At 68.3% G+C, this 56,922-nt stretch carries 53 protein-coding genes and 1 tRNA gene (1 of these 54 only partly in view); 31 read left to right on the top strand and 23 right to left on the bottom strand.

All coding sequences use genetic code 11. The features are described 5' to 3' along the window. Together LQ566_RS13280 and LQ566_RS13275 are read right to left on the bottom strand one after the other, a co-directional pair. On the bottom strand, positions 1–663 hold the 5' portion of the coding sequence (locus tag LQ566_RS13280) for a DUF3027 domain-containing protein (protein ID WP_308070983.1). 195 nt of this gene lie to the left of the window's left edge; only the first 663 of its 858 coding nucleotides appear in the window; its start codon is at positions 661–663; the stop codon falls past the left edge of the window. Next, complete coding sequence (locus LQ566_RS13275; RefSeq protein ID WP_231092201.1) at positions 656–1,039, bottom strand: cold-shock protein; 384 nt, start codon at positions 1,037–1,039, stop codon at positions 656–658. The genes LQ566_RS13280 and LQ566_RS13275 overlap by 8 nt, the downstream gene beginning before the upstream one ends. Before the next feature lie 116 nt (positions 1,040–1,155). Here LQ566_RS13275 and LQ566_RS13270 point away from each other — a divergent pair, with 116 nt between their 5' ends. From LQ566_RS13270 to LQ566_RS13245, 6 genes are all read left to right on the top strand, one after another. After that, positions 1,156–1,431: a multidrug ABC transporter ATPase gene (locus LQ566_RS13270; RefSeq protein WP_231092200.1), complete on the top strand. Its 276-nt coding sequence runs from the start codon at positions 1,156–1,158 to the stop codon at positions 1,429–1,431. A gap of 8 nt (positions 1,432–1,439) precedes the next feature. Beyond that, on the top strand, positions 1,440–3,128 hold the full coding sequence (locus tag LQ566_RS13265) for a helicase-associated domain-containing protein (protein ID WP_231092199.1): 1,689 nt from the start codon (positions 1,440–1,442) through the stop codon (positions 3,126–3,128). Between the two features lie 51 nt (positions 3,129–3,179). Next, on the top strand, positions 3,180–4,823 hold the full coding sequence (locus LQ566_RS13260) for a DNA repair helicase XPB (RefSeq protein ID WP_231092198.1): 1,644 nt from the start codon (positions 3,180–3,182) through the stop codon (positions 4,821–4,823). A 107-nt stretch (positions 4,824–4,930) separates the two neighbouring features. Beyond that, positions 4,931–5,617 (top strand): response regulator transcription factor, encoded by a 687-nt coding sequence (locus tag LQ566_RS13255; protein WP_231092197.1) that lies wholly within the window; start codon positions 4,931–4,933, stop codon positions 5,615–5,617. A 130-nt stretch (positions 5,618–5,747) separates the two neighbouring features. Next, positions 5,748–7,433, top strand: a complete 1,686-nt coding sequence (locus LQ566_RS13250) for a sensor histidine kinase (RefSeq protein WP_231092196.1) — start codon at positions 5,748–5,750, stop codon at positions 7,431–7,433. 114 nt (positions 7,434–7,547) lie between these two features. Then, on the top strand, positions 7,548–7,835 hold the full coding sequence (locus LQ566_RS13245; RefSeq protein WP_231092195.1) for a WXG100 family type VII secretion target: 288 nt from the start codon (positions 7,548–7,550) through the stop codon (positions 7,833–7,835). Positions 7,836–7,901: 66 nt separating this feature from the next. On the opposite strand, the gene groL is transcribed toward LQ566_RS13245, so the two are convergent. The 4 genes from groL to LQ566_RS13225 all read right to left on the bottom strand — a co-directional run bounded on the left by groL (position 7,902) and on the right by LQ566_RS13225 (position 11,558). After that, the gene (groL, locus tag LQ566_RS13240) at positions 7,902–9,521 is read right to left on the bottom strand and encodes a chaperonin GroEL (protein ID WP_231092194.1); all 1,620 of its coding nucleotides are present in this window, start codon (positions 9,519–9,521) and stop codon (positions 7,902–7,904) included. A 148-nt stretch (positions 9,522–9,669) separates the two neighbouring features. Beyond that, a complete protein-coding gene (locus LQ566_RS13235; protein ID WP_231092193.1) occupies positions 9,670–10,230 on the bottom strand; it encodes a LytR C-terminal domain-containing protein in 561 nt (186 codons plus the stop codon). Positions 10,231–10,286: 56 nt separating this feature from the next. Further along, complete coding sequence (locus LQ566_RS13230; RefSeq protein WP_231092192.1) at positions 10,287–10,556, bottom strand: DUF3263 domain-containing protein; 270 nt, start codon at positions 10,554–10,556, stop codon at positions 10,287–10,289. Between the two features lie 30 nt (positions 10,557–10,586). Next, entirely contained in the window at positions 10,587–11,558 is a 972-nt protein-coding gene (locus LQ566_RS13225; protein WP_231092191.1) for a DUF2332 domain-containing protein, read from the bottom strand. 84 nt (positions 11,559–11,642) lie between these two features. Here LQ566_RS13225 and msrB point away from each other — a divergent pair, with 84 nt between their 5' ends. Next, positions 11,643–12,068 carry a peptide-methionine (R)-S-oxide reductase MsrB gene (gene msrB / locus LQ566_RS13220; protein ID WP_231092190.1) on the top strand — a complete coding sequence of 142 codons (426 nt, stop codon included), beginning with the start codon at positions 11,643–11,645 and terminating at the stop codon, positions 12,066–12,068. After that, a complete protein-coding gene (locus LQ566_RS13215) occupies positions 12,065–12,682 on the top strand; it encodes a nitroreductase family protein (protein WP_231092189.1) in 618 nt (205 codons plus the stop codon). Before msrB ends, LQ566_RS13215 begins: the two co-directional genes overlap by 4 nt. A 16-nt stretch (positions 12,683–12,698) precedes the next feature. On the opposite strand, the gene LQ566_RS13210 is transcribed toward LQ566_RS13215, so the two are convergent. After that, a complete protein-coding gene (locus LQ566_RS13210; protein ID WP_231092188.1) occupies positions 12,699–13,655 on the bottom strand; it encodes a DMT family transporter in 957 nt (318 codons plus the stop codon). A gap of 148 nt (positions 13,656–13,803) precedes the next feature. Between LQ566_RS13210 and LQ566_RS13205 the strand changes: the two genes are divergently transcribed. The 6 genes from LQ566_RS13205 to LQ566_RS13180 are packed head-to-tail and all read left to right on the top strand — an operon-like array spanning position 13,804 to position 20,728. Continuing rightward, on the top strand, positions 13,804–15,039 hold the full coding sequence (locus LQ566_RS13205) for an ROK family transcriptional regulator (RefSeq protein WP_231092187.1): 1,236 nt from the start codon (positions 13,804–13,806) through the stop codon (positions 15,037–15,039). A gap of 34 nt (positions 15,040–15,073) precedes the next feature. Beyond that, a complete protein-coding gene (locus LQ566_RS13200; protein WP_231092186.1) occupies positions 15,074–15,883 on the top strand; it encodes an ABC transporter permease in 810 nt (269 codons plus the stop codon). A gap of 1 nt (position 15,884) precedes the next feature. Beyond that, positions 15,885–16,673 (top strand): ABC transporter ATP-binding protein, encoded by a 789-nt coding sequence (locus LQ566_RS13195; protein WP_231092185.1) that lies wholly within the window; start codon positions 15,885–15,887, stop codon positions 16,671–16,673. Positions 16,674–16,687: 14 nt separating this feature from the next. Beyond that, positions 16,688–17,722 carry an aliphatic sulfonate ABC transporter substrate-binding protein gene (locus LQ566_RS13190; RefSeq protein WP_231092184.1) on the top strand — a complete coding sequence of 345 codons (1,035 nt, stop codon included), beginning with the start codon at positions 16,688–16,690 and terminating at the stop codon, positions 17,720–17,722. Further along, positions 17,719–19,227 carry a sulfatase family protein gene (locus LQ566_RS13185; protein WP_231092183.1) on the top strand — a complete coding sequence of 503 codons (1,509 nt, stop codon included), beginning with the start codon at positions 17,719–17,721 and terminating at the stop codon, positions 19,225–19,227. The genes LQ566_RS13190 and LQ566_RS13185 overlap by 4 nt, the downstream gene beginning before the upstream one ends. Positions 19,228–19,264: 37 nt before the next feature. Next, positions 19,265–20,728, top strand: coding sequence for a sulfatase family protein (locus LQ566_RS13180; RefSeq protein WP_231092182.1), 1,464 nt, complete (start codon positions 19,265–19,267; stop codon positions 20,726–20,728). Between the two features lie 58 nt (positions 20,729–20,786). On the opposite strand, the gene LQ566_RS13175 is transcribed toward LQ566_RS13180, so the two are convergent. Continuing rightward, positions 20,787–23,009 carry an NADP-dependent isocitrate dehydrogenase gene (locus LQ566_RS13175; protein ID WP_231092181.1) on the bottom strand — a complete coding sequence of 741 codons (2,223 nt, stop codon included), beginning with the start codon at positions 23,007–23,009 and terminating at the stop codon, positions 20,787–20,789. A 206-nt stretch (positions 23,010–23,215) separates the two neighbouring features. Between LQ566_RS13175 and LQ566_RS13170 the strand changes: the two genes are divergently transcribed. Together LQ566_RS13170 and LQ566_RS13165 are read left to right on the top strand one after the other, a co-directional pair. Further along, a complete protein-coding gene (locus tag LQ566_RS13170) occupies positions 23,216–23,854 on the top strand; it encodes a hypothetical protein (RefSeq protein ID WP_231092180.1) in 639 nt (212 codons plus the stop codon). A gap of 619 nt (positions 23,855–24,473) precedes the next feature. Next, positions 24,474–25,040 (top strand): hypothetical protein, encoded by a 567-nt coding sequence (locus LQ566_RS13165; RefSeq protein WP_231092179.1) that lies wholly within the window; start codon positions 24,474–24,476, stop codon positions 25,038–25,040. 452 nt (positions 25,041–25,492) lie between these two features. Here LQ566_RS13165 and LQ566_RS13160 read toward each other — a convergent pair. Both LQ566_RS13160 and LQ566_RS13155 read right to left on the bottom strand, forming a co-directional pair. Next, positions 25,493–25,565, bottom strand: a tRNA-Thr gene (locus LQ566_RS13160). A 36-nt stretch (positions 25,566–25,601) separates the two neighbouring features. Continuing rightward, on the bottom strand, positions 25,602–26,615 hold the full coding sequence (locus LQ566_RS13155; protein WP_231092178.1) for a DsbA family protein: 1,014 nt from the start codon (positions 26,613–26,615) through the stop codon (positions 25,602–25,604). Positions 26,616–26,913: 298 nt separating this feature from the next. On the opposite strand from LQ566_RS13155, the gene LQ566_RS13150 reads away from it, so the two are divergent. Together LQ566_RS13150 and LQ566_RS13145 are read left to right on the top strand one after the other, a co-directional pair. Then, on the top strand, positions 26,914–28,020 hold the full coding sequence (locus LQ566_RS13150; protein WP_231092177.1) for an ABC transporter ATP-binding protein: 1,107 nt from the start codon (positions 26,914–26,916) through the stop codon (positions 28,018–28,020). An 83-nt stretch (positions 28,021–28,103) separates the two neighbouring features. After that, a complete protein-coding gene (locus LQ566_RS13145) occupies positions 28,104–29,417 on the top strand; it encodes a DUF4032 domain-containing protein (RefSeq protein WP_231092176.1) in 1,314 nt (437 codons plus the stop codon). A gap of 143 nt (positions 29,418–29,560) precedes the next feature. On the opposite strand, the gene LQ566_RS13140 is transcribed toward LQ566_RS13145, so the two are convergent. After that, a complete protein-coding gene (locus tag LQ566_RS13140) occupies positions 29,561–30,760 on the bottom strand; it encodes a citrate synthase (RefSeq protein ID WP_231092175.1) in 1,200 nt (399 codons plus the stop codon). Between the two features lie 74 nt (positions 30,761–30,834). Between LQ566_RS13140 and LQ566_RS13135 the strand changes: the two genes are divergently transcribed. Next, entirely contained in the window at positions 30,835–31,938 is a 1,104-nt protein-coding gene (locus LQ566_RS13135) for a citrate/2-methylcitrate synthase (RefSeq protein ID WP_231092174.1), read from the top strand. A gap of 47 nt (positions 31,939–31,985) precedes the next feature. Here the strand turns inward: LQ566_RS13135 and LQ566_RS13130 are convergent, their stop codons facing one another. Both LQ566_RS13130 and LQ566_RS13125 read right to left on the bottom strand, forming a co-directional pair. Then, positions 31,986–32,624 carry an NAD(P)-dependent oxidoreductase gene (locus tag LQ566_RS13130; RefSeq protein WP_231092173.1) on the bottom strand — a complete coding sequence of 213 codons (639 nt, stop codon included), beginning with the start codon at positions 32,622–32,624 and terminating at the stop codon, positions 31,986–31,988. Between the two features lie 50 nt (positions 32,625–32,674). Further along, complete coding sequence (locus LQ566_RS13125; protein ID WP_231092172.1) at positions 32,675–33,388, bottom strand: FadR/GntR family transcriptional regulator; 714 nt, start codon at positions 33,386–33,388, stop codon at positions 32,675–32,677. A 139-nt stretch (positions 33,389–33,527) separates the two neighbouring features. On the opposite strand from LQ566_RS13125, the gene LQ566_RS13120 reads away from it, so the two are divergent. Genes LQ566_RS13120 through LQ566_RS13105 form a run of 4 tightly spaced genes read left to right on the top strand, consistent with a single transcriptional unit; the run spans position 33,528 to position 37,991 of the window. After that, on the top strand, positions 33,528–34,760 hold the full coding sequence (locus LQ566_RS13120; RefSeq protein ID WP_231092171.1) for an aminotransferase class V-fold PLP-dependent enzyme: 1,233 nt from the start codon (positions 33,528–33,530) through the stop codon (positions 34,758–34,760). Between the two features lie 52 nt (positions 34,761–34,812). Then, positions 34,813–36,138, top strand: coding sequence for an ABC transporter substrate-binding protein (locus LQ566_RS13115; protein ID WP_231092170.1), 1,326 nt, complete (start codon positions 34,813–34,815; stop codon positions 36,136–36,138). A 3-nt stretch (positions 36,139–36,141) separates the two neighbouring features. After that, positions 36,142–37,098 carry a carbohydrate ABC transporter permease gene (locus LQ566_RS13110; protein ID WP_231092169.1) on the top strand — a complete coding sequence of 319 codons (957 nt, stop codon included), beginning with the start codon at positions 36,142–36,144 and terminating at the stop codon, positions 37,096–37,098. After that, a complete protein-coding gene (locus tag LQ566_RS13105; protein WP_231092168.1) occupies positions 37,095–37,991 on the top strand; it encodes a carbohydrate ABC transporter permease in 897 nt (298 codons plus the stop codon). The genes LQ566_RS13110 and LQ566_RS13105 overlap by 4 nt, the downstream gene beginning before the upstream one ends. Before the next feature lie 70 nt (positions 37,992–38,061). Here LQ566_RS13105 and rlmB read toward each other — a convergent pair whose 3' ends face one another. The 4 genes from rlmB to LQ566_RS13085 all read right to left on the bottom strand — a co-directional run bounded on the left by rlmB (position 38,062) and on the right by LQ566_RS13085 (position 42,418). Next, positions 38,062–39,063: a 23S rRNA (guanosine(2251)-2'-O)-methyltransferase RlmB gene (rlmB, locus tag LQ566_RS13100; protein ID WP_231092167.1), complete on the bottom strand. Its 1,002-nt coding sequence runs from the start codon at positions 39,061–39,063 to the stop codon at positions 38,062–38,064. Continuing rightward, entirely contained in the window at positions 39,056–40,447 is a 1,392-nt protein-coding gene (cysS, locus tag LQ566_RS13095; RefSeq protein ID WP_231092166.1) for a cysteine--tRNA ligase, read from the bottom strand. The genes rlmB and cysS overlap by 8 nt, the downstream gene beginning before the upstream one ends. 46 nt (positions 40,448–40,493) lie before the next feature. Beyond that, positions 40,494–41,717 (bottom strand): 2-C-methyl-D-erythritol 4-phosphate cytidylyltransferase, encoded by a 1,224-nt coding sequence (gene ispD, locus LQ566_RS13090; RefSeq protein WP_231092165.1) that lies wholly within the window; start codon positions 41,715–41,717, stop codon positions 40,494–40,496. A gap of 218 nt (positions 41,718–41,935) precedes the next feature. After that, positions 41,936–42,418 (bottom strand): CarD family transcriptional regulator, encoded by a 483-nt coding sequence (locus LQ566_RS13085; protein WP_231092164.1) that lies wholly within the window; start codon positions 42,416–42,418, stop codon positions 41,936–41,938. A gap of 138 nt (positions 42,419–42,556) precedes the next feature. Here LQ566_RS13085 and LQ566_RS13080 point away from each other — a divergent pair, with 138 nt between their 5' ends. Then, positions 42,557–43,036 carry a copper chaperone PCu(A)C gene (locus LQ566_RS13080; RefSeq protein WP_231092163.1) on the top strand — a complete coding sequence of 160 codons (480 nt, stop codon included), beginning with the start codon at positions 42,557–42,559 and terminating at the stop codon, positions 43,034–43,036. Positions 43,037–43,093: 57 nt separating this feature from the next. Here LQ566_RS13080 and LQ566_RS13075 read toward each other — a convergent pair whose 3' ends face one another. Further along, positions 43,094–43,777, bottom strand: coding sequence for a winged helix-turn-helix domain-containing protein (locus LQ566_RS13075; protein WP_231092162.1), 684 nt, complete (start codon positions 43,775–43,777; stop codon positions 43,094–43,096). Then, complete coding sequence (locus tag LQ566_RS13070; RefSeq protein WP_231092161.1) at positions 43,774–45,231, bottom strand: sensor histidine kinase; 1,458 nt, start codon at positions 45,229–45,231, stop codon at positions 43,774–43,776. The genes LQ566_RS13075 and LQ566_RS13070 overlap by 4 nt, the downstream gene beginning before the upstream one ends. A gap of 195 nt (positions 45,232–45,426) precedes the next feature. Between LQ566_RS13070 and phoU the strand changes: the two genes are divergently transcribed. Then, positions 45,427–46,098, top strand: coding sequence for a phosphate signaling complex protein PhoU (gene phoU, locus LQ566_RS13065; RefSeq protein ID WP_231092160.1), 672 nt, complete (start codon positions 45,427–45,429; stop codon positions 46,096–46,098). Between the two features lie 279 nt (positions 46,099–46,377). On the opposite strand, the gene LQ566_RS13060 is transcribed toward phoU, so the two are convergent. After that, positions 46,378–47,127: a phosphoglyceromutase gene (locus tag LQ566_RS13060; protein ID WP_231092159.1), complete on the bottom strand. Its 750-nt coding sequence runs from the start codon at positions 47,125–47,127 to the stop codon at positions 46,378–46,380. Between the two features lie 76 nt (positions 47,128–47,203). Here LQ566_RS13060 and LQ566_RS13055 point away from each other — a divergent pair, with 76 nt between their 5' ends. Both LQ566_RS13055 and LQ566_RS13050 read left to right on the top strand, forming a co-directional pair. Then, entirely contained in the window at positions 47,204–48,034 is an 831-nt protein-coding gene (locus LQ566_RS13055; RefSeq protein ID WP_231092158.1) for a class I SAM-dependent methyltransferase, read from the top strand. Positions 48,035–48,043: 9 nt separating this feature from the next. Then, the gene (locus LQ566_RS13050; RefSeq protein WP_231092157.1) at positions 48,044–49,447 is read left to right on the top strand and encodes a phytoene desaturase family protein; all 1,404 of its coding nucleotides are present in this window, start codon (positions 48,044–48,046) and stop codon (positions 49,445–49,447) included. An 80-nt stretch (positions 49,448–49,527) separates the two neighbouring features. On the opposite strand, the gene ygfZ is transcribed toward LQ566_RS13050, so the two are convergent. The 3 genes from ygfZ to LQ566_RS13035 all read right to left on the bottom strand — a co-directional run bounded on the left by ygfZ (position 49,528) and on the right by LQ566_RS13035 (position 51,692). After that, a complete protein-coding gene (ygfZ, locus tag LQ566_RS13045; protein ID WP_231092156.1) occupies positions 49,528–50,628 on the bottom strand; it encodes a CAF17-like 4Fe-4S cluster assembly/insertion protein YgfZ in 1,101 nt (366 codons plus the stop codon). A gap of 1 nt (position 50,629) precedes the next feature. After that, a complete protein-coding gene (locus tag LQ566_RS13040; RefSeq protein ID WP_231092155.1) occupies positions 50,630–51,238 on the bottom strand; it encodes a nitrobindin family protein in 609 nt (202 codons plus the stop codon). A 163-nt stretch (positions 51,239–51,401) separates the two neighbouring features. Further along, positions 51,402–51,692: a hypothetical protein gene (locus LQ566_RS13035; protein ID WP_231092154.1), complete on the bottom strand. Its 291-nt coding sequence runs from the start codon at positions 51,690–51,692 to the stop codon at positions 51,402–51,404. An 82-nt stretch (positions 51,693–51,774) separates the two neighbouring features. Between LQ566_RS13035 and LQ566_RS13030 the strand changes: the two genes are divergently transcribed. The 4 genes from LQ566_RS13030 to pstS all read left to right on the top strand — a co-directional run bounded on the left by LQ566_RS13030 (position 51,775) and on the right by pstS (position 56,875). Beyond that, entirely contained in the window at positions 51,775–52,458 is a 684-nt protein-coding gene (locus LQ566_RS13030) for a response regulator transcription factor (RefSeq protein ID WP_231092153.1), read from the top strand. Positions 52,459–52,500: 42 nt separating this feature from the next. Next, positions 52,501–54,663 carry an RNA degradosome polyphosphate kinase gene (locus tag LQ566_RS13025; RefSeq protein WP_231092152.1) on the top strand — a complete coding sequence of 721 codons (2,163 nt, stop codon included), beginning with the start codon at positions 52,501–52,503 and terminating at the stop codon, positions 54,661–54,663. Continuing rightward, positions 54,660–55,598 carry an NUDIX hydrolase gene (locus LQ566_RS13020; RefSeq protein WP_231092151.1) on the top strand — a complete coding sequence of 313 codons (939 nt, stop codon included), beginning with the start codon at positions 54,660–54,662 and terminating at the stop codon, positions 55,596–55,598. Before LQ566_RS13025 ends, LQ566_RS13020 begins: the two co-directional genes overlap by 4 nt. A gap of 143 nt (positions 55,599–55,741) precedes the next feature. Then, positions 55,742–56,875, top strand: coding sequence for a phosphate ABC transporter substrate-binding protein PstS (pstS, locus tag LQ566_RS13015; protein WP_231092150.1), 1,134 nt, complete (start codon positions 55,742–55,744; stop codon positions 56,873–56,875). Positions 56,876–56,922: the final 47 nt, after the last annotated feature.

Raw genomic sequence — 56,922 nt, 5'->3', positions numbered from 1 at the left:
ATCCGCGTCACCACGCTGCGGGTCGAGTTCGTCGATGTCGACGCCGTCCACATCGCCGGAGTGCAGGATCGGCGAGCCGTCGGAGTCGAAATCCGTCTCGTCCAGGTCGTCATCGTCATCGTCATCGTCCGTCGACGGGGCGTCGTCGTCGGCGAGGTCGACATCCTCATCGTCACCGGCGGTCTCCGCGGCCTCCGCGAGGGCCACCTGTGCGGCCTGATACTCCGCCAGCCGAACGGCCCACGGGACCCAGTCCGGGGCGAGGAGTGCGTCCTCCCCGGGCAGCAGCTCTGCTTCGAGGACCGTCGGTTCCGCGCCGGCCACCCGTGCGACCGAAACGGTCCAGAACCAGCCGGGATAACCCAGCAGATTGTTCTCGAACAGCAGCGAGACCACCCCGTCCGCTTCCACCCGGTGACCCACGGGAGCACCGATCGAGGCCGCGGGAGTGATCTCGCGCAGTGCCGCCAGGGCGATGTCGTGTGCTGCCAGCAGTACCGGGTCCGCGACCTCAGCGGGCCGCTCTGCCGACTCTGCAGGCGCGTCGACAGCATCCGCAGGCGCGTCGACGGCATCCGCAGACGTGCTGATCGCGTCCGTGGGCACCTCGGCAGCGGAGGACGGCGTCGGCGAGCCGGGCTCGGGCGCGTCGGTTTCAGGCATCCAGCTCATCCGCAACCTTGCGCAGCACGGTGGCCACCTTGCGGGCGTGCGAGGACGAGGGGTAGCGACCGTGGCGCAGATCGCCGCCGATGCCGTCGAGCAGACCCACCAGGTCCTCGATGATGACCGCCATGTCATCGGCGGGCTTCCGGTTCTTCTTCGCGAGGCTGACCGGTGCGTCGATGACACGCACGGAGAGGGCCTGAGGCCCGCGCTTGCCCTCCGCGACGCCGAACTCGACGCGCGTACCCGGCTTGGGCGCAGGGGCGCCTGCCGGAAGAGCTGTGGCGTGCAGGAAGACGTCCTGGCCGTCCTCCGACGTGATGAATCCGAAGCCCCGGTCCTCGTCGTAGAACCTGACCTTGCCGCTGGGCATGCTGACCCCTTCGAACTGGTGCACGGCGCGGCGTGCTGATGGAAATCACGGCCCGACAGTTTGTGCGGGGCCGCACCTTCAGCCTAGCGGTCCACGGGGCGACTACGCTGGGACTGATGAACACCCAGAATCAGACCGACGACCTCCCCGTGAAGCGGATCGATCGCATCCTCGCGTTCAGCTCCGTGGTCCTCATCGGTCTGTCGATCCTGTGCTTCATCGCCATCATCGTGGCCACGGCCGTGCATGCCGACTTCGGTGTTCCGATCTGGGGCGTGATCTTCACGTTCATCAACGTGGCTCTGCCCGTGGGTGTGCTCCTCTTCTTCGTGCTCCTGATCATGAACCTGGTGCGGCGTTCGCGGGCCGCCAAGCAGTCCCGGAAGGGCTGACCCGGGCGATGTCCCTGGACGCACGGGGTCTGGCCGGTGCGCTCGCCGCACTGAGCGACACCGAGCTGCGCGCCGTTCTCCGTGCTCGTGGCGCCTCCCCGACCGCATCCTGGCGCGATCCGTTCGATGCGGCAGAGGCACTGCTGGAGCCGTCATCGGTGCGCGCCGCGCTGGCCACACTCACCGCGGCCGAGGCGTCGGACCTGCACTCGGCGGTCATGGACGGCACCGCAGCGACCGATGTTTCCGGCACCCTGCGCGCGCTCGCTCTCGTGGACGGGGGCGCGCCGTACCCGAGCGTCGCCGAGGTCGTGCGCTCTCTGCCCGACGTGCCTGCTCCGAGCGACGCCGTCGCTGTTGCGCAGGACTCTCCGTCGGCTGCCGAACACGCGTTCACCGCGGCCGGGCAGCTCGCCGACCTCCTCCTCACCTCCTATGTCCGCCCGCTCGCGGTGATCGGAACGGGCTCGATCGCCGCCGGTGACCGCAAGCGGGTGGTCGAGGACGGCCTGGTGCGTGATCCCGACGACATCGACGACCTGGTCTGGATCGCCTCCCGGGCCAGCCTGCTACGACTGGTGGAGCGCGAATGGCTGGTCTCCACCGCAGCCACGGGGTGGTTGCGGGCCGGCACCGCCGAACGGTGGCACCACCTCGCAACCACCTTCCGGGATCGGCTGCCGCTGGGGCTCCGCCGCGGCCAGGGCTGGGCGCCGCCGGAGGACTGGCAGCAGGCATATCCGTGGAACGCCGACTGGCACGCGAGCACGTGGCTTCACCGTGCGAGCATTCTCGGCCTCATCGATGCCCGCACGCTCGCTCCGACGCCGTGGGCACTGAACGACGACGAAGCATCGCGCGAGCTGCTCGCCGCGCATCTGCCGCACGAGGTGGACCGCGTCTATCTGCAGAACGATCTGAGCGTCATCGCGCCGGGCCCGCTCGCGCCGGCGCTGGACATCCGGCTTCGCACGATGTCCGACCGCGAGTCGCACGCACAGGCCTCGACCTACCGCTTCACGCCGGACTCTCTGCAGCGCGCCCTGGCACAGGGCGAGACCGAGGACAGCGTGCGCGATTTCCTCGGGGATCTCTCCCTCACCGGCATCCCGCAGCCGCTGTCCTACCTCATCACCGAGACAGTGCGCCGGCACGGCGCGATCACGGTGGGCGCCGATCCGGTCAGCGGTCGCACGCGGGTGCGGGTCAGCTCCGACGCCCTGCGCGAGATGCTGAGCATCGACCAGACGCTGCGCCCCCTGGGACTGCTGCGCGACGGAGACGACCTGGTCTCGCGGGTGGGACGCGACAGCGTGGCGCGTGCTCTCGCCGACGCGCACTATCCCGTAGCCGCGGTCAACGCGGCAGGAGAGCCCGAGCCCTTGCAGGCCGGGAGACTCGCACCGGACGACGCGACGGACCTGATCACGCCGGATCTGGATCCCCTGGTCGCACGGCTGCGCTCCGCCGATGCCGCAGACCTCGAATCGGCGTGGATGCAGCGCGAGCTCGAGGCAGCGGTGCACGCCCGAGCACTCCTGCACGTCACGGTCTCGCTCCCGGACGGTGCCGAGCGCACCTTCACGCTCGAGGCTTCGGGAATCGGCGGAGGGCGCCTGCGGGGCCTGGACCGCGCGGCCGACGTCGAGCGGGTGCTGCCGATCTCCCACATCACGCACCTCGCGGTCGCGAGCTGATCCGCCGGCTCCCGGCGCCCGCGCGTGCAGGGGCGGCTAGACTGGATCGCTATGGCTGACGGACCCCTCATCGTGCAGAGCGATCGCACCGTGCTCCTGGAGGTGGCGCACCCGAACGCCGAATCCGCGCGCCACGACCTCGCGGTCTTCGCCGAACTGGAGCGTGCTCCCGAGCACATCCACACCTACCGCATCACCCGTCTCGGGCTCTGGAACGCACGCGCCGCCGGCCACTCCGCCGAGGACATGCTGGCGACTCTGGATCGCTACTCGCGCTTCCCCGTGCCGCCGTCGGTGTCCGTCGACATCCGCGAGACCGTGAACCGCTACGGCCGGCTCGTCATCGAGCGCGACGACGAAGGCCAGCTGATCCTGCGTTCCGGCGATGTGCCGGTGCTCGCCGAGGTGACGCGCAACAAGCGCATCCAGCCGCTGCTGATCTCCCACCCCTCCCCCGACACCTACGTGATCGACACCTGGGCGCGCGGGCAGATCAAGCAGGAGCTGCTGAAGATCGGCTGGCCCGCGGAGGATTTCGCCGGCTACACGCCGGGCACTCCGCATCCGATCGGCCTCGTGGAGGACGGCTGGGAGTTGCGCCCGTACCAGCGCCAGGCCGTCGACACGTTCTCCGAGGGCGGCTCCGGAGTGGTGGTCCTCCCCTGTGGCGCGGGAAAGACCCTGGTCGGCGCTGGGGCGATGAGCGCGACCCAGACCAACACGCTGATCCTCGTGACCAACACGGTCAGCGCGCGCCAGTGGCGCGACGAGCTGCTCAAGCGCACCACCCTCACGCCCGAGGAGATCGGCGAGTACTCCGGCCAGACCAAGGAGGTCAAGCCGGTCACCATCGCCACCTATCAGATCCTCACCGCCAAGCGGAAGGGCGACTACGCGCACCTCGCCCTTCTCGACGCCCTCGACTGGGGACTCATCGTCTATGACGAGGTGCATCTGCTGCCGGCGCCGGTGTTCAAGCTGACCGCCGACCTGCAGGCGCGCCGTCGGCTGGGCCTCACCGCCACGCTGGTGCGCGAAGACGGGCGCGAGGGCGACGTGTTCAGCCTCATCGGGCCGAAGCGCTTCGACGCCCCCTGGAAGGAGATCGAAGCGCAGGGGTTCATCGCCCCCGCCGCCTGTTACGAGGTGCGCGTGGACCTTCCGGATGATGATCGGCTGGAGTACGCCGCAGCGGCAGACGACGAGCGGTACCGCATGGCGGCGACCGCCCCGGCGAAGATCCGCACCGTGAAGGACCTCGTCGCCAAGCACGCCGGTGAGCAGATCCTCGTCATCGGGCAGTACCTGGATCAGATCGACACCCTCGCGCAGGCGCTCGATGCTCCGCAGATCACCGGGGCGACGCCCGTCGACGAGCGGGAGAAGCTCTTCAACGCCTTCCGCACCGGAGAGATCTCGGTGCTGGTGGTGTCCAAGGTGGCCAACTTCTCGATCGATCTGCCCGACGCATCCGTCGCCATCCAGGTGTCGGGCTCGTTCGGCTCCCGCCAGGAGGAGGCACAGCGCCTCGGGCGTCTGCTCCGTCCGAAATCGACCGACGCCACGGCGAGTTTCTACACGCTCATCGCCCGCGACACCGTCGATCAGGACTTCGCGCAGAACCGACAGCGCTTCCTGGCGGAACAGGGCTACAGCTACACCATCCTGGATGCGGATTCGCTGACGCCCGCCTGACACTCGGCTGGCCGTGTGCTGTGTGCACACTGTCTTTCACCCTCGGCGTGAGCGATTTCCCGCGCTCCACTGCCGATTCATAGGCGCGGGTGGACATAATGGGGGGCATGACAGCACCGCGCATCCTCATCGTGGACGACGAACCGAACATCCGCGACCTGCTGACCACAGGTCTGCGCTTCGCGGGTTTCCAGACCCGTTCGGTCTCCAACGGCGCGCAGACGATCTCCGCCGTTCTGGAAGAAGAGCCCGACCTGATCGTCCTGGACGTGATGCTTCCGGACATGAACGGATTCAGCGTCACGAAGCGGCTGCGTGAGGCCGGCTACACGGCGCCCATCCTGTTCCTGACCGCCAAGGACGACACCGAGGACAAGATCGCCGGCCTGAACGCGGGCGGCGACGACTACGTCACCAAGCCGTTCGCGCTCGATGAGATCGTCGCGCGCATCCAGGCCATCCTCCGCCGCACCATGCAGGCCGATGAGGAGTCGGTGATCCGGGCCGGCGAGCTGACGATGGACCAGGACACGCACGACGTCTTCGTCGGCGACGCCGCCATCGACCTCAGCCCCACCGAGTTCAAGCTGCTGCGCTACCTGATGCTCAACCCCAACCGTGTGCTCAGCAAGGCGCAGATCCTCGACCACGTGTGGGAGTACGACTTCAACGGCGATGCCGGAATCGTGGAGAGCTACATCTCCTACCTGCGACGCAAGATCGACCCTCACACCGAGGAGTCGCTCATCCAGACCAAGCGCGGCTTCGGCTACATGCTGAAGACCGCCAAGTGACGGACACCTCCTGGAAGAACACGACGACGCCCTGACCCGGTGGTGGCGCGGGATCAGCCTGCGCGCCAAGATCACCGGTGTCACGGTCACCATTCTGGCCATCGGCCTGCTCTCGGCAGGCCTGGGATCGGTGCCGCTGCTGCGATCCGCCTTCGTCACCCAGATCGACGAGCAGCTGCGGCAGTGGTCCAGTAATGAACTGGTCGACCAGCTGTTCGACGTGTCGACGGACGGTTCGCGACTGCAGGTCAGCCCCAAGGCCTCGATGGCGGTCGCCAATCCGCCGTACGTCGTGATCTACGGCCCCGACGGCACCCGCTACGCCAGCGGCGGGCCCGAGGGCGAACTGCAACCGGCCTACTGGGATTCGATCACGCTCGACCAATCGCTCAACCAGACCGGCAGTCCGGTGGACCTCTCCAGCGACGACGGGCAGGCGCACGCGTTCCGTGCCCTGATGAGCAACGTCACCATCACCGTGGGTGATGCTCAGACCATGATCACGCTCGTGGTCGCGCTGCCCACGAACCAGGTCGACGCGTCGATCGGAACCTACCTCTCGATCTTCCTGGTGCTCGCCGCGATCACGGTCGTCGTGGCCGCGCTGGCGACGCGGTGGATCGTCACGCTCGCGTTCCGCAGGCTCGGTCAGGTGGAGACCACGGCGATGGCGATCGCCGCGGGAAACTTCAGCCAGCGCATGCCCGGAGCGGAGCCGCACACCGAGGTGGGCCGGCTGAAGCTGGCTATCAACACGATGCTCGGCCGGCTCGATGCGGCCATCGCGCAGCGGGATACGACGGTCAAGCAGATGCGCCGGTTCGTGGGTGACGCCAGCCATGAATTGCGGACGCCTCTCGTCACGGTACGCGGCTATGCGGAGCTGTACCGCATGGGAGCGATCCGCGGCGAAGAAGACACGGCAGCAGCCATGGATCGCATCGAGAAGGAGGCGATCCGCATGGGCACCCTCGTGGAGGATCTCCTCGCCCTGGCGCGCCTCGACGAGCGGCGCGAACTGGTGTTCTCCGCTGTGGATCTGCGCCCCGTCGGCCGCGACGCCGCGATGGACATCCGTGCGGCGGCACCGGAGCGCACCGGCACGTTCATCGATGCCACCGCGCAGCAGGCGAACGCCACGCCACCGGTCCCCCTCCCCACAGACACGGGCGAGACGTCGAAGCGGCGCACCCCGACGACCACCGCCATCCTGCAAGTCGGCGCGACGATCGGTCGCCGCCTGGGGCGCCGCCGCGCCGCGGACGGCACCGAGCTCGAGCGGACGCCCACCGGCGAGGTGGCGCCGCTTCCCGCCATCACCTACCCCGCCCCGGTGATCCCCGACGCGGAGCCCATCGTGCTCGGCCAGGAGGACAAGATCCGTCAGGTGGTCACGAACCTGGTCGGCAATGCGCGCCGGTACACGCCCGACGACTCCCCCATCGAGATCGCTGTCGGCGTGGACGACGCGCGCGAGTTCGGCTGGATCGCCGTGATCGACCACGGAGACGGCATCCCGGACGAGCTCAAGGGCCAGATCTTCGAACGCTTCTGGCGCGCGGACACGTCACGTACGCGCGAGACCGGGGGCAGCGGACTGGGTCTGTCGATCGTGGCATCCATCGTGGAGGCCCTGCACGGCGCCATCACGGTCGAGGACACCCCCGGTGGCGGCGCGACCTTCCGGGTCAGCATCCCGCTGGTGCGTCAGCGCACCCCCGAGGAGCATCTGCTCATCGAAACGCAGCCGCTGGAGCGTCTTGCCCTGGATGAGAACGGCGATCCCCTGCCGCCGGTCGCTCCGTCGCGCAACTGACGCTCGTCCTCCCCAGCGCCCCGTTCTCCCCGCCTCGTCCCCATCGACGCGTGCGTCCGCCCGCCTCGAGCCGCCGGTTCCTACCGTTGTCGGCAGAGAGAAAGGAACGGGACCATGGCTGTGTTCTCGGTTGACAGTGAAGCAGTGATGAGCGCGACAGGTGCCGCGCGTGCGTCGAGTGATCGGATCCGGGCGGAGGTGGCGGGCCTCACGGCCTCGCTCACAGCGCTGCGCGATTCCTGGACGGGCAGCGCCTCCGCCGCCTTCCAGGCCACGGTGGAGGAATGGCGGGGCACGCAGCAGATCGTCGAGCGTTCGCTGGATTCGATCCATCAGGCCCTCGACACGGCGGCGCGGAACTACGCGGACACCGAGCAGGCTGCCCTCAGCATGTTCCGCTGATCCTGCATGCGAAAAAGCACGGGGCCCCGGCTGTTGCCGAGGCCCCGTGCTTTCAGAAGTGCTGGATCAGAAGTCCATGCCACCGGTCGGGTCGCCCGCGGGAGCGGCGGCCTTCTCCGGCTTGTCGGCGACGACTGCCTCGGTGGTGAGGAACAGCGCAGCGATCGACGCAGCGTTCTGCAGAGCCGAACGGGTGACCTTGGTCGGGTCGATGATTCCCTGTGCGAACAGGTCACCGTACTCACCCGTGGCAGCGTTCAGGCCCGAGCCCGAGGGGAGCTCGGCGACCTTGTGCGCCACGACGCCGGCCTCGAGGCCCGCGTTGACGGCGATCTGCTTCAGCGGAGCCTCGATGGCGACGCGCACGATGTTCGCACCCGTTGCCTCGTCGCCCTCGAGCGACAGCCCCTCGAAAGCGGTCTTGCCGGCCTGGATCAGCGCGACACCACCACCGGGGACGACACCCTCTTCGACAGCGGCCTTCGCGTTGCGGACGGCGTCCTCGATGCGGTGCTTGCGCTCCTTGAGCTCCACCTCGGTGGCAGCGCCGGCCTTGATGACAGCAACACCGCCGGCGAGCTTCGCCAGGCGCTCCTGCAGCTTCTCGCGGTCGTAGTCGGAGTCGGTGTTCTCGATCTCGCGACGGATCTGCGTGACGCGACCCTCGATCTGAGCCGAGTCACCGGCGCCCTCGACGATGGTGGTCTCGTCCTTGGTGACGATGACCTTGCGAGCGCGGCCGAGCAGGTCGAGCGTGGCGTTCTCGAGCTTGAGACCGACCTCCTCGGTGATGACCTGTCCACCGGTGAGGATGGCGATGTCCTGCAGCTGAGCCTTGCGACGGTCGCCGAAGCCCGGAGCCTTAACGGCGACCGACTTGAAGATGCCGCGGATCTTGTTCAGCACGAGCGTCGCGAGAGCCTCGCCCTCGACGTCCTCGGCGATGATGACCAGTTCCTTGCCGTCCTGGATCACCTTGTCGACGATCGGCAGCAGGTCCTTGATGTTGCCGATCTTCTGGTTGGCGATGAGGATGTACGGGTCCTCGAAGACAGCCTCCTGGCGCTCCGGGTCCGTGACGAAGTACGGGTTCAGGTAGCCCTTGTCGAAGCGCATGCCCTCGGTGAGCTCGAGCTCGGTGCCGAAGGTGTTGGACTCCTCGACGGTGACAACGCCCTCCTTGCCGACCTTGTCGATCGCCTCGGCGATCAGCTCGCCGATGGCGGTGTCAGCAGCGGAGATCGACGCGGTCGCAGCGATCTGCTCCTTGGACTCGATCGGCTTCGCGTTGGCGTGCAGCTGCTCGATGATGGCAGCGACAGCCTTCTCGATGCCCTTCTTGAGCGAGATGGGGTCGGCGCCGGCCGCGACGTTGCGCAGACCCTCGCGGACGAGCGCCTGAGCCAGAACCGTGGCGGTGGTGGTGCCGTCACCGGCGACGTCGTCGGTCTTCTTGGCGACCTCCTTGACGAGCTCCGCACCGATCTTCTCGTACGGGTCATCCAGCTCGATCTCCTTGGCGATGGAGACACCATCGTTGGTGATCGTGGGGGCGCCCCACTTCTTCTCGAGCACGACGTTGCGACCGCGCGGGCCGAGCGTCACCTTGACGGCGTCGGCCAGGATGTTCAGGCCGCGCTCGAGGCCACGACGGGCCTCCTCGTCGAAAGCGATCATCTTTGCCATGTGTGTGTCGTCCCTCCCGGACGTAGGCGAATCTTCGTTAGCACTCGATGATGATGAGTGCTAATCCTCATTCTGGCACTCGACCTAGGAGAGTGCAAGCGACGCACACCGCCTTCCCAGAGACCTCCCCCGGGCCGGCTCGACGGGGTCAGCCGGCGTCGGCGCCGAAGTCCACGCCCAGCACCACGGTCAGCTGACGGCCCGCCGAGTCGTCGATCGGCTTGTACGCGTCGCTCTGCGCGACCTGAGCGATACCGAGCGCGGACGCCAGTGCTCGCGCCGGCCCCTCGTCGGCCGCGTCGCTGAAGTAGACGGTGGACGTCGCGAAGTCCTGCTGGTCCGCTTCCGAGGTCGCCACGGCGTCCTCGGCATAGCCGACACCGACCGCGAGCGACTTCGCACGGTCGGTCTGCGCCGGGTCCGGACCGGCGTTGAGGATCCACACCGTGTAACTGGTGTCCACAGCGCCGACGGGAGCCGTGGATTCGACGGCGGCCGGCGTGGAGGGCTCGGGGCCGAAGGAGATGCGATCCGTCCACAGCAGCGACAGGAAGACACCCACGGCGAACAGGATCACCGCGGCGACGGCCGCCCAGAGGACGATCAGCCCGGCACGCATCCGGGGGTTCTCGGCGCGATGCGCGCCCACCCGGTGACGTTCGCGAGGCACGTCGTCGAAGCGGTCGCGCGGCTGAGTGTTGGTGGGCACCCGACGATGCTACCGGGAGTGTCCGAGAGCCACGTGCAGGAAGCGCCGGACCGGCATCAGGCGATCGCCGCGCGTACCGGCGGGCGCTGCGGCGTGCGGCGCGCACGATCCGCATCACGAAGGCGGCGCAATCGCCGCACGAGAAGCGGATCGTGTGCCAGCGCGGCCGGGGAATCCAGAAGCCGGCCCAGGATCTGGTAGTAGCGCACGGCCGACAGGTCGAGAACCGTGACGATCTCCTCCTCCTTGCGCGCCGAGTGCATCGGGAAGCGCGACTCGAGGTCGAGGATGGCGATGTCTCGTGAGGTGAGGATGGTGGCGTTCATGACGGCAACGCTACGGCGGGCCACCGACACTCAGTCCAGCATGCGTACCCAGCGGCCGAGTGGGTCGACGGCCGCGATCACCTCACCGTCGAGGGCCAGAGCAAAGCCTTCGGCGAGATCGGGAACGGGCGCGGTCCATCCGTCGTGCAGCCCCGGGGCGTCCATCGTGATCCACCGGGCACCGCTCGATCGGATCGCGCCGATCAGCTCGGCACGCGCGGCGCGGGGCAGGAAGGGCAGAATCCCGGGCGTGGAGATCACCGGCGTCAGCTCCCCCGGCACCTCAGCGAGGAGGGCCGCGATCACCGCCGCGCCGTCCGTCGCCAGATCACCCGGCCACAGCGCGGGTGGATCGGCGGCGACGACGTCGAGCGCCGCCTCGATCCGTTCCGCTCGCCCGGCCTCTCCCGGCCACACCAGCGCGGTGAGCCAGTCCCGATCATCCGTGTTGCGGGCATCCAGCGGGTCCCGATCGACCCCGGCGCGCCAGCCGATGGCGGGGAGGACGGCGGGAACCGGGCCATCCGAGCGCCAGTGGCTCTCCAGAACGACGGCGCTCGACGCCTCCCCCACCGTGATCGCGCCCTCCGACGCGGCGAATCGGTAGGCGTATCGATCCGGGTAGAGGCAGAGTCCGGCGGCCGCGCCCAGCTCCAGGAGCGCGATCGGCTCTGTGATCCGCGAGAGCGCGGGCAGCAGCGCCGCGCAGCGCAGCGGTTCGTTGGTCTGCACCGATCGGCGCATTGCGAGCTCTCGCAGCCGCGCGCCCTGCGTCCGCAGCACCGCGGTGAGCTCGTGAGTGCTCTCGCCCGCTCCCAGGACGCGCGCGAGGGCGAACACGAGCGGGGGCTGGCGACGTTGCTCCGGCAGCGTGGCGATCACCGCGGCCGAGGCCGAATCCTGCGCCACGGCACGAGCCCACCGTTCGTACACCTCGCTGCGCCCGGGTGCTTCTTCCCGCGCGAACCTGGCATAGCGCTCCTGCACGTCCGAGACGGTCACACGCTCATTCTCTCCCAGCACACAGGTCCACGCGGAACAGGCGGCCGGCCAGCGGTGTTGAATGGAGAGAAACCAGGAGGACACATGTCGCACAGCGAGAACAACGCGTCGTACACCGTGAACAAGTCCCAGCAGGAGTGGCGCGAGCAGCTGGATCCGGCTCGCTTCGCGGTGCTCCGCGAAGCCGCGACGGAGCGCGCCTGGACGGGCGAGCTGCTGGATGAGCACCGCGCGGGTCTCTACACCTGTGGAGCCTGTGGCGCGGAGCTGTTCCAGAGCGGGACCAAGTTCGACTCCGGCTGCGGCTGGCCGAGCTTCTACGAGTCGGTTCGGCCCGAAGCCGTGGAGCTGATCGAGGACACGTCGCTGGGAATGGTACGCACGGAGGTGCGGTGCGCATCCTGCGGCTCGCACCTCGGACACGTCTTCCCGGACGGCTTTGGCACCCCCACGGGCGACCGCTACTGCATGAACTCGCTCGCACTGTCGTTCACGCCGGAAGCCGAGTGAGCGCGTACGAGGCAGCACTGCGCCGCCGCTCCGCCTCCAAGGTGACCGACGCCGCGCCCGATCGCGCGGAACTGGTTCGCCTGATCGAGGCGGCGGGCCGCGTGGCCGATCACTCCAGTCTGCAGCCGTGGCGGCTCATCGAGCTGCGCGGTGAGGACCGGGTACGTCTCGGCCGTGCGATCCACAAGGCGGAGGGGCACGACGGCGTCTCCACCAAGCCGCTGCGGGCTCCCCTGCTGATCGCCGTGGTCTTCTCCGAGAAGCCGAGCGGCAAGGTTCCGGCATGGGAGCAGGAGGCCGTGGCCTCGGGCGTCGCACACATGCTCAGCCTGCTGCTGGACGAAGCCGGCTGGGGAGTCATCTGGCGCACCGGTGGGTACACGCGATCGCGGGCAGTGGCCAAGGCACACGGACTGCACTCGGGCGAGAAGCTGCTCGGCTGGCTCTACGTCGGCGGCAAGCCCGACGAGCGGCTGCGGACACGTCGCCCGATCGACGCCGCCACCTTCTTCTCCTCGATGCCCACCGGGTCCGGCTCGGCCATCGCGAAAGCCGTGAAGCCCGAGAAGAAGTGCACCAAGAAAAAGAAGAAAAAGAAGAAGTCGAGGAAGTGACCTTGTCGCGCGCGTCTCAGCGGCGCGCGCGACGGCCCCACGGCACGGCGGCCACGATGACGGATGACAGTGCCAGGACCACCATCGTGGCCGCCTGCCACACGGAACCCGCCCCGGGCACCGGCCAGAGCAGGTCGATGACGACCGAGGTCAGGATCTGGCCGACGACGCTGCCGAGTCCGAGCAGCAGCACCCCGGTGCGGGCGACGATCGCGGCGCTGAGGAAGATGTAGATCACGCCCATCGTGCCGCCGAGGTACAGCCAGGGATCGGTGGGCCAGGGCTGGGTGGGCCCCATCACCAGGACCGCGATGATGGCCGCCAGCAGCAGCACGGCTGTGCCACCGATGAAGTTCACGAGCGTAGCCGTCAGCGGCGTTCCCACCTGCGCGCGCAGCCGTCCGTTGACGGCCTGCTGCCACGCGATACCGACACCGGCCGCGAACGGCATCACGAGCATCCACCACGGCACCCGCATCAGAGCGTCACCTCCGAGGGAGACCGCCACGGCCGCGAGCGCCAGCGCGGCGCCCCCGATGCGTCCGAGGCTGAGCGCAACCACGCCTGCGGGGCCGAAACCGACGCGATCGATCAGCAGTCCGCACAACGCCTGCCCCGCGATCACTCCGACGGTGAACAGCGAGACGCCGATGATCGCCGCCGTCAGGCCCTGCGTCGTCACCGTCAGGGCACCGGCGAGACCACCCAGCACCATCCACCGCGGAACCGTCCGGTCGCGAAGGCCGCTCCTCAGGGCACGGAAGCCGCGACGCCCCTCCGGCAGGCTCAGCGAGATCACGATCATCAGGACCAGCCCCGAGCCGAACGAGATGGCCGCAGCGACGAAGCCGTCCTCCAGCCGGGCACCGAGCAGTCCGTTCACCCGGGCCTGAACGGCTGTCAGGGCTCCGATGAACACGGCACCGGCGATCGCCAGCCAGAGCGGAAGTCGGGGACGGGCGGAGGATGTCACCACACAACGCTACGCGACCCACGAGCACCCTCTCGCCAGTCGCGACGTCCCGCGGGCGGAGGACCCGATTCGACCGCATTTCGGAGGAAGTTGAGAATCTTTTTATCGGTCCATTGACGGAAAAATTCCGCCTGCCTAGCGTGGCCCTGTGCCACAGCCCAATGGAGTGCATCCGATCACCGCAGCCACGCACGAGGAACGTGCGATGCAGCTGCTGCGCGCGCAGGGAGCCCTGACCCGCGGCGAGCTCGCCGACGCCCTCGGCCTGTCGCGCACCACGATGTCCGGTGTCGCGGCGGCACTGCTGTCGCGGCGGGCCGTGGTGGTCGTCGACACGGACGCCGCGGGTCGGCACGGCAGTGGGCGCCCGGCGGAACGCCTCGCACTGGATCCGCGCGCCGGTCAGTTCATCGGAGTGGAGTTCACCCATCGCCGCGTGCAGGTGGTGATCGCGGACGCCTCGCACGAACTGGTCGGGTCGGGGACCGCCTCGTTCGACAGCACCGCATGGGATGAACGTGTCGAGGTCGCATTCGCCCTGGTGGACCGGGTCCTCGCCGACGCCGATCTGCATCTCGGCAACCTCCAGGCCATCGGTATCGGCGTCCCCGGCCCCGTCGCGCAGCAGGGGCTGGATGCCCCGGCCGGATGGGGACGCTCTCCCGCCGGAGAAGAGGTCCGACGCGCCTTTGCCGACCGGTACGCCGTGCCGCTGCTGATCGACAACAACACCCGCTTCGCTGCCCTGGCCGAGGCCACCTGGGCACCGGGCGAAGGTCAGGACATCATCTACGTTCGTCTCAGTGAGGGCGTCGGCGGCGGCGTGATCGTCGGCGGCCGCCTGGTGACGGGCTCCGCGGGGCTGGCCGGAGAGGTGGGACACGTCCGCGTCGTGGACGGCGGCCCGTCCTGCCGATGTGGCAAGCACGGCTGCATGGAATCCGTGGCGAGCCTGCCCGCGATCCTGGCGGCGTGCCGCGAGCGCGGTCGCGATGTCGCCTCGCTTGGTGAGCTCCTGCCCTACATCGAGCGGCGGGATCCCGTGGTCGACGAGGTGCTGCGAAGCGCCGGTGCCGCGGTGGGCCGCGCCCTCGCCGGACCCGCTATCGCCCTCAACCCCGCGCAGATCATCATCGGCGGCGACATCGTGGCGGCATCTCCCACCCTGCTGCGCGCGGCCGCCGACACGCTGCACTTCGAGCTGTTCCCGGTGATCGAATCGAGCCCCGAGATCCGGGCCGCTCATGGCGGCGACGAGGACGGCGCGCTCGGCGCCGTGCTCGCTCTGTTCCACCAGTCCCCGCTGCTCGCGGCCTATCCGGCGCAGCCGTCCCGCGACGACGACCGTCCCCTGTCACCCCGAGCGCGAAGGAGCGCGATATGACCTGCACCGTCCCTGCCCGTACCGGAGCGCCGCGATGACCGCGCTGGAGTCGACGCGATCCATCGCCACCCGCTCCCGACGCCGCGTGCGTTCGCGCTCGATGTCGGCCCGGTCGCTGATCCTCGGTTCGGTGTCGGTGATCGGCGGCATCGCGATCTGGTGGCTACTCGCCCTCGCCGGGTTCCAGCTGCCCACGCCGCCCGAGGTGGCGGCCAAGGCCGTCGCCCTCGCGGACAACGGCGCCCTGTACAAGGACGTCGGCATGTCGCTCATGCGTGTGCTGAGCGGCTTCCTGCTCGGTTCGATCGTCGCCATCCCGGTCGGCTTCCTCATGGGCTGGTACCCCATCGCGCGCGGGCTGATGGAGCCGTGGATCCAGTTCTTCCGCACCATTCCACCGCTGGCGCTGCTGCCCCTGGTGATCGTGCTCCTCGGCATCGGTGAGGTCCCGAAGATCTTCGTCATCTTCCTCGCCTCATTCCTGGGATGCGTGATCTCCACGTTCCAGGGCGTCGTGAGCGTCGATCGCACGCTCATCAACGCGGCTCGCGTGCTGGGAGCGAAGGACGGGACCATCTTCCTGCGTGTGGTCATCCCGGCATCGGTGCCCTTCATCCTCGTCGGCATGCGGGTGGGCCTCGGCTCCGCCTGGGCCACGCTCGTGGCGGCCGAGCTCCTGGGCGCGTCCGTCGGACTCGGCTACCGCATGCAGCAGGGACAGCTGTTCTACGATCTCCCGTCGATCTTCGTCGGGATCATCATCATCGGCGTGCTCGGCCTGGTCATGGACCGTCTGCTGCTCGCCACCGAGAAGAAGCTCACCTCGTGGCAGGAGCGCCGCTGATATGACCGACAACACCCCCAAGATCAGCGTCCAGGACGTCAGCCGCGTCTATCCGTTGAAGGACAAGGACTTCATCGCTCTGGATCACGTCTCCCTGGACGTCGGCGACAACGAGTTCATCACCGTGGTCGGCCCGTCCGGCTGCGGAAAGTCCACGCTCATGAACATCCTCGCCGGGCTGGAGACGCCCTCCGGTGGTGGCGCGTTCGTCGACGGCATCCCGGTACGCGGTCCCGGACCGGACCGCGGGATGATCTTCCAGCAGTACGCACTGTTTCCCTGGCTGACGGTGCGCAAGAACGTCGAGTTCGGGCTCCGTGTCGCCAAGGTCCCGGCGGCGCAGCGCCGCGAGCGCGCCGAGCACTACATCCGTCTCGTCGGCCTGGAGCAGTTCGCCGACGCACTGCCGAAGATGCTCTCCGGCGGGATGAAGCAGCGCTGCGCCATCGCGCGCGCCTATGCCGTGAACCCGTCGCTGCTGCTGATGGACGAGCCGTTCGGCGCTCTCGACGCCCTCACTCGAGTCCGGCTGCAGGAGCAGCTGCTGGACACCTGGAGCCAGGACAAGCGCACCGTGATGTTCATCACGCACGACGTGGACGAGGCCGTCATCCTCGCCAATCGTGTGGTCGTGATGGCGGCACGTCCCGGGCGCATCCATGAGGTGATCGACGTCGATCTCCCCTACCCCCGAGACGAGTCCGTTCGTCTCAGCCCCGAGTTCGCCGAGCTGCGCAACCGCGTGTGGCGAGCCGTCTACCACCAGAACCCGACCGCCCCCGCGGTCTGATCGGAAGAGAGATCATGCGAATCACGAACAGGCTCCTCGGCGCGCTCGCGCTCGCCGCATCGGTCGCCCTCGTCGCCACCGGATGCACGGGCGGCACCGACGCCCCCGCGCCCGCCGGCGGCAGCGGATCGGCGGATGCCCCGCGCGAGACGATCGACGTCAACTTCGGCTACATCGGCGACTTCAACGGCACCAGCCTCCTCGCCGTCGCCGAGGACCAGGGCATCTGGGCTGAGCACGGACTCGCGGTGAACCCGGTGGTGTTCACCAACGGGCCGCTGCAGATCCAGGCCATGGGCACCGGCGACCTCGACTTCGGTTACATCGGTCCGGGCGCCGTCTGGTTGCCCGCCTCCGGCAAGGCCACCATGGTCATGATCAACTCGCTGGGGCAGGCCGATCGCGTGATCGCCCAGCCCGGTATCACGAAGATCGAGGATCTGAAAGGCAAGAACGTCGCGGTGCCGGAAGGGACCTCCGGCGACATGATCCTCACCCTCGCCCTGAAGGAGGCGGGGATGACCAAGGCAGACATCACCGTCATTCCCATGGACCCGGCCGCCGTGGTCACCGCCTTCGGCTCGGGGCAGGTGGATGCCGCCGGCCTCTGGTACCCGGCGATCGGAACGCTGAAGAAGCAGGTGCCGGACCTCGTCGAGCTGGCCCAGAACTCGGACTTCGAGGACCAGATGGCCTTCCCGTCGTCGTTCGTCGCCGGCCCCGACGTGATCGAGAAGAACCCCGAGATGGCGCAGCGCGTGGTTGCCGCGTTGAAGGAGGCCAACCAATGGCGCCACGAACACACGGATGAAACCATCGAGCTCGTCGCGAAGTTCCTGGCCCTCGACGTCGAGACCGTGAAGGCCGATGCAGCGAACGTGAAGCTCATGTCCACCGAAGAACTCGAGACACTGAGCACGGACGGCACCGTCGACACCTGGCTCACCGCGATGAACGGCTACTTCACCGACTCCGGAAAGCTCGACGCCACGGCGCTGGAGCCGTCGGCGTACTACGACTCCGCACTCTTCACGGGCGCGAGCAAGTGAGCACGACACCTCGCAACATGCTGTTCCTGATGACGGATCAGCACCGGGTGGACACGCTGGGTGCGTACGGCGCCCAGCGTGTCCCCACCCCGGCGCTGGATCGTCTGGCCGCTACGGGGGCCCGGTTCGACAGCTGGTACACCCCCACCGCGATCTGCACGCCCTCACGGGCGAGCCTGCTCACCGGACAGGCACCGTTCCGCCACAAGGTGCTCGCCAACCATGAGCGCAACGTCGGGTACATCGAAGACCTCCCCGATCACACGTTCACCTTCTCCGAGCAACTGCGCGGTGCGGGCTACAACGTGGGGCTGCTCGGCAAGTGGCACGCCGGCACCGAACGCCGGGCAAGCGACTACGGGTTCGAGGGCATTCCGATCGACGGCTGGCACAACGATGTCGAGCATCCCGACTACCTCGCCTATCTCGCTGAGGAGAGCCTGCCGCCCTACCGCATCACCGACCGCATCCGCGGGGTGCTACCCAACGGGGGGCCGGGAAACCTCCTCGCGGCCCGCCTGCAGCAGCCGCTGGAGGCCACGTTCGAGCACTATCTCGCCACGCGTGCCATTCAGATGATCGAGCGGTACGCGGAGGAGTTCCGCACCGGAGAACGGCCCTTCTTCCTCGCCCTGCACTTCTTCGGTCCTCATCTGCCGTACATCGTGCCGGACGAGTACTTCGACCTGGTCGATCCCGAGACCGTCGAGCTGCCGGTGTCGGCCACGGAGAACTTCCACGGCAAGCCGCCCGTGCAGCAGAACTACTCAGCGCACTGGGGCTTCGACACCATGAGCGAGGCGGAGTCGCGCAAGCTGATCGCCGTCTACCACGGCTATGTCGCCATGATCGATCACGAGATCGGCCGCGTGATCGCGGCTCTGGAACGGCTCGGGCTGGCCGAGGAGACCTCCGTGTTCTTCACCTGCGATCACGGTGAGTTCACCGGGGCGCATCGCCTCCACGACAAGGGCCCGGCGATGTATGAGGACATCTATCGCACTCCCGGGATCATCCGTGTTCCCGGCTCTCCCGAGGGGGTGGTCCGCGACGAGTTCGTGAGCCTGACCGACTGCACCGCGACGATTCTGGACCTTGCGGGACTGGACACCTCCGCGGCCGTCGACTCACGGTCGCTGCTGCCGCTCGTGGCGGGTGAGGAGGTTGCGTGGCAGGAGGACATCGTGTGCGAGTTCCACGGACATCACTTCCCGTATCCGCAGCGCATGCTGCGCACCCGTCGTTACAAGCTGGTGGTCAACCCGGATTCGATCAACGAGCTCTACGATCTCGAGCGCGATCCGCACGAGTTGCAGAACGTGTACGAGCTGGCGGAGAACGAGGAGCTGCGCACCCGCCTGCTGACCCGCCTCTACCGGCTGCTGCGCGAGCGCGGCGACAACTTCTACCACTGGATGACCGCGATGTACGAGGTGGGCGGCTTGGACTACGACCCCAGCCAGTCAGTGCTCGACAACGAGACCTATCAGCCGAGCGCGCTGTGATCCGGCGCATCTCCCAGGTCGGAAAGGACGACAACGCATGACCGAGACCACGACACCACCGCGCCGCCCGAACATCGTGATGATCCTCACGGACGACCACGCGGCGCACGCGATCGGCGCCTACGGGTCCGTGGTGAACGCCACCCCCCGCATCGACGAGATCGCCCACGCCGGTGTGGTCTTCACCAACTGCTTCGTGACCAACGCGCTGTGCTCGCCGAGTCGTGCCTCGATCCTCACGGGCACCTACAGTCACGTGAACGGGGTGACCACCCTCGTCACCCCGCTCGACGCGTCGCAGCCCACGTTCGTATCGCAGCTGAAGGCGGCCGGATACCGCACGGCGATCGTCGGGAAGTGGCACATGGGCCACGGCGACGGACACGACCCGCAGGCCTTCGACTACTGGGACGTGCTCGTGGGCTCGGAGGGACAGGGCGAGTACTGGAATCCGCTGTTCCTCTCTGCACACGGCGAGCGGGTCGAGGAGGGCTACGCCACCCGCATCATCACACGCCTCGCCACGCAGTGGGTGGACTCCCTCGGGACGGACCCGGAGGACGCGAATGCGCCCTGGTGCGTACTGATCTATCACAAGGCACCGCACCGGCCGTGGGAGCCCGATGACGTGCATCAGGACGACTACTCGGACCCGATTCCGCTGCCGGTCACCTGGGACGACGACTACGCCACGCGTTCGGCCTCGGCCCGACGGGCCGCGATGCGAGTGGCCGACCACCTCACGCTGACAGACCTCAAGCAGACGCCGCCGGAAGGGCTCAGCTACGAGGAGGAAGCACTGTGGAAGTACCAGCGCTACATGGAGGACTACCTGCGCTGCGTCGCCAGCGTCGACGACGGCGTGGGTGAGGTCATCGACTGGCTGCGCGCGCGGGGCGACTTCGAGGACACACTGCTGATGTACGCCTCCGATCAGGGCTTCTTCCTCGGCGACCACGGCTGGTTCGACAAGCGATTCATGTACGAGGAATCGCTGCGCATGCCGCTGGTGATGAGCTACCCGCGTGCGATCGCCGCCGGCCAGGCGCATGACGGGATCGTCACCAACGTGGACTTCGCCCAGTCGATCCTCGCCTTCGCCGGGGTGGCGCCGCACGAGCGGATGCAGGGACGCAGTTTCGCCGGAGACATCTCCCCCGCCCACCCGGACAGCCCGGAGAGCCCGGGCATGTACTACCGGTACTGGGAGAACGACGATCACAACCACAAGGCTCCCGCGCACTACGGCTACCGGGACGCGCGGTACAAGCTGATCTTCTTCTACAACGACGGATTCGGCCTGCCGGGCACGAGCGGCGCCCAGTACCCGACGGACTGGGAGCTCTACGATCTGGAGACCGATCCGACCGAGCAGCGCAACGTCTACAACGATCCCGCGTACGCAGAGATCCGCGAGCGCCTGAAGGTCGACATGTGGCACGCTCAGGCGGCGGTGGGCGACGCACCGCACCCGTCACAGCCGGTGCCGGACGGTCTCTGAGACAGACGAGAGGAGGGGCCCTGCGCATCGCGCAGGGCCCCTCCTCTCGTCTGGTTGATCAGCCGCGCAGGCCGTCGATGATCGCGTTCAGCGTGGCCGAGGGGCGCATGACGGCGAAGACCTTCGCCTCATCGGGGTGGTAGTAGCCGCCCAGGTCCACCGGCGAGCCCTGCACGCCGTTGAGCTCCGAGACAATGACGTCCTCGTTGGCCACGAGCGCGGACGCGACCGGCGCGAAGGCCGCAGCCAGTTCGGCATCCTCAGACTGTGCCGCGAGGGCCTCGGCCCAGTAGCGCACCAGGTAGTAGTGGCTGCCGCGGTTGTCCAGCTCGCCGGCCGAGCGCGACGGCGACTTGTCCTCGTCGAGGAACCGGCCGGTGGCCTCGTCCAGCGTGACGCCGAGGATCTTCGCCTTCGGGTTGTCGTTCTGCTTCGCGTTCTTCTCGAAGGAGACCGCGAGCGCGAGGAACTCGCCGAGGGAGTCCCAGCGCAGGTGGTTCTCCTCCTGGACCTGCTGGACGTGCTTCGGCGCGGAGCCGCCCGCACCGGTCTCGAACAGGCCACCGCCGGCGAGCAGCGGGACCACGGAGAGCATCTTGGCCGAGGTGCCGAGCTCGAGGATCGGGAACAGGTCGGTGTTGTAGTCGCGCAGCACGTTTCCGGTGACCGAGATGGTGTTCTCGCCGCGGCGGATGCGCTCGATCGAGTACTTCGTGGCCTCGACCGGGGACATGATCTCGATGGTGAGACCGTCGGTGTCGAGGTCGGCGAGGTAGGTCTTCACCTTCGCGATGAGCTGAGCGTCGTGGGCGCGGTTCTCGTCGAGCCAGAACACGGCCGGAGTCTGCGAGTCGCGGGCGCGCTCGACGGCCAGCTCCACCCAGTTGCGCACCGGGATGTCCTTGGTCTGGCAGGCACGCCAGATGTCACCGGCGCCGACGACGTGCTCGATCAGGACGTCGCCCGCGGCGTTGACGACCTGGACACGTCCGGCGGCCGGCAGCTGGAAGGTCTTGTCGTGGGAGCCGTACTCCTCCGCCTTCTGTGCCATGAGACCGACGTTGGGGACGTCACCCATGGTGGCCGGGTCGTACGCGCCGTTGCGGCGGCAGTCGTCGATCACGGCCTGGTAGACACCGGCGTAGGAGGCGTCCGGGATGACCGCGAGGGTGTCCTGACGCTCGCCCGCGCGGTTCCACATCTTGCCCGAGTCGCGGATCATCGCCGGCATCGAGGCGTCGACGATCACGTCGCTGGGCACGTGGAGGTTGGTGATGCCCTTGGCGGAGTCGACCATCGCGAGGGCGGGACCGTCCTGCAGGCCCTTCTCGATGAGAGCGCGCACGCCGTCGGCCACATCGGCCGGCAGGGCGTCGAGGCCACCGATGATGGCGGCGAGGCCGTTGTTCTCGGAGAGACCCGCGGCGGCGAGCTGGTCACCGTACGTGTCGAACAGCTCGGAGAAGTAGGCGCGCACCACGCGACCGAAGATGATCGGGTCCGAGACCTTCATCATCGTGGCCTTGAGGTGGGCGGAGAACAGGACGCCCTCCTCCTTCGCGCGAGCGACCTGGGCGGCCAGGAACGCGTCCAGTGCGGACAGGCTCATGACAGTGCCGTCGACGACCTCGCCAGCGAGCACCGCCAGACCGCTCTTGAGCACGGAGACGGAGCCGTCCTCGGCCACGAAACGAATCTCGAGGGTGTCGTCGGCCGGGAGGGTGACCGACTTCTCGTTGCTGAAGAAGTCGCCCTCGCCCATGGTGGCCACGTTGGTCTTGGAGTCGCTGCTCCACGCGCCCATGCGGTGCGGGTGCTTCTGTGCGTAGCTCTTCACCGACAGCGGTGCGCGGCGATCCGAGTTGCCCTCACGGAGCACGGGGTTCACGGCGGAGCCCTTGATGCGGTCGTAACGCGCCTGGATGTCCTTGTCGGCATCGCTCTCGGCGGCATCGGGGTAGTCGGGGAGGTTGTAGCCCTGGGCCTGCAGCTCGGCGATGGCCGCCTTCAGCTGCGGCACGGAGGCGGAGATGTTGGGGAGCTTGACGATGTTCGCGTCGGCGGTCTTGGCGAGCTCGCCGAGTTCGGCCAGCGCATCGCCGATCTGCTGCTCCTGCGTCAGGAACTCCGGGAACGCTGCGATGATGCGGCCCGAGAGCGAGATGTCGCGCGTCTCCACGTCGATGCCCGCCTGGGAGGCGAACGCCTCGACCATCGGCAGGAACGAGTGGGTCGCCAGCATCGGCGCCTCATCGGTGTGGGTGTAGATGATTTTTGCCATGAACAGGCGTCTCCCTCAGCGGTACGGCAGCGGTCAGGTGGGCAGAACCCACCGTCTCGATTCTATGCCAGCGGGTCGACCCCGCCCCGCGGCGGCGGAATCGGGCGCCTCCCCGTCCTCTGATGCCGCCGTGTCCGTGGCGGCGGGTACTCTCGTCCGGGAGCCCGGCACGCCGCCGCGCGGCGTACGAGCATCAGGAGAACGTGATGGCGGACACGGAGGACGCGGCCTGCTTCGTCACCATCGCCTCGTGCGATCTCGCCGACGCCGAGCCGGTGGGCCCCGCCTTCCTGCACACGTGGACCCTGGCCGCTCCCCCGTCGTCGGGCCTGCGCGTGTTCGTGCAGACTCCGCAGGGACTGATGCCGGGGGTGGTCGTCACTGTCGAGGAAGGTCCTGCGGACCCGTCCCCGACTCCTCCGCCCGTCGCGCGGCTGGCGATGCTGTCCGAGATCGACGACGCCATGCACTGGCGCGAGCACTTCGGCCGGGAGGAGGCGATCCGCCGGGCTGCCGCTGAAGCAGACCGGCTCGCCCGCGCCGAGGCGTTCGATCGCGAGTCCCGCCGGCGGGTCGCGTTCGCCGCAGACCCGGACTACGTCTGGTTGTGCACGCTCGCGCGGACGGCCGGTATCGGCCTGCATCCGACGGATCCGCGCAGCGACGAGACGGTGATCTCGCCTCCCACGTCGGGATCGGCGGGGTACGTCGTCGCTGGACGGCACGCGCGCACCTGGTGGCGCGCCATGAAGCTCGCCGAGGCCTACCACTGGCCCGCGGCGGACATCATCCGGCTCCGGGAGATCGCCGATCACTGGTTCCTCCTGCGGGACCGGCCGCTGTGAGCGGTCACATCGTGACGGCGGTGGATCTCAGCGTCGTTGCACTCGAACGGCTGGAAGACACACCTCGCGCGACCGCCGTGAGGGGAGCGCCGGTGCGCTGAGGGCGATCTCCCCCGGACGGGGATGCTGAGCGAAGGTCAACAGGCAGAGAATCTCGATATGAGCGAGAGCATCTTCAGACCGGGGCCCCCAGTCCTCACTCCGCGCGGACGGGGTCCGTCGTGGACGTGCGAGCAACCCCTTCGGGCAGGTTCGTGTTCGGAGTAGAGGACGCGGACGGCGCGGTGGACTACTTCACGGAGAGAGGCCTCCGTCTCGCGGACGGAGGCTGAGCCCGCAGCGCTCAGATGGCCTCGACCCCGTGCTCCGGTGTGATGATGCTTGGCCCCTCGGTGTGATCGACGACGATCTCGCTGTCCGGTGCATTTGCACCAGCACTTGCAGGATCGTCCTCCCGCCGTCTGGGCTCGTGATCCCATCTGCGACCCGGTCCTGAATCTCACCGGCATACTTTCATTGCAGCGCAGCAGTCGCGCGCATGGACTTACACCCACGTCCGAACATGTCGGCTCTCCGCCGCGTCCATGCTGCGTTCACCCCTGCCGGTAGGATTCGGCACATGAAGCGCTATCCTCTTGGCTTACGCTCGTGGGTATTCTGGGTGCTCGCTGGGTTTGTTGGTGTGGCCATCAGCCAAATCCCGGTGGTCGGGATTCCAATTGCGCTTGTCGGCCTAGCGGCGGTGGGCTTCTGGTATGGGGTGACGGTGAAGCCTGAGCGTGATCGCCGGTTCGCGGACTATGCCCCGGTTCCGGTGACCGGTGAGGAGCGCATGATGTTCGACCGCCTCGAGGTTGTGGGCGAGTCGCACTACATCACAGCGATCTCACGCGCGGTCGCTCTTAGCGGCCGCGAGCTCGACGCGGTTCTGGCATGGGAGCCACGCAACCCGCACTCGAACGGGGGCACGGCGATCCGCGTAGACCTGCTCGTCGGCGGCGACCGGATCACCTGCGGGCATATCCCATCCGGGATCTCGAGTGACGTTCTACCGTTCGTCCGTGATGCCGCTGGAAGAGGCAAGCTGCCAGTCATTGAGGCGACAGTGTTTGGTGGGACCGCAACGAAGCAGAACTACGGTGTATTGCTCGGCACCGGACCGCGGAAGCCAGCCCGGGGCCGCTAACCTCTCGGTCGCGGCCGTAGCCGCGGATCTATGAAGGGCGGTGCGTGCCGCGCCGTAATGGCCGGCCGCACGTTGTTCCACGGCGAGCGTCGGCGAGAGAGTTGGCTAATACGGGCAACAGTACCCGCCAACGGAATGGTCGTCGCCAACCTCCGCGAGCGCATAGTGGAAAACTGAAGCACATTCGGCCGGAGAACGAACCCGCGCCACCGCGACAGCAGCTGACGGCCCACCCGCAGGTAACGCCCTGAACTCACAATCCTGACGCACACCGGGCGTGCCACGACATGCACACAGATTTGTCGCGCTTACATCCAGTTCGTGCACGTTGCGCCAGTGGAAGCGGCGCTTCTCGAATCTCCGTTCGTTCGAAAAGGCGAGTAGATAGCGAGAAACGCCCCATGGCTCGGAAACCATGGGGCGTTCTTCTTGCCCTGATCGGGCTTTTCTTGAGCCGACTACGGGACTTGAACCCGTAACCGCCCGATTACAAGTCGGGTGCGCTACCAATTGCGCCAAGTCGGCGGATGCGACAAGCCTACTGGCTCGTCGGGACCGGTGTCATCCGGCGGGGGTCTGCTCCGCCGCCGGGGTCTCCTCGGTGGCCGGGGTGGCCTCCGGTGCCGGAGTCGGCTCCGATGCCGGTGCCTCGGCGCTCGCCGTGGCGGAGGGTGACGGGCTCGCGGTCTCGAAGTACGCCTTCGACTCCGCCGCCATCACGGCCTGCAGGAGTTCGGCCGGCTGATCCAGCGAACCGACGTAGGGAACGCCGTTGATGAGCACCAGGGGCAGCTCACCGATCGTGGCCTTGGTGCCCGGCAGCGGACCTTCCACCGCGCGCTCGGTCACCGTCTTCACCCACGGCTGGTATGTGGCATTGGTGATGCAGGTGCGCAGGCCGTCCTGGTTCGGGATCCCCAGCGCGATGGCGAGGTCAGCGAGGTCGTCGTCCGTGGGTCCGTCCGCGTCGATGCCCGGCTGCTTGAGCATGAGCTCGTAGCTGTAGGCGAAGAAGAGATCCGGGGCGTAGCTGGCCACGCAGGCTGCGGCTCCTGCGGCGCGCAGCGAGTACTTGGTGCCGTTGGACTTGTGGGCGAGCGTCGCGAGGGGGTGGTAGCTGAGCGTGATCGCACCGTCGCTGACCAGCTGCGCCAGCTGGCGCGCATTGGCCGTCTGGAAGGTAGCGGCCTTCGCGTCGAGGAAGTCCGAGTAGACGACCACGGACACCGGTGCTGCGGTGGGTGCCGATGTGGCGGTTGCCGAGGCGGAGGGGGCCGAGGTGGGAGTCAGCGTTCCGTTGCCTGCGGAGGACGGAAGATTGACCGCGGAAGCACCGATCTGAACACCGTCGTCGACGACGTTCGCGGGAACCGGAGCGGGCTTGGTGGCGGCGCTGCTCACGACGAGGGTGACGGCAACGATGATCGCAGCGACGACAGCGAGGGCGAGAACGGCCAGGACGGACACGCGCACCACGCGCCACCGCTTCTGGGCAGCCTGCACGCGCTGGGCCTTGGCACGCACGGCCTGCCGCTGCTCGGTGCTCTCCAGTTCGCTGTGATCGTCGTTCGTCATCAAGTCTCCGCCTCCTCGCCCGGCCAGGATCCGGGTGGCACAACCAAACGATGGTACCCATCCACACTGAGAAATGCCCAGACGGGGTCGGCCTGCACGCGAGCGAACAGACGGGTAAACAGCTGGTGACCAGGGCGTGAGCGATGGATGACGACGGGGCCGCGACCGATTTCGTGCGATATCACGATGCGCATGCCATACTGAACGCGACCCGACGACGGGTCACGGCGGCTCACCCCCGTCGCTCATTCACAACGGATCGTCCGGCACGTACCTGCCGGTGAAGGAGAAGAAAACGATGGCGTCTGTAACTTTCGACCAGGCCACTCGTCTGTACCCGGGGGGCACTCGTCCCGCCGTCGACAAGCTCAACCTCGAAGTCGGTGACGGCGAGTTCCTCGTCCTCGTCGGCCCGTCGGGTTGTGGTAAGTCCACCTCGCTGCGAATGCTCGCCGGCCTCGAAGAGGTCAACGCCGGCCGCATCCTCATCGGCGACCGCGACGTCACCGACGTCCCGCCGAAGGACCGCGACATCGCGATGGTGTTCCAGAACTACGCCCTGTACCCGCACATGACCGTGGCCGAGAACATGGGCTTCGCCCTGAAGATCGCCGGCGTCAGCAAGGACGAGCGCGCCAAGCGCGTCGAGGAGGCCGCCAAGCTCCTCGACCTCACCGACTACCTGAACCGCAAGCCGAAGGCCCTCTCGGGTGGTCAGCGTCAGCGTGTGGCCATGGGTCGCGCCATCGTGCGTCAGCCCCAGGTGTTCCTCATGGACGAGCCGCTGTCGAACCTCGACGCCAAGCTCCGTGTCCAGACCCGTACGCAGATCGCGTCGCTCCAGCGCCGCCTGGGCGTCACCACCGTCTACGTCACGCACGACCAGACCGAGGCTCTGACCATGGGTGACCGCATCGCGGTCCTCAAGGACGGCCTCCTGCAGCAGGTCGGCACCCCGCGCGACCTGTACGAGCGTCCCTCGAACGAGTTCGTCGCCGGCTTCATCGGCTCGCCGGCCATGAACCTCTTCACCAGCGACATCACCGACGGTGGCATCGTCTGGGGCGACGAGATCGTTCCGGTCGAGCGCGAGGTCCTGGCCAAGGCCAACGGCAAGCAGGTCCGCGTGGGCATCCGCCCCGAGGACCTCGTCCTCGGCTCCGCGACCGACAAGGGCCTCAAGGTCCAGGTCGACCTCGTCGAGGAGCTCGGTGCCGACGGTTACCTCTACGGTCGCGCGAACGCCAACGGCGCCGCTGAGCACGACATCGTCGCTCGCGTCGACGGCCGCAAGCACCCGTTCGCCGGTGACACCGTCACGCTGGCCGCCGTTCCGGGCCACGTGCACGTGTTCGACGCCGAGACCGGCGAGCGCCTCACCGAGAAGGCCATCGCTTCGGCCTGATAATCGAAGAACCGCGACGATGCGGCGCGGTGGAGAGATCCACCGCGCCGCATTGGCGTTTCACCACCGGCGAAAGGGAGCCTGTGTCCGAAGCCCTCACCATCACGGCCAGCACGGTCGATCCCGGCCTGCTGGAACTTCCCTGGTCCACCCCTCTCGCCACCTGGCCGAGCTCCGCGATCGTCTCGCTGCCCAAGGGCCTGTCCCGCCACCTGGTGCGCTTCGCGAACCTGTCCGGCCGCGTGGTCGCAGTCAAGGAGACCACCGAGGCGATGGCTCGCCGCGAGTACGAGATGCTCGGCAACCTGCACCGGCTCGCCGTTCCCTGCGTCGAGCGCGTCGCGGTGATCGCCGGACGTACCGACGACGACGGCAACCCGCTCCCGGCCGCGCTGGTCACCGCGCACCTGCGATTCTCCATGCCGTACCGCGCGCTGTTCACGCAGGTCCTGCGCCCCGATACCGCCGGGCGCCTCGTGGACGCCCTGGCGGTTCTGCTCGTCCGCCTTCACAACATCGGATTCTTCTGGGGCGACGTCTCCCTCTCCAACACACTGTTCCGTCGCGACGCCGGCGCGTTCGCCGCTTATCTCGTGGACGCCGAGACCGGCGAGCTCCATGAGGGTGGCCTGACCGAGGGTCAGCGCAACCACGACCTGGACGTCGCCCGCACCAACATCGCCGGTGAGATCATGGACCTCGCCGCCGGCGGACGACTGGAGCACGGGGTGGACGCCGTCGGCATCGCCGACCGGATCGTGTCGTCCTACCGCTCCTTGTGGGATGCGCTGACGGTCGAGGAGTCCTTCGGCGCCAACGAGACCTGGCGGCTCACCGAACGCGTGCAGCGGCTGAACGCGCTGGGGTTCGACATCGACGAGATGTCCATCCAGACGGCGGCGGACGGCACCCGCGTCGTCATCCAGCCCAAGGTCGTCGACGCCGGCCATCACCAGCGTCGCCTCATCCGCCTCACGGGGCTGGACGTCGAGGAGAACCAGGCGCGCCGGCTGCTGAACGACCTGGACGAGTTCCGCGTCCGCGTCAGTCGTGTCGGCGTTGATGAGGAGATGGCGGCACACGAGTGGCTCACGCGGGTGTTCGAGCCCGTCGTCAAGGCCATCCCCTACGACCTGCGCGCCAAGCTCGAACCCGCCGAGGTCTACCACCAGGTGCTGGAGCACCGGTGGTACATGTCCCAGGCGCGGGGTCAGGCGGTCCCGCTGGCTGAGGTGCTCTCCAGCTACATCAAGGACGTGCTACGCCACCGTCGCGATGAGGCCACGATCATGGGTCCGCCGACGGAGACGCTGGCGATGCCGGTGATCACGTCGTCCGGGTCCGTCGTGGACGACGAGGATGAGGACGAGGGCGTCGACTGGCGGGATCTGGTCTGACCCGGTCGGTCTCACTTTCGGCGCCGTTCGGCCGCCGGTTCTCCCACCGCTGAGACCAGCCCACGCCGTGGTCTCAGCTTCTGCACTCAGAGGCGTGCGAACGTGCAGCAACGCAGACCACCGGATCCGCAAAGCGGGACGTCTCAGGGCCCGACGTAGCGCCCCTGCGGCCGCAGTCGCATCGGCGCGCGACCGTATTCGTCAGCGATGTGCGCGATCCACCCGACCACGCGCCCGATGCCGAACAGCGCCACACCGGCATCGTCGCGCAGCTCCCCGGCCAGCACGAGGGCCGCGAGTGCCAGATCGATGTTGGGGTGCAGACCGGCTCGCTCATGCACTGCGGCGCGCAGGCGCGCGACCGCGGCGAACACGCTCCCGTCGCGATCCAGCACGGCGATGTCCGCGAGCAGCGCGAGAGCGCGCGGGTCGGGTCCCCGGTAAATGCGGTGCCCGAATCCGGGCACGCCGGCGCGGGTGTCCCCGATCCGCAGTGCTCTCGACACCGGCTCCCCCGCATGGATGCGGCGCAGGAGCACCACCGCGTCGCGACTCACCGTGCCGTGCATCGGCGAATCGAAGACCGCGAGGGCGGCGAGGACGCCGGCATAGGCGGATCCACGCGCGCTGGCGGAGACGCGAGCCGCGAGCGTGGAGACCGCGAGATCATGGTCGACGGCGAGCGACAGCGCGCGATCCAGCACCCCGGCGAGCGCGGGATGCTGGCCGGGGCCGGTGCGCAGTGCATCGGCGAGGATCGTCGCGACGGACGCGTCCGGAGCCGCCGTCACTGCCTTCCCGAAGATGCGCGGCAGCAGACCGAGCAGGCGCTGTCCCGCTCGGATTGCGGCCTCCACCGTGGGCGCGGTGTCCGCAGCCGCCGCCTCCGCGCCCAGCGCCAGCACGGCCGCCTGCATCCGGGCGAGCGACGCATCATGAGCAAGTGCTGCGATGCTCGAGCGGAGTGCGCCGAGCATATGGAGGTCCACGGCGAATCCGGCCCCGTCCTCGGGCAGTCCCCAGAGCCATCGCGCGACCTGCTCGAAGGAGCGCTCCTTCGACAGGGCGATCGCGTCGCGACCGCGGAAGTAGAGATTTCCGTCCTCGATCAGCGCGATGTCGGTGTCCAGCACCATCAGCGGCGACCCGGGGACCACACCGACGGGATCCGCCCGCCGGCGTGAGCGTGCGAACCGCTCCACCTCCAGGGCATCGAAGCGGGAGCCGTGCGCCGTGCGCACCCGGCTCAGCAGTCCGCGTGAGACGTACGCGTACAGGCTCGCCGGCTTCACCCCGAGCCGTGCGGCCGCCTCCGCGGTGGTGAGCTGAGGAAGGTCGTCCATGTTGATCGAATCAATAGTGGCCCCAGCACGTCGCGGAGACAAGCTGAAGCGAGAACACCAGCGGAGGAGAGATCATGCGCATCGATCGAATGAACGACACCCTCATCGACGTGCCGCGCGGCCTGGCCAATGTCGCCGTGACCGACACGTCCATCAGCCGTGTGGACGGCAACGCCGGGCGCTACCAGTACCGCCAGCACGATGCCACCGCGCTCGCGCGAACCGTGTCCTTCGAGGACGCGTGGTTCCACCTGGTCCATGGGCAATTGCCCGACGCGGCACAGCGCATCGAGTGGAGCGCCGAGCTCCTGGCCGCGCAGGAGCACCCCTCGCTCGCCAAGGTTCTGGCTGCGCTCCCGCCCGTCGATGCGGCGTCGCGGCTGACGGCAGCGTGGCCGCTGGCCGCATCCGCCCGGGGATTCCGCGCGCTCTACGATCTGCCAGGTGAGGAGCGGGTCCACCAGACCGTCGCACTAGCGGCCATCACTCCCGTGGTGATCGCGGGGGCCGCGAACGATGAACGCGGATTCGTCGCCCGCTATCTGCGTGCCGTTTCCGGTGTCGTGCCCTCGGATGCGCAGGTGTCCGCGCTGTCCGCGTACCTGGTGGCGGCGATGGACCACGGATTCAACGCCTCCACGTTCACGGCGCGCGTCATCGCGTCCACCGGAGCGGGCGCCGCCGCATGCCTCGCCGGTGCCATCGGCTCCCTCACCGGGCCGCTGCACGGCGGTGCACCGGCGCGCGCCCTCGAGGCGCTCGACGAGATCGGGGGCGAGGATGACGCCCGCACCGAGCGCCTGCTGCGGGAGAAGGTCGCCGCCGGTGAGCGGCTGATGGGGTTCGGACATCCCGTGTACCGCACCGTCGACCCGCGCTCCGAGCTGCTCAAGGAGGTCGCTCTCAGCCTCGGCGGATCACGCGTGGAGCAGGCCCGGCGATTCGAGGCCATCGCGGAGCGGGTGCTGGCTGATCTGAAGCCCGGACGTGCACTGCACATCAACCTCGAGTTCTACGCAGCGGTCGTGATGGAGGCCTGCGGGGTGCCGCGGGCGATGTTCACGCCCACCTTCGCGGTGGCACGTGCCGCCGGCTGGAGCGCGCACATCCTCGAGCAGGCCGAGGATTCGAAGATCATCCGGCCGTCGGCGCGCTACATCGGCCCCGAGCTGGCGTGATCACGCCGAAGGGCCGCTCCGACGCGGAGCGGCCCTTCGTTGTCGGCTCAGTAGCCGACGGTGAAACGCTGGGCGATGTGCTTGCGGTTCTCGATCTCGTCGACGAACGCGATGGCGAAGTCCTCGCCGCCGATGTTCGACTCGCCGTTCTCGTCCACGACGATGACGTCTCCGCCGATGCGGTACGAGCCCGTGCGCTCCCCGGGCGCCCAGGAGCCGTAGCCGCCGGCCGGGTGCACATAGAACCACTCGTTGGCGTCGCCACGCTCGCGCAGGTCATCCAGGACGCCGCCGATCTCGGTGGCCTCGGGAAGCACCTCGGGCGGGAAGCCCTCGTCCATCACGCGCGCCCCGCCCGGTGCCACCAGCGAGGATCCGGCACCGCCGACCACGCCGACGCGCACCGATGGCGCAAGCAACTCGATGGTCTCGCGAATGCCCGACCGGGTCTTGCCCTCCATGCCACCGCGGGGAGAGACCGCGAAGACCACGACGTCAACGTCGCCGATGGCGTCAACGAGAGCCTGCGGCTGCTCGATGCTGCCGATCTCGTAGGAGACTCCCTCGAGCGGCTCGGCAGGAAGCGAGCGCGAGAACGAGGTGACCTGGTGACCGCGTGCTGCGGCCTCTGCGGCGATGTGGCTGCCGGAGTAACCGGTGCCACCGATGACGGCGATGCGTGCCATGGGGAATCCTTTCGTCGATCCGAGGACTCCAACGCGGCCTCGCTGCCGAATCATTCCCCGTTCGGCATATCCTCAGAATTCGCACGGGCAGGGGGACGCAGCTGTCGCAGCCAGTGCTCCGTCTGCGCCGCATGGGCGACGGCCGCCGCCGCAGCGGCCGGTGCATCGCGGCGCGCGATGGCATCGAGGATGGCGCGATGCCCTTCGTTGGAGAGTCGCTTGATCTCCGATGCCGATGCGCTCTCGAAGATCCGATAGGAGCGTGACCGCGAGCGCAGCACGCCGAGCATCGCTTCGACGGCCGGAACTCCGGCGATTTCCGCGATGCGCATGTGGAAGCTGTGATCCAGCACGGAATGCACGTCGTCGTCATCGGTTCCCTCGAGCTGGTCGAGATAGCCGGCGAGTTCCTCGATGTCGGCCGGGGCGTGGCGCGCAGCAGCGAGCGAAGCGGCATGAGCGTCCAGCACCTTGCGCAGCTCGTACAGCTCGATGACCGACTCCAGCGGGAGCAGCCCCACGGTCAGCGTCATGCTGCTGATGACGTCCGCAGCCGTCAGTGACCCCACGTAGGTGCCGGAACCGTGGCGGGTCTCCACCACTCCGAAGGCCGCCAGCATCCGCGTCGCCTCCCGAATCGACCCGCGTGCGACGCCGAGCCGGTCGCTCAGCTCCCCCTCGGAGGGAAGCCTGTCTCCCGGCCGCAGCGTGCCATCGGCGATCATCACCCGCAGGCCGCGAAGCGCGGTGTCGACGGCGCCCATCCGCCACCTCCCTCTCCTCTGTGACCCTATCGTCACACGGATTTAACAGAAGTCATCGGACAAATCTTCAGGTTTGGGCTATGTTTTCACGCATACCCGTTGCTCAACGTCGATGTTGTCCGATGACAGAAAGGCCGGCATGCCCCCTCTCCCCGACCGTCCCGTCCCCGTGACGCTACGCTCCGGCATCGCCGCACGCGACGCCTGGCCCCTGGATCCCCAGGTCGTCCACCTCAACCACGGCTCCTTCGGCGCCGTCCCGAGCGAGGTCATGGCCATCCAGGACGCGCTGCGCCGCCGCGGCGACCGAAACCCCGTGGACTGGTTCCCCCGGGTGCCGGAGCTGGTCGGACGGGCGCGGCAGCGGATCGCCGGGTTCGTGGGCGCGGACCCCGGCGACACGGCCTTCGTCACCAACGCCTCCGCCGGGGCGACCGTCGTCTTCAACAGCCTGCGCCTGGAACCGGGAGAAGAGATCCTGGTCACCGACCACGGCTACGGCGCCATCACCATGGGGGCCCGGCGACTGGCCCATCGGTGGGGCGCACGCATCGTCACCGTCGCCCTCCCGCTTGCAGCGTCAGAGGACGAGATCCTCGGCCGTTTCCGGGAGGCGATCACGGCGCGCACCCGTCTGATCGTGGTGGATCAGATCACCTCGCCTACCGCGCGGTTCCTCCCTACCCGGGCGATCACCGACCTCGCGCACCAGCAGGGCGTCCGCGTGCTGGTCGATGGGGCGCACGCACCGGGGCTCGTGCCCGATGCTGCGACCGTCGGCGGTGGAGACTGGTGGTTCGGCAATCTTCACAAGTGGCCCTGCGCGCCGCGCGGATCGGCGCTGCTGGTCACCCGCGCCGCCGACCGCGAGGACCTCTGGCCCCTCATCGACTCGTGGGGCGGCGATGATCCGTGGCCGCTGCGCTTCGACTCGCAGGGCACTGCGGACGCCACCGCGTGGATCGCCGCCCCCGACGCGGTGGACATGATCGAGCGCGAGTACGGCTGGGAGCGCACACGAGCCACCATGTCCGAGCTCGCCGACTACGGGGCCGCCGTGATCGGCGAGGCGATGAGCGAGCATGTCTCCGGTCCCGCCACGCCCGACGTCGGCATGCCCGTCGCATCGATGCGCCTGGTGCGCCTGCCCGACGGGCTCGGACGGCGCCGCGAGGACGCCGACGATCTGCGCATGCGGATGATCGACGAGGTCGGCGTCGAGACCGCGTTCACGAGCTTCGAGGGCATCGGGTACCTGCGCCTGTCCGCACACCTCTACACCCTGGCCGACGACTTCCACGCGTTCATCGAGCGCTGCATCCCGGCCATCCTCGACCTCGCCGCCGAACGGCGCGCCGAAGCGCTCGCGTGAGCGCGCACCGAACTCCCCCTCACAACCACAGCACCACACGAAAGGAAGCACCATGAAGCGCACACGCATGGCAGCCGTCATCTCGGGAGGCATCGTCGCCGCCCTTGCCCTGACGTCATGTTCAGGTGGCTCCGGCGACACGTCGGGCTCCGGAGAGAGCGGAGGCGACGTCACCCTGCAGATGGTCGAGAGCCTGACCAATCCGGCGCGCACCGAGCTGATCCGCGGACTGCTCGACGAGTTCGAAGCCGCCAACCCGGGCGTGAAGGTCGATCTCGTCTCCCCGCCCACCGAGCAGGCCGACCAGAAGATCCAGCAGATGCTGCAGGCGGGCAACGGCATCGACGTCCTCGAGGTCCGGGACATCACGGTGGGTCCGTTCACCAACAACAAGTGGATCTACGACATGACCAGCGATCTCCAGGGCTGGGACGGATGGGACGCGCTGACCGACAACGCCAAGAGCGCCGCGGTCACCGACGGCAAGACCTGGTTCCTGCCCTATGGCTTCTACGGTCTGTCGCTCTTCTACCGCACCGACCTGGTCCAGGACGCCGGCTTCGACGCCGCCCCGCACAGCTGGGAGGACCTGCTGGCCCAGGCCGAGAAGATCCAGGATCCCAGCAAGAACCAGTACGGCTACGCCTTCCGCGGTGGCACGAACGCCAACAGCAACGCGGTCGCGGTCATCGAGGCGTACACCGCGGATCAGCTCGATGACAAGAACGCGTTCCTCCTGAAGAGCGGCAAGACCATCTTCTCCGCCCCCGAGGCACAGGATGCCATGGACCTGTACCTCGAGCTGTTCAAGAAGGGCTCGCCGCCGTCCGCCGTGTCCTGGGGCTACCCCGAGATGGTCGAAGGCTTCACCAACGGCTCCACGGCGTTCCTGCTGCAGGACCCCGAAGTGATCGCCACGGTGCAAGCATCGACCACCCTGAAGGCCGACCAGTGGTCCACCGCTCCGCTGCTCGTGGGTCCGACCGGCAAGGCGGCACAGCCGCTGGCCACCGCCGGCTGGGGCGTGTCCGAGTCGAGCAAGCACAAGGCCGAAGCGGTGAAGCTCGTGGAGTTTCTGGCCTCGGGCGACGCCGCCGTCACCTTCGCTCAGAAGAACAGCCTGGTACCGATCATCGCTGCAGCCTCCGACGACCCCTTCTACAAGGAGGGGCCGTGGGCCAGCTACGTGACGATGACCCAGGACCCCGAGACGTACGTCAACGTCATCCAGCCGCGTGGCGTGTCCTGGTGGACCGACTGGATCCAGCGCGCGGACAAGGACATCCAGAACGTGCTCCTCGGCTCGATGACCACCTCCGACATGCTGGCGGGCTGGGACACCTACTGGACCGAGAAGCTCGCATCGGAGAAGGGCTGATCCGTGACCTCGGACTCGCTCACCCGTGAGGGCCGCACCGCATCCCGCGGTGCGGCCCCCCGGGGCACCTCCCGCCGTCGTACCTTCGGGGCCAAGACGGCGCTGTCGTTGTTCCTGTTCATGGTTCCGGCCATCGTGTTCGTCGTCTGGTTCACCTACCTGCCGATGCTGCAGGGCGCACAGATGGCGTTTCGCGACTGGAACACCTGGGACCTGACCTCGACCCCGTGGGTGGGTCTGCAGAACTTCGTCACGGTGTTCCAGGACCCCGCGTTCCCGATCGTGGCCGGCAACACCGTCATGTGGGTGGTCGGATCGATCATCCCGCAACTGGTGATCGGGTTCATCCTCGCTCTGTGGCTGCGCAAGAAGTTCCGCTTCCGCGGCGTCTACCAGGCACTCGTGTTCTACCCGTGGGCCGTGTCGGGCTTTCTCATCGGCCTGCTGTTTCGCTGGATGTTCAACGCCGAGTTCGGCGTGTTCAACGACCTGCTGATGAAGGCGGGGGTCATCTCCCAGCCCGTCCCCTGGCTGGCCGATCCGAGCCTGGCGATGACCTCGGTGATCGTTGCCAACATCTGGTACGGCGTCACGTTCTTCGCGATCATGATCCTCGCCGCGCTGCAGTCCGTGCCGGATGAGCTGCTCGAGGCCGCCAGCCTCGATGGGGCGGGCAAGGCTCGCCAGCTGTTCTCGGTGATCATCCCCTACATCTCCACCACGCTGCTGCTGACGGTGCTGCTGCGGGTGATCTGGATCTTCAACTTCCCCGACATCATCTACGCGATGACCGGCGGCGGACCGGCCAACCGCACCGACATCATCACCACGTGGATGATCAAGTACACGCAGCTGGGCAACTACGGCCTCTCCAGCGCCATCGGACTGCTGGTGATGGCCTTCCTGCTGGTGTTCTGCGCTTTCTACCTGATGGCGATGGGAAGGGTGAACAAGCGATGACCGACACCACGCGAACCATCGTCACCGGCACGAAGTCGGTCCCGGTCACCCGCCCGGCGGGGCGAGGGAAGATCACCGTGGGCGGCGTCATCAAGGTGGTGGGTCTGGCCCTCTGGCTGATCATCACGCTGTTCCCGCTGTACTGGATCCTGGTGACGTCGTTCAAGTCCCCGGGATCGATCAGCCGCTTCCCCCTGGAGTACTGGCCCACAGAGCCCACCACCGAGAACTACGTCGGGCTGTTCGAGAAGTCGGACTTCGGCGTCTTCCTCGGCAACTCGGCCCTGGTGGCCGTGGTGGCGGGGCTCGGAGCCACGGTGATCGCCCTGCTCAGCGCATATGTGCTGGCGCGGTTCCAGTTCCGTGGCCGCGGCGCCGTGATGCTGGCGTTCCTCGTCACCCAGATGATCCCCGCGTTCATCGCGCTCGGACCGCTGTACTCGATGATGTCCGGCCTCGGCCTCGTGGACAACAAGTTCGGACTGCTCCTGGTGTACGTGGCCATGTGCGTCCCGTTCTCCACGATCATGCTGCGCGGCTTCTTCGAGAACGTCCCGGACGCGCTGGAGGAAGCAGCCATGGTGGACGGGTGCTCCCGCCTCGGCGCGCTGTTCCGGGTGCTGGTTCCGGTGATGATGCCCGGCATCATCGCCGCCTTCATCTTCAACTTCGTCAACTGCTGGAACGAGCTGTTCCTGTCTGTGATCCTCATCAACTCGGACGCGAACAAGACGATTCCCGCAGCGCTGAACGGCTTCATCTCCACGTTCAACATCGACTGGGGCCCGATGGCCGCAGCCGCCGTGCTGACGGTCCTCCCCACCATGGTGCTGTTCGCCCTCGCGAGCCGGTGGATCGTCGCCGGTCTCACCTCCGGCGCCGTCAAGGAGTGAGTCGCCCCGAGAAACGCGTGATGCCCGGTCCGCACGGACCGGGCATCACGCGTTTCTCAGGGGCGGAAGATCATTGCGCGGCCTGACGCATCGTGGCCACCTGGTAGAGCGCCACCGAGGTGGCGATACCGGCGTTGAGCGACTCGGTGGCCGCAGAGATCGGGATGGAGACGATCTGATCGCAGTGCTCGGTGACCAGGCGCGACAGCCCCTTGCCCTCCGAGCCCACCACGATCACCACGGGCCGATCGGCCAGCTCCAGCTGCGGAAGCTCCACGTCGCCGCCGCCGTCCAGGCCCAGGATGAACACACCCTGCTTCTTGAACTCCTTGAGGGTGTTCGTGAGGTTCGGCGCGATGGCGACCGGGATGCGCGCGGCCGCACCGGCGGATGTCTTCCAGGCGGCCGAGTTGACGCTCGCGGAGCGACGCTGCGGCAGGATGACGCCCTGGCCCCCGAACGCCGCAGTGGAGCGGATGATCGCGCCGAGGTTGCGGGGGTCGGTGATGCCGTCGAGCGCGACGAACAGCGGCGTCTCGTTGCGGTTGAGCACATCCTCCAGCACATCCTGCGGGTGCTGGTACTCGTACGGCGGTACCTTCAGGGCGACGCCCTGGTGCACGCCGTCGAAGCCGGCCATGCGATCCAGCTCCTGGCGGGTGACCTCCATCACGGGGATGTCGCGGTGGCGGGCGATGGCCAGCATCTCCTTGACGCGATCGTCCATCTCCACGCGCTGGGCGATGTAGAACGCCGTGGCCGGGATCTTCGTACGCATCGCCTCGAGCACCGAGTTGCGACCGGTGACGGTCTCGGTGTCATCGGTCGACTTCGCGCGCGATCCGCGGTTGATGTTGCTCTGCGGCTTCTGCCCCGGCTTGCCCTTGCCGCCCGCGGCGGCGTAGCGCTCGGCGGCCGCCTTGCGCTTGCCGGCGGGGTGCCAGGCGCGGTCCTCCGCCTTGGGGGTGGGGCCGCGTCCTTCCAGCGCCTTGCGGCCGAGGCCACCGGTGCCCTTGGTGGCACCCTTCTTGCTCCCGGCACGACGTGCGCCGGGGCGTCCTGGCTTAGTCATTGATACTCCAGTGTGTTCCGTCCGCCGTATCCTCCAGCGTGATGCCGGCTGCGGCGAGTGCGTCTCGGATGCGGTCTGCCGCACCCCAGTCCTTGTCAGCGCGCGCCTGCGCACGCTGCGAGATCAGTGAATCCATGAGGGAGCCGAGCGCGACCTGCTCCGCACCCCCGGCTGCGGGCAGATCGATGTCGAGGCCCAGCACCTGCATCATCAGCCGCACGTTCTCCGCGGCGAACGCCGCTGCGGCACCGTCTGCGGCGTCGATCGCCGTGTTGCCCGTGCGCACCGTCTCATGGATGACGGCGAGCGCCTGGGGCACGTTGAGATCGTCGTCCATCGCGGCGGTGAATTCGGCGGGCAGCTCGTCGATCGTCGCGGCGGCCACGGTCTCGGGGAAGGTGCGCTGCGCCCGCCGGAAGAAGCCGGTGATGCGTCCCAGCGCCGCCTCCGCCTCGTCGTACGACGATGCAGTGAGATCGAGGGTCGAGCGGTAGTGCGCGGCGGCGAGGGCGTAACGCACGACCTGCGGATCGTGCTCGGCGAGGACGTCTTCGGCGAGCGTGAAGTTGCCGAGGGACTTCGACATCTTCTGGCCGCCGACCGTCACCAGACCGTTGTGCACCCAGTACCTCGCGAAGGGGTCGCCCGCCGCGGTCGATTGTGCGAGCTCGTTCTCGTGGTGCGGGAAGCGCAGGTCCAGGCCACCGCCGTGGATGTCGAACTCGGCGCCGAGGTAGCGCCGCGACATGGCGGAGCACTCGATGTGCCACCCGGGACGCCCGGCGCCCCACGGGGAATCCCAGATCGCGGAGGCCGGCTCACCCTCCTTGGCGCCCTTCCAGAGCGCGAAGTCGTGCGGGTCGCGCTTGCCGCGGGGGTCGGCATCAGCCGCATCCTCCATGGCGTCGACGGACTGGTGGGTCAGCTCGCCGTAGCTCGGCCACGACCGCACGTCGAAGTAGACGTCTCCGGCGGCGGCGTATGCGTGACCGGCGTCGATGAGTCGCTGGATGAGCTCCTGCATCTGCGGGATCGAAGCGGTGGCCCGGGGCTCGTACGTGGGGGTGAGGATTCCCACGGCCTCGTAGGCCGCGGTGAACTCGCGCTCCATGCGATAGGCCAGCGCCCACCATTCCTCGGTGTCCGTGGCGTTGGTGAGGACCTTGTCGTCGATATCAGTGACGTTGCGCACGAAGGTGACCCGGCCGTAGCGGTACTCCAGCCAGCGGCGCAGCAGATCGAAGCCCAGAGCGGCGCGGACGTGCCCGATGTGGGGGCCGGACTGCACGGTGGGACCACAGACGTACATCGTCACGTTCGTCGGATCGAGCGGGACGAATTCGCGCAGCGTCTGGGTGCGCGTGTCGTGGAGGTGCAGAGTCACCCCTCCAGCCTACCGGCGCGGCCCGCGAACCCGCTGGGCTGTGTCGTCAGACGGCGACCAGCATCGCGACCGCGAACGCCTGCACGCCCTCCGCCGCACCGACGAAGCCCAGCCCGTCCGTGGTGGTCGCCGAGACGGACACCGGAGCACCGAGCACCTCCGACAGCACCAGTTCGGCCTCGGCGCGACGCGGAGCGAACTTCGGACGCGCTGCCTGCACCTGCACAGCCACGTTGCCGATGCGGAACCCGGCGCGCTCGACGATCCGACGCGTCTCCGCGAGGAACGCCGCGCCGTGTGCGCCCGCGAACTCCGGCCGTGCGGTGCCGAAGTGCGCCCCGATGTCGCCGAGTCCCGCCGCCGACAGCAGCGCGTCCACGATCGCGTGCGCCACGGCATCGCCGTCCGAGTGCCCTTCCAGCGCGGTCTCACCGGGCCATTCCAGCCCCGCCAGCCAGAGGATTCCGTGATCCGTGAAAGCGTGCACGTCGGTCCCGATCCCTACGCGCGGGATGGCCCTCAGGTCCGACTCCGGGCCCCCGAGCGTCTCGGAAACCGCAGGCGCCCCCGGCGCATCAGAGGTGACGAGGTGCCGCGCACGTTGGAGATCGGCGGGGGTAGTGATCTTGAACGAGAGCTCATGCCCCGGGACGGTTCCGACCGTGTGCCCCTGGCTCTGCAGCAGAGCCGCGTCGTCGGTGAAGTCCTCGTCCGCCGCCGCATACACTGCTGCGAGCACATCGCGACGGAAGCCCTGCGGTGTCTGTGCGGCGGCGAGTTCGGCACGATCGACGGCGGCCGTGATGCGCGAGCCGTCCACGCGTTTGAGGGTGTCGACCACCGGAATGACGGGAATGATGCCCCATCCTGTCTCATCGACCGCGGCGATCACACGCTCGAACACCTCGGGCGGTGTCAGGGCTCGCGCTGCATCGTGCACCAGAACCACGTCGATGTCGCCCCACAGCGCGGCGAGTCCCGCTGCCACCGACGCCTGCCTCGTCTCGCCGCCGACGACGACGGATGCCAGATTCCGGCGGCCGCCCGCGCGGACATCCAGTTCTGCGATGGCCTCCCCCACCCGATCGGCCGGTGCCACCACGACGATCTGCATCGGAGTCGGCACGGCCAGCACGCCGTCAAGGGCGTGTGCCAGGATCGTGCGGTCATCCAGGCCGACGAACGCCTTCGGCTCCCCCGCCCCGAGCCGTGTCCCCGCGCCGGCGGCAACGACGACCACAGCGACACGGGGCACAGGGATGTAGTCCATACCCCCATTTAAGTCGCAAGGTTCCGGTGCGCGCGCCCGCCACGGCTGTTCCGAATTCATGATCCGGTGCTGAATCCATGACGGCTCCGGTGATTGCGTCATGGATTCAGCGCCGCATCATGCGTTCACGACGCCGCGGCCGCACCCGTCATCCTCGGGCCGCGCACCGGCTCCCGGAAACGACGAACGCCGCCCCGTGGGGCGGCGTTCGGAAGATCTCAGGAGGCGAGGACCTCGTCGAGGAGGGTGGATGCCTTCTCCTCGTCGGTCTTCTCCGCAAGAGCCAGCTCGGAGATGAGGATCTGGCGCGCCTTGGCGAGCATCCGCTTCTCTCCGGCGGACAGCCCGCGGTCCTGGTCGCGGCGCCAGAGGTCGCGCACGACTTCACTGACCTTGATCACGTCACCGGACGCGAGCTTCTCCAGGTTCGCCTTGTAACGGCGCGACCAGTTGGTGGGCTCCTCCGTGAACGGAGCACGCAGCACCTCGAACACGCGCTCGAGGCCCTCCTTGCCGATCACGTCACGTACACCCACGAGGTCGACATTGTCTGCCGGCACCTCGATCATGAGGTCCCCCTGGGTGACACGGAGCTTCAGATACGTTTTCTCGACGCCCTTGATCACGCGGGTCTTCACCTCGGTGATCGTCGCAGCACCGTGGTGCGGATAGACGACCGTCTCGCCAACCTCAAAAAGCATGCAGCTGTGTCCTTTCGGCAACCTCCAGAATACCACAGCGAAAATGCGCTAAGGTTTGCGCCCTCGGTGAGCGTGAACGGCGAGAGGCGGCGGTACCCCTAGACTGGAGGGACACCGTCAGCATCCTGAGGAGGATCAGTGAACACGCGCGCTCTCGCGTCCATCGCCCTCGGTGCCGCCATCATCCTGGGCACCACCGGCTGCAGCATGATCTCGCCGCAGGCCACCACGATCCCCTACTCCGCCGCGGAGGGCGTCAACGTCCCGAACGCGTCCGGCCCGGTGCTGGTGCGCAACGCCTTCTTCATCACCGGTGAGGATGCGGTCAACCTCGTCGCCGTGTTCGTCAACGACACCGCGGAGGACCAGACCGCCACGGTCGCCGTCGACGGCGTGGCCGCTCCGCTCAAGGTGTCGGTGCCCGCCGGCGAGCGCGTCAGCTACGGCATCGACGGCGAGCACCTCGAGGTCCCCGGCCTCAACACGGTCGCGGGCGACACCGTCAAGGTCACGTTCACCTCGGGTGACGGCACCTCGGAGGCCGTGGAGGTCCCCGTGCTCGACGGCACCCTCGAGTACCTCGAAGAGGCTGTGCCGACGCCGTCGGCCACCAGCTGACCTCGCAGATGAGAGCGGGCCGCCTCCCGACGGATGCGGCCCGCTCTCATCTGCGGTTCAGGCCTCGAATCGGTATCCGAGACCGCGGACCGTTACGAGCATCACCGGCTGTCCGGGATTCTCCTCGATACGCGAGCGGATGCGCTTGATGTGCACGTCGAGCGTCTTCGTGTCGCCGAAGTAGTCGCTGCCCCAGACCCGGTCGATGAGCTGTCCCCGGGTGAGCACGCGACCCGCGTTGCGCATCAGCACCTCGAGCAGCTCGAACTCCTTCAGCGGCATATTGATCTCGCTTCCCGCCACCGACACGGTGTGACGGTCCAGATCCACGCTCACCCGTCCGCCCTGCAGCACCCGCTCGTCCAGGTCGGCCTCCGCCGCCGCCGTGCGCCGCAGCACGGCCCGCATGCGCGCCAGCAGCTCGCGAGCGGAGTACGGCTTGGTGACGTAGTCGTCGGCACCGATCTCCAGGCCCACCACGATGTCCACCTCGGTGTCCTTCGCGGTCACCATGATGATCGGCACAGCCGACGTCGTGCGCACCTGGCGGGCCACCTCGGTCCCGGGCATCCCCGGCAGCATCAGATCGAGCAGCAGGATGTCGGCGCCGCGCTCGCGGAATGCGGCGAGGGCCGCCGGCCCGTCCTCGGCGATCTCGACCTCGTATCCCTCACGGCGAAGCAGATACGCCAGCGGATCGGCGAGGTCGGGCTCGTCCTCGATGAGCAGCACTCGGGTCATGACGGGTTCTCTCCGTTCTGCGTCTCGGTCTGAGCCGGGACGGGGACAGGTGTCGATGCGTGCGCGTCCACGCGCACGACGGCGTCGCGGGCCGCGCGGGCGGCGTCGGCGACGGGTTCGCGGCGCTCCGCGACGATCGGGACGGGCGCCGGGATGGGCTTCTCCACGGCGGGTGCCAGCGGCGCGGTCTCGGTCGCGAGCTCTTCGCTGCGCTTCCGGTCCTCACGCTTCTGCTTCTTGCGCAGCTTGTCGGCCTTGCGGGCATCCTCGCTCTTGCGCGCCTTCTCGGGCTTGCGCGGCTTGTCGGTCTTGCGAGCCTTGTCGTGCGCCGGCGCTTCCGATGCAGGCAGCACGATCGTGAATGTCGCGCCCTTGCCCGGACGGGACCACAGCCGGACGTCACCGCCGTGCCGCTGGACGGCGTGCTTGACGATCGAGAGCCCGAGTCCGGTGCCGCCGGTGCTGCGCGAGCGCGCCTGATCTGCGCGGTAGAAGCGCTCGAAGATGCGCTGCTGGTCGTCCTCCGCGATACCGATCCCCTGATCGGCCACGGCGATCTCGATGACATCATCCACGCGCTTCACGCCGATGCCCACGCGCGATCCCGATGCCGAGTACTTCACCGCGTTGGACACGAGGTTTCCCAGCGCGTCGCTGAGGATCTGGGCATCACCGCGCACGAACAGTCCGCGCTCGCCGCCGCGCAGCAGCTCGACGTTCGCTCCCTGGGCGGCCACACTGTTGGCATCGACGGCCGCGGCGACCACTTCGTCGACCGACACGTCGCGCACCTCGGACAGGCCATCCGTGGATTGCAGCTTCGACAGACTCATGATGCGACCGGTGAGCCCACCGAGCCGGCGCGCCTCCGCCTGCAGCCGCGCGGCGAACACGCGCACCTGATCGGGGTCGTCCGCGGCCATGTCGACGGCCTCGGAGAGCAGCGTGATCGCACCCACCGGCGTCTTCAGCTCGTGAGAGGTGTTCGAGACGAAGTCGTGGCGCATCTGCTCCAGGCGTTCGCTCTCGCTGATGTCGCGGACGGTCAGCATGGTGAGCCGCGCGCTGAGCACGGTGGCCCGGGCACTGACCAGCCGGAGTTCGGGAGAGAGTTCACCGAGCCGGATACGCAGCGTCTCGGTCTCGGTGCCGCCCGCGGATCGCGCGCGACGAACGAGGGCACGCAGGTCGGTGTTCTCCAGCGGGCGCCCGGTCTCGAACCCCAGCCAGCCCGCAGCGGTGGAGGTTGCCAGCAGCTGGAAGGAGGTGTCCAGCACCGCCGCAGCATCGTCCATCCCGGCCAGGACCGCCGTGATTCCCTCCGGAACATCGCCCGCGACTTCTCGGAGATGGCGGTCACGGGCGCGCAGTGCCACCACCAGAGCCACAGTGACGGCAGCGCCGATGACCAGGCCCAGAACGAGGGCGAAGATCGCCAGCTGCGTGGAGGACATGAGTACAGCGTATTCTGGCCGCGAAGGCCGACGAGCCCGGATTCCGCGCTATGACTGGCATCGCCGCCGGATATTCACGCGGGCGGCACCAATCGTTAACCTTCGCTCGTTTTGATTGCGCCGAAGCCCGACAGCCAGGACATCCCGGCGCGAGCGCGGGCGGCGCAGACCTGCACCAGTGAAAGGCACACAGCCATGCGGGAAGTTTTCCACCAGTCCCTCGACGACGTCCAGGGACGCCTGGTCGAGATCGCCGAGCTCGTCACCATCGCGATCACGAAGGCGACCACCGCCTTCGCCACCAGCGATGTCACGCTGGCGGAGGAGGTCATCGAGGACGACCGCCTCATCGACGCCCGCGCCGTGGTGCTCGACGAGCTCGCCATCGAGATCCTCGCTCGCCAGCAGCCGGTCGCGCGCGACCTCCGCATGGTGGTCTCTGCGCTCCGCATGAGCGCATCACTGGAGCGCATGGGTGACATGGCCGAGCACATCGCTCAGCTGGCCCGCTACCGTTTCCCGGAGCGCGCCATCCCGAAGGGTCTGAAGAGCACCTTCACCTCCATGGGCGAGCTCGACGTGCAGATCGCCACCCAGCTGGCCGACCTGCTGCGCACCCAGGACCTCACCATCGCGGACGAGATCCGCAACCTCGACGACGACATCGACGAGCTGCACGCACGCGTCTTCGAGAAGGTCCTCAGCGACACCTGGAAGGGCGAGGCCGGCGCCACGGTCGATGCCACCCTGGCCAGCCGCTACCACGAGCGCTTCGCAGACCACGCCGTGTCGGTCGCGAAGAAGGCCGTCTACCTCGCCACGGGCGACTGGACGGCGGAGGGCGAGACGAGCGAGAACGCCGTCTGACGCCCGATGAAGCGGCGCGGGCCACGTCAGGGGTGGCGGACCGCGCCGCTTCGTCGTCTCCGGGCGCGCGCCGGTCTCAGGATCTGTTGTGATTCCGATGCAGCCGAGCATCTTCTGAGACCGACCGCGGCATTGGTCTCAAGATCTGCTCTGCCGGCGCAGACCGACGGCAGGTTCTGAGACCATGGCGGCCGGATCCGGGGCGTCATCGGCCCGTCGGCCCCGGGAACGCGAACGTCCCCGCACCGAGCCGGTGCGGGGACGTCGTGCGTGTCGGACTTACTTGTTGCCCTGGTTCGCCACCGCAGCGGCGCCCGCTGCCGCGGCCTCGGGGTCGAGGTACTCAGCCGGGGCGATGGGCTTGAGGTCCGCGTCCAGCTTGTAGACCAGCGGGATGCCGGTGGGGATGTTGAGCTCCGCGATGTCGTCGTCGCTGATGCCGTCGAGGTGCTTCACGAGGCCCCGCAGCGAGTTGCCGTGTGCCGTCACCAGGACGGTCTTGCCGGCACGCAGGTCCGGGACGATCTCGGCGTCCCAGTACGGGAGCAGACGGTCGATCACGAGACTCAGCGACTCGGTGCGCGGGATCTCCCCGTCGATGCCGGCGTAGCGGGGGTCGTTCACCTGGCTGAACTCGCTGTCGTCCGCGAGCGCGGGCGGCGGCACGTCGAACGAGCGACGCCACAGCTGGAACTGCTCCGGGCCGAACTCGGCGAGCGTCTCCGCCTTGTCCTTGCCCTGCAGCGCTCCGTAGTGGCGCTCGTTGAGGCGCCACGAGCGCTTGACCGGGATCCACAGACGATCCGCGTTGTCGAGCGCGATGTTGGCGGTCTGGATCGCACGGCTGAGCAGCGAGGTGTGCAGCACATCGGGGAGGATGCCGGCCTCGGCCAGCAGCTGTCCGCCGCGGGCCGCCTCGGCCTTGCCCTGGTCGGTGAGACGGACGTCCACCCAACCGGTGAACAGGTTCAGCTCGTTCCACTGGCTCTGGCCGTGGCGGAGAAGGATGAGGGTGTACGGCTCGGTCATGTCCCCAGCCTACCGGCGGCTTCGGGGCGATATCGCTGCACGACGTTCGATGACGCAGACACGAGAGAATGGACTCATGCCGCGCCCCGTCTCCCCCGCAGGTCACGCCACGCGCGGCACCACGAACACCAACCGGCTGCGACGTGTGGACCGCTGGATCGCCGCGCTGCCCGAGCTTCGCCGCGCCGATTCCCCTCTGGTTGTGGACCTCGGATACGGGGCCAGCGGCGTCACTGCTTTCGAGCTGTACGATCGCCTCCGCCGCACGCATCCAGACGTCGAGGTCCTCGGTCTCGAGATCGACGCGGAGCGCGTGACGCGCGCGACCGCACAGCTCGCCGAGATCCGGGCGGGACAGACGCGCTTCCCCGTCGATAGCCGGATCTCGTTCGCACGCGGTGGCTTCGAAGTACCGTCCCCGCATCCGGCCACCGTGATCCGGGCGTTCAACGTGCTCCGGCAGTACGACGAGGCCGACGTCGCCGAGGCCTGGCGCATGATGTGCTCACGCCTCGCTCCGGACGGGATCGTGGTGGAGGGCACGTGCGATGAGATCGGCCGGGTGTCGAGCTGGATCGATCTGGACAGCGGAGCCAAGCCGCGCAGCCTCACGATCTCTCTCCGGCTGGCCGAGCTGGAGAGGCCGGGCATCGTGGCAGAACGGCTGCCGAAGGCGCTGATCCACCGCAACGTCCCCGGCGAGCGCGTGCACCGCCTGATGACCGACCTCGACGCATCGTGGGAGCGAAACGCCGGTCTCGGCACGTTCGGTACCATCCAGCGCTGGCTCGCGGTGGTCTCCGATCTCCGCGCCACGGGATGGCCTGTGCGCACCCCGAAGGCCCGCGCGAAGCTCGGTGAGCTCACCGTGGACTGGGCAAGCGTCGCCCCGCTGGGCGCCGACTAGGCTGGGCGGGTGACGACGGCGACGGTGGTGGGTTCCGGCCCGAACGGACTCGCCGCGGCGATCCGGCTCGCACAGGCCGGCATTCGCGTCACGGTGATCGAGGCGGCCCCGGTGCCGGGTGGCGGCGCTCGCACGAGTGAGCTCACCCTTCCCGGAGTGCTGCACGATGACTGTTCCACTGCGATGCCGGGAGCGGTGGCGTCGCCGTTCTTCCGCTCGCTGCACCTGGAGCGTCATGGCTTGCGGTGGCTGCATCATGATGTGGTCGTTGCCCATCCGACGGACGATGCCACCGGAGTGGTCTACCGCGACCTCGCCAGAACGGCCATGAGCATGGGCGCAGACGGCGCGCTGTGGCGCCGTCTGTTCGCTCCGCTCACCCGCAATGCGGACGCCGTCTTCGACACCGCGTTCGCCCCCGTCGTCTCCTTCCCCCGCCACCCCCGTGCGTTGCTCCAGCTGGGACTGCGCGCGGCCCCGCCGGCATCGTGGTGGGCGCGGGCGTTTCGGCGTCCTGAGAACGCCGCTGCGTTCGCAGGCATCGCCGCGCACATGATCGGTAGTCTGACGGCGCCGTTGTCCTCCTCGGTCGGCGCCATGCTCACCACCGCGCTGCACGCTCATGGCTGGCCGTTCCCACGCGGCGGAGCGGGAGCCCTGACCTCCGCGCTGCTCGCCGAATTCGCTGAGCTCGGCGGGCGCATCGAGCTCGGTCGCCGGGTGACGCGCGTGGATGAACTCGACACGGATGTCGTCGTGCTCACTGTCCCGCCGCGCACCGCGCTCACGATGATGGACGTCCCGGCCGGGGTTCGGCACGCGTGGCGCCGCTTCCGCCCGGGTCCCGGCGCGTTCAAGCTCGACCTGGCCATCGAGGGCGATGTGCCCTGGCGTGATGACGCCCTGCGCCGCGCCGGGGTGGTGCATCTCGGCGGAACGTTCGCGCAGGTCGCGCGGGCAGAGGCCGATGTCGTGCGGGGACGTATGCCGGGGCATCCGTTCGTGCTCGTCACCCAGCCGCACCTCGTCGATCCGTCCCGCTCGCACAATGGCATCAACCCGCTCTGGCTCTACGCGCACGTCCCGAACGGATGGCCCCGCGACGAGACCGAGCGATTGCTGGCTGAGCTGGAGCGCTACGCCCCCGGCGCGCGCGAACGGATCCTCGCGGTGCACACCCGCGGTCCCGGGGCCCTGGAAGCGCACAACACCGCGTACCTCGGCGGCGACATCGGCGGCGGTGCCACCACCCTCCGACAGCTCATCGCCCGTCCACGAATGGGCCCCCGGGGTTTCGCGACCGGTGTTCGCGGTGTGTATCTCGGCGGTGCGTCGACGGCCCCCGCCGGCGGAGTACACGGCATGTGCGGTGTCAACGCCGCCGAGCTCGCGCTGCGCGACCTCACCCGCTGACTCCGTTCATAGCGCGCGAATTGCGCGAATCCGGCCCGAATAGCAGCGATTCGCGCGCAATGAAACCGGAAGGGCTCTGGTCAGTCCTGCTTCAGCGGACGACGAGACAGCCGCGTGAGACGAGGGACGTCGGCCACCGAGCCGGCATCGGCGGGCACCACGACCTCCTGTGCTCCCGTGATGTCCGTCTCGCCGGAGCGGACGTGCAGCACCGCATCGGCGGGCACGCGGCGGGCGACGACCGCCAGCGCGATCGGTCCGAGCTCATGATGCATGGCGCTGGAGGTGATGCGGCCCACCTCATCGCCCTCGGCGTCCGAGCGCACCTCGTCGCCCGGAGACGGGAGCACGCTGTCGCTGCCGTCGAGATGGAGCATCACCAGGCGGCGCGGCGGGTGACCGAGGTTGTGGACCTTCGCCACGGTCTCCTGGCCGCGATAGCACCCCTTGTTCAGGTGCACCGCGGATCGAATCCAGTCGACCTCATGCGGAATGAGACGTTCGTCGCGCTCCCGCGCCCAGCGCGGACGCCACGCGGCGATGCGCAGCGCATCCGCCGCCAGCACCCCCGCAGGACGGAAACCTCCCAGGTGCGTCGCGAGCTCATCCGACTGCGCAGCCGTGACGATCGCCTCGCGCCAGTCGCGCTCCGCCCCCGGGTGCTCCGTGATCTGCGCGTACTGCCAGCCGCCCGCAGCCACAGCGCGCCACGGATCTTGCCATACGACGGCGCCGGGGGCGATCGAGGAGAGGTGCTCGCCCGCCGCGTCGCCCATGAATCCGATCACACGCAGCTCGTCCTGCACGGCGATGTCGACCTGGGCGCGGAAGCGCATGCGCAGCAGCCATCCAGACAGCGGACCGGCGTCGTCACGGTCGACGAGAAGCCAGGCCGTCTCACCGTCGTCGACGATGCCGGCGGCGTGCTCGACCCGCCCCTGCGGATCCAGGACGAGCAACTCGGAGGAGACCCCGGCGGGAAGATGCGCGACGGACTGCGAGGTGATGGAGTCCAGCCATGTGAGACGGTCGGGGCCCGTCAGAGACACGACGGCACGATCGCCGAGCGGCGCGATGGCCCGCCCCTGCTCCAGAGCGCGCTGTTCACGCAGCGGTTCACCGAAGTGGGTGACCGCGTCGCCGTCGACGACGGCACCGGGCAGGGCGCCGAATCCCGCCATGTCAGGACACCTTGGCCAGGCGAGCGGACGCGTGCGAGGCCGGCGGTGCCCCGAGCGCCGCGATGTCCCAGGCCCACAGCAGGTGCCCCTGGACGAGGCCGTACATACGCTCGGCGGAGGCGTAGTCCTTCGCCGTCGAGGGCCGCAGCACCGCGTCGGTGGCGAGGTCGATGCGGGGGCCCTTCACCTGTCCGAGGTACAGCTCCGTCACGCCGTCCGCATGGACGATGGACACTTCGAGGTCGAACGCCTCATCGGTGTTGCGCAGCGCCTCGACGTCTTCGACCGTGCGCGACACGAGCGCCTCCGAGCCCGGAAGCAGACCCGGTCCGACATCCGACGCGGTGCGCGGTCGGGCGATGCGCCAGAATCCGACCTCCGAGTTCAGGCGGACCTGCTCGCCGTCCTCGTCGATCGGGAGGAGTACGGCGGTAGCGGAGTAGTTCAACGCGTCGCCACCGTCGTGACTGAAGCTCACGCGGTGCGTGAACTCGCCCGTGAAGTGATGATCACCGGCGGTGTAGTCGATGACGCCGGTGCCTTCCCAGACCCCCAGGAGCCAGGACAGCGGCACCAGGTCTGCGGGCAGATCGCTGGGCAGCTCGATCATGGCTTGTGCCCGGTCAGCGCTGGCCGCGGAAGAGGTTGTAGACCACGACGCCCGCGACGAACGCGATGGCGAGCGACGCGAGGCCCAGCAGGCCGACGAAGAGCATCTCGAGTGCGAAGAGGTCCATGGCATCCACTCTAGCCCGCTCGCCGCTGATCGCGGGTCAGAGACCGCTCAGCGCGGCGAGTCCGAAGCCCGCAGAGACCAGCCCCATCACAACCAGCGCGCCCAGCATGCTCGCACCCATGCGGCCGATGAATCCCTGCGCCGGTGCGGAGAAGATCTGCACGGCGAACGCGGCGATGAGGGTGATCCCCAGCCCGACGCACAGCCAGCCGACGCGCTGGTCCAGCGGTGCCACGATGCCGACCGCGACCGAGATGAGCGCGCTGAGGATCCAGACCGCCGCGATGCCGATGATGGGCGAGCGCGGAGCGAGCTGCGGCTGTGACATAACGTCATTCTCCCAGACGCGGCGCGGGAACGCTCCCGAGTGCGGCATATCATGGGGACTTAGCCGCAGGAGAGGAGTCGGCGTGGCGCAACTGCTCGTGCTCAGTTCGACACCGGATCCCGCTCTGCCCGCCCTCGAGCTGCTCAGCCACACGGTGCGCACGATTCCGGCGGCCCCCGCACAGCTGGTCGCGGCGCCCGACGCCGATCTGATCCTCGTGGACGCCCGCGCGGATCTCGTCGCGGCGAAGTCGCTGTGTCGTCTGCTTCGCACCACGGGACTCAGCTCCCCGCTGCTGGTGGTGGTCACCGAGGGCGGCCTCACCGCCCTCTCCCCCGACTGGGGCGTGGATGATCTGCTGCTGAGCTCCGCCGGCCCCGCCGAGATCGACGCCCGGCTGCGACTCGCGCTCGGCCGAGCGGCCGCGCTGGATGAGCGTCCCACCCGCGTGCAGACCTCCGGCATCACCATCGACGAGGCCTCGTACTCCGCCAAGATCAACGGCCGTCCGCTGGATCTCACCTACAAGGAGTTCCAGCTCCTGCACTTCCTCGCCACCCACCCCTCACGCGTGTTCACGCGCGAGCAGCTGCTGAGCGAAGTGTGGGGCTATGACTACTACGGCGGCACCCGAACCGTCGATGTGCACGTCCGGCGCCTGCGCGCAAAGCTCGGCGACATGGAGCAGCTCATCGGCACCGTCCGAAACGTGGGCTATCGTTTCGACGCCGCCGAGGACGAGCAGCCCACAGAACGCGTCCGCTGACCGCTTAACCTGTTCGTCACCCGTCACTGTAAGGATGAGCACATGATCGACACGACGATTCCTGACGCCGGACTGGGCGAGGACGACGACGACTTCGATGTGCTCGCCGTGGAATCGGACGACCAGTTCCCCGACGATCGCTACCTGGATCGCGAGCTGAGCTGGCTGAAGTTCAACCAGCGCGTGCTCGAACTGGGCGAGGACCCCACCACGCCGCTGCTCGAGCGAGCGAACTTCCTCGCGATCTTCGCCAGCAATCTCGACGAGTTCTTCATGGTGCGTGTCGCCGGGCTCAAGCGCCGCATCGTCACCGGGCTCGCCGTTCCGACGAACGTCGGACGAGCCCCCGCCGACGTGCTCGCGGACATCTCCGCGGAGGCGCACAGGCTGCAGCTGCGCCATGCCCAGGCGTGGACCGACTCGGTGCGCCCGGCTCTCACCGAAGCGGGCATCTCCGTCGTGTCGTGGGACGCGCTGGACGCGGCCGATCGCGAGCACCTCGCCGAGTACTTCCAGGCGCAGGTCTTCCCGGTGCTCATGCCGCTCGCCGTCGACCCCGCCCACCCCTTCCCGTACATCTCCGGCCTGTCGCTGAACCTCGCCATCCGCATCCGCAATGCGCGCACCGGCCGCACGGAGTTCGCGCGCCTCAAGGTGCCGCCGATGCTGCCACGCTTCATCGAGGTGCCGGGTTCGGGTGGCGTGCGCTACATCCTCATCGAGGACCTCATCGCCAACCACCTCGGCGACCTCTTCCCCGGTATGGAGGTCATCGACCACCACGCCTTCCGCCTCACCCGCAACGAGGACATGGTCATCGAGGAGGATGAGACCGAGAACCTCATCCAGGCCCTCGAGGCCGAGCTGATGCGTCGCCGGTTCGGACCGCCGATCCGGCTCGAGATCACCGACGACATGGACGAGGTGACGCTGGAGCTGCTGCTGAAGGAGCTGTCGATCACCGATCAGGAGGTCTACCGCCTCCCCGGCCCGCTCGACCTGCGCGCGCTGTTCTCCCTCACTCGCATCGACCGTCCCGAGCTGCGGTACGCGCCGCACGTCCCCGTGACGGCCGTGCCGTTCCGTCCGACCGGGAACGAGAGCCGTGCCGACATCTTCGGCGCGATCCGCAGTGGCGACGTCCTCGTGCACCACCCGTACGAGTCCTTCGCCACCAGCGTGCAGGCGTTCCTGGAGCAGGCGGCACGCGACCCGCACGTGCTCGCGATCAAGCAGACCCTGTACCGTACGTCCGGCGACAGCCCGATCGTGCAGGCACTGATCGACGCCGCCGAGGCCGGCAAGCAGGTCCTCGCCCTTGTCGAGGTCAAGGCTCGCTTCGACGAGGCCGCGAACATCGGCTGGGCGCGTCAGCTGGAGAAGGCCGGCGTGCACGTGGTCTACGGCCTCGTCGGCCTGAAGACCCACTGCAAGCTGGCGCTCGTGATCCGTGAGGAGGACGGCGTTCTCCGCCACTACTCGCACGTCGGAACGGGCAACTACAACCCGAAGACCTCGCGGCTGTACGAGGACTTCGGCCTGTTCACCATCGACGATCAGGTGGGCAAGGACCTCACCCGCCTGTTCAACGAGCTCAGCGGGTACGCGATCGAGAAGAAGTTCAAGCGCCTGCTGGTGGCACCTCGCCACCTCCGCAAGGGGCTCCTGCGGCTGATCGACAAGGAGCGGCGCAACGCCCTCGCCGGCAAGGACGCCTCGATCCGCATCAAGGTCAACTCGATGGTGGACGAACAGATCATCGACGCCCTGTACCGCGCCTCGAACGCGGGCGTGAAGGTGGAGGTGTGGGTACGCGGGATCTGCAGCCTGAAGCCCGGCGTCCCCGGCCTCAGCGAGAACATCACCGTGCGCTCGATCCTCGGCCGGTATCTGGAGCACTCGCGCATCTTCGCGTTCCACAACGACGGGGATCCGCAGTTCTACATCGGCTCCGCCGACATGATGCACCGCAACCTGGATCGGCGCGTGGAGGCGCTCATCCGCGTGGTCGCACCGGCGCACCTCACCGAGCTCGGCGATCTGTTCGCACTGGCGATGAACGAGGGCACGAGTTCCTGGCACCTCGGTCCCGAGGGAGAGTGGACCCGCCATTCGGTGGACGCGAAGGGCGCTCCCCTCGTGGACGCCCAGGATGCGACCATGGCCCAGATCGCGCGGCGCCGCCGCGCTCGCGCGGTGCGATGAGGGACACCGCGGTCTACGCGGCCGGTGCGGTCGTCTGGCGCATGGTGGAGGGGAAGCTGCGCATCCTCGTGATCCACCGCACCAAGTACGCCGACGTCACGCTGCCGAAGGGGAAGGTCGATCCCGGCGAGACGCTCGCCGAGACCGCCGTGCGCGAGGTGTTCGAGGAGACGGGCATACGCATCGTCCTCGGAGCACCCGTCGGCGTCTCCCGCTATCGCCTCCCCAGCCGCAAACAGAAGATCGTCCACTACTGGACGGCAGAGGCCACGGAGGCGGCGCTTCGGGCGTCGGCGTTCGTGCCCAACCGGGAGGTGGCCGGGATCGAGTGGGTCTCCCCGAAGAAGGCCCGCACCTACCTCAGCTACCCCGTCGACGTCGAGATCCTCGACAACTTCCTGCGGCTGGTCGATGACGGCGCGCTGGAGACCTTCCCGCTCATCGTGCTGCGTCACGCGCGCGCCGTCGCCCGTGCCGATTGGAAGGGCGAGGACACCGCGCGTCCGCTCACCGCACGCGGCACGAAGCAGGCGGCGCAGATCGCGGGCCCGTTGCGAGCCTTCGGGGTGAAGCGCATCGTCTCCTCCCCCGCCGTGCGCTGTGTCACCACCTCCGTGCCCCTGGCCGCCTCGCTCGGTCGTGAGATCATCCGGGCCGAAGGCATCAGTCAAGATGCGTTCGAGGCCGGTGAGGACGACATCCGCGGCATCGTCGGCAAGCGGGTGCGCTCACGCAAGCCCGCCGTCCTCTGTAGTCACCGCCCCGTGATCCCGAAGATCTTCCACGAGATCGCACTCGCCACCGGCACCGTGGAGGGCCGGTATCTCGTGGATGCCGCGGAACTGGAGCCCGCGGCTTTCAGCGTCGTTCACCTCTCGGCAACCAACCCCGGATCGGGCATCGTCTCCATCGAGACGTACGAGTCACGGGTGTGAGCAGCGCCCGCACGCACGCAGCGAACTGAGACCGGCCGTTCACCTTCCGTTCACGTAGCCAGCGACACCTGTTTAGAGTCCACACTTACGGTCGTCGTGTGCCTGCACCAGGGCAACAACCGACACAGTGAAGGATTCACCTCGTGAAGCTCACCCGCTTTGTTCAGATCGGCGCCATCGGCGCCGTCGCCGCTCTCGCGCTCGCCGGCTGCGCCGCGAACGAGGGCGGCTCGGGCACCACGGACCCGACCACCGGCTCTTCCTCGGCTTCGTCCGAGACCACCACGTCCGCTGCCCTGAAGGGCGACCTCGTCGGCGGTGGCGCCACCTCGCAGCAGGTCGCCATCCAGACGTGGACCAAGGACTTCCAGACTGCGAACCCGGACGCGACCATCAGCTACGACCCGCAGGGCTCGGGTGCTGGCCGTGAATCGTTCGGCACCGGTGCCTTCAACTTCGCGGGCTCCGACCGCGCTTTCAAGATCGACGAGATCTCGGGCGGTACCTTCGAGGCGTGCGCCGACGGCAGCGCGCTGGTGGAGATCCCGGCGTACATCTCGCCGATCGCCATCGTCTTCAACCTGGGCGCCGACATCAAGAGCCTGGACCTGGACCCCAGCACCCTCGCGGGCATCTTCGCGGGCACCATCACCAAGTGGAACGACCCGGCCATCGCCGCGACCAACCCCGGTGTGACGCTGCCCGACAGCACCATCAGCCCGGTGCACCGCTCCGACAAGTCGGGCACCACCGGCAACTTCACCGACTACCTCTCGGCCACCGGTGCCGACGCCTGGACCTACGGTTCGGTCGAGGAGTGGCCCTTCGAGGGCGGCGAGGCTCGCCAGGGCACCTCGGGAGTCATCGAGGCCATCAAGGGCGGCGAGGGCACGATCGGTTACGCCGATTCCTCCCAGGCCGGCGACCTGGCCTCCGTCAAGGTCAAGGTCGGCGACGCGTACGTCGGTCACTCGGCCGAGGGTGCGGCAGCCGCGGCTGACGCCTCGCCGTTCGAGGACGGCCGTGAGGCCACCGACCTGGCGATCAAGATCGACCGCACCACCACGGCGAAGGACGCCTACCCGGTCGTGCTGATCAGCTACCTGATCGGCTGCGGCGAGTACAAGGACGCCGAGATCGGCGCGCTGGCCAAGGGCTTCTTCTCCGCCGCGATCAGCGAGGCGGGCCAGCAGGCCGCTGCCACGTCGGCTGGCTCGGCGCCCATCTCGGACACGCTCCGCGAGAAGGCCCAGGCCGCTGTGGACGCCATCAAGTGATGATCTGAGGGGTGCGGGCCGCTCTGGCCCGCCCCCCCCCCCACAGC

This window comes from Microbacterium nymphoidis (assembly GCF_021044885.1).
Classification (GTDB): Bacteria; Actinomycetota; Actinomycetes; order Actinomycetales; family Microbacteriaceae; genus Microbacterium; species Microbacterium nymphoidis.
The sequence above is the reverse complement of the archived record's forward strand: the minus strand, read 5'-3'. Positions and strand labels throughout refer to the sequence as shown.

Bases quoted from the DNA above. Each gene is read 5' to 3' on its own strand.
- LQ566_RS13275 (WP_231092201.1), bottom strand. From the start codon at position 1,039: ATGCCCAGCGGCAAGGTCAGGTTCTACGACGAGGACCGGGGCTTCGGA.
- LQ566_RS13270 (WP_231092200.1), top strand. From the start codon at position 1,156: ATGAACACCCAGAATCAGACCGACGACCTCCCCGTGAAGCGGATCGAT.
- LQ566_RS13265 (WP_231092199.1), top strand. From the start codon at position 1,440: ATGTCCCTGGACGCACGGGGTCTGGCCGGTGCGCTCGCCGCACTGAGC.
- LQ566_RS13260 (WP_231092198.1), top strand. From the start codon at position 3,180: ATGGCTGACGGACCCCTCATCGTGCAGAGCGATCGCACCGTGCTCCTG.
- LQ566_RS13255 (WP_231092197.1), top strand. From the start codon at position 4,931: ATGACAGCACCGCGCATCCTCATCGTGGACGACGAACCGAACATCCGC.
- LQ566_RS13245 (WP_231092195.1), top strand. From the start codon at position 7,548: ATGGCTGTGTTCTCGGTTGACAGTGAAGCAGTGATGAGCGCGACAGGT.
- groL (WP_231092194.1), bottom strand. From the start codon at position 9,521: ATGGCAAAGATGATCGCTTTCGACGAGGAGGCCCGTCGTGGCCTCGAG.
- LQ566_RS13230 (WP_231092192.1), bottom strand. From the start codon at position 10,556: ATGAACGCCACCATCCTCACCTCACGAGACATCGCCATCCTCGACCTC.
- msrB (WP_231092190.1), top strand. From the start codon at position 11,643: ATGTCGCACAGCGAGAACAACGCGTCGTACACCGTGAACAAGTCCCAG.
- LQ566_RS13200 (WP_231092186.1), top strand. From the start codon at position 15,074: ATGACCGCGCTGGAGTCGACGCGATCCATCGCCACCCGCTCCCGACGC.
- LQ566_RS13195 (WP_231092185.1), top strand. From the start codon at position 15,885: ATGACCGACAACACCCCCAAGATCAGCGTCCAGGACGTCAGCCGCGTC.
- LQ566_RS13190 (WP_231092184.1), top strand. From the start codon at position 16,688: ATGCGAATCACGAACAGGCTCCTCGGCGCGCTCGCGCTCGCCGCATCG.
- LQ566_RS13180 (WP_231092182.1), top strand. From the start codon at position 19,265: ATGACCGAGACCACGACACCACCGCGCCGCCCGAACATCGTGATGATC.
- LQ566_RS13175 (WP_231092181.1), bottom strand. From the start codon at position 23,009: ATGGCAAAAATCATCTACACCCACACCGATGAGGCGCCGATGCTGGCG.
- LQ566_RS13170 (WP_231092180.1), top strand. From the start codon at position 23,216: ATGGCGGACACGGAGGACGCGGCCTGCTTCGTCACCATCGCCTCGTGC.
- LQ566_RS13165 (WP_231092179.1), top strand. From the start codon at position 24,474: ATGAAGCGCTATCCTCTTGGCTTACGCTCGTGGGTATTCTGGGTGCTC.
- LQ566_RS13155 (WP_231092178.1), bottom strand. From the start codon at position 26,615: ATGACGAACGACGATCACAGCGAACTGGAGAGCACCGAGCAGCGGCAG.
- LQ566_RS13150 (WP_231092177.1), top strand. From the start codon at position 26,914: ATGGCGTCTGTAACTTTCGACCAGGCCACTCGTCTGTACCCGGGGGGC.
- LQ566_RS13140 (WP_231092175.1), bottom strand. From the start codon at position 30,760: ATGGACGACCTTCCTCAGCTCACCACCGCGGAGGCGGCCGCACGGCTC.
- LQ566_RS13135 (WP_231092174.1), top strand. From the start codon at position 30,835: ATGCGCATCGATCGAATGAACGACACCCTCATCGACGTGCCGCGCGGC.
- LQ566_RS13130 (WP_231092173.1), bottom strand. From the start codon at position 32,624: ATGGCACGCATCGCCGTCATCGGTGGCACCGGTTACTCCGGCAGCCAC.
- LQ566_RS13125 (WP_231092172.1), bottom strand. From the start codon at position 33,388: ATGGGCGCCGTCGACACCGCGCTTCGCGGCCTGCGGGTGATGATCGCC.
- LQ566_RS13120 (WP_231092171.1), top strand. From the start codon at position 33,528: ATGCCCCCTCTCCCCGACCGTCCCGTCCCCGTGACGCTACGCTCCGGC.
- LQ566_RS13115 (WP_231092170.1), top strand. From the start codon at position 34,813: ATGAAGCGCACACGCATGGCAGCCGTCATCTCGGGAGGCATCGTCGCC.
- LQ566_RS13105 (WP_231092168.1), top strand. From the start codon at position 37,095: ATGACCGACACCACGCGAACCATCGTCACCGGCACGAAGTCGGTCCCG.
- rlmB (WP_231092167.1), bottom strand. From the start codon at position 39,063: ATGACTAAGCCAGGACGCCCCGGCGCACGTCGTGCCGGGAGCAAGAAG.
- ispD (WP_231092165.1), bottom strand. From the start codon at position 41,717: ATGGACTACATCCCTGTGCCCCGTGTCGCTGTGGTCGTCGTTGCCGCC.
- LQ566_RS13085 (WP_231092164.1), bottom strand. From the start codon at position 42,418: ATGCTTTTTGAGGTTGGCGAGACGGTCGTCTATCCGCACCACGGTGCT.
- LQ566_RS13075 (WP_231092162.1), bottom strand. From the start codon at position 43,777: ATGACCCGAGTGCTGCTCATCGAGGACGAGCCCGACCTCGCCGATCCG.
- LQ566_RS13070 (WP_231092161.1), bottom strand. From the start codon at position 45,231: ATGTCCTCCACGCAGCTGGCGATCTTCGCCCTCGTTCTGGGCCTGGTC.
- phoU (WP_231092160.1), top strand. From the start codon at position 45,427: ATGCGGGAAGTTTTCCACCAGTCCCTCGACGACGTCCAGGGACGCCTG.
- LQ566_RS13060 (WP_231092159.1), bottom strand. From the start codon at position 47,127: ATGACCGAGCCGTACACCCTCATCCTTCTCCGCCACGGCCAGAGCCAG.
- LQ566_RS13055 (WP_231092158.1), top strand. From the start codon at position 47,204: ATGCCGCGCCCCGTCTCCCCCGCAGGTCACGCCACGCGCGGCACCACG.
- ygfZ (WP_231092156.1), bottom strand. From the start codon at position 50,628: ATGGCGGGATTCGGCGCCCTGCCCGGTGCCGTCGTCGACGGCGACGCG.
- LQ566_RS13040 (WP_231092155.1), bottom strand. From the start codon at position 51,238: ATGATCGAGCTGCCCAGCGATCTGCCCGCAGACCTGGTGCCGCTGTCC.
- LQ566_RS13035 (WP_231092154.1), bottom strand. From the start codon at position 51,692: ATGTCACAGCCGCAGCTCGCTCCGCGCTCGCCCATCATCGGCATCGCG.
- LQ566_RS13025 (WP_231092152.1), top strand. From the start codon at position 52,501: ATGATCGACACGACGATTCCTGACGCCGGACTGGGCGAGGACGACGAC.
- LQ566_RS13020 (WP_231092151.1), top strand. From the start codon at position 54,660: ATGAGGGACACCGCGGTCTACGCGGCCGGTGCGGTCGTCTGGCGCATG.